This is a genomic window from Flavobacterium sp. ABG, from assembly GCF_001027725.1.
GTDB lineage: Bacteria > Bacteroidota > Bacteroidia > Flavobacteriales > Flavobacteriaceae > Flavobacterium > Flavobacterium cupriresistens.
Window position 1 is genome coordinate 1 of sequence record NZ_LEKS01000027.1, and the last position, 57,671, is coordinate 57,671.

The following is a 57,671-nucleotide window of genomic DNA, read 5'->3' on the forward strand; positions in this document are numbered from 1 at the left end:
TTTTCAGGTAAAATATCGACATGGTCAAACAGTAATTCTTTCATAAAACGAACATAACTGTTGATAGAATTAGGTTCCATTGGATAATATTCATCCAAATTAAAACTAATTACGTTTTTAAAACTCAAGCCTTCCTCTTTATGAAGACGTACTAACTCTGCATACAATCCTTTTGGAGAAGAACCGGTTGCCAGACCTAAAATACAAGGTTTGTTTTCTTTTTGTTTGGATTGAATTAAAGCTGCAATTTCCTGAGCAACCGCTTTAGAAGCCTCATTAGAATTTTCAAAAACTACTGTATTGATGTTTTCAAATCGTTTTTCGAAGCCTGTTGCTTTGTCTATTTTACTTTTTAACATGATATATATCTTTTTTTATTCCTGATTCTAAATCTTCCAACTTCTGTATTTATGACCTTTTATTGCATAAAAAAGAATCATTAAATACGAAGGCAATAATATTAAATAAGCAATTTGATTCCCGCTTTTTGAAGTTAATGCTACTCCATTTTCAATATTTGATGTATTTACGTATTCCACAATCATCCCATAAAACAGTGGAAAAACAGCACCACCAATAATTCCCATAATCAAAATTGCACTTGCAATTTTAGTATAACCTCCTAAATCCTGAAGAGCCATTGGCCAAATTGCCGGCCAGCAAAGTGCATTTGCCAATCCAAGTAAGGCTACCAAAAGAATTACAATCGGTAAATTTGGAATTCCGGGCAACTGAATCATTAACTTTGGAGAGATTAATACAATCGCCAAAACCAAAATTAAACCTAAAAATCCCGAAGCTTTTAAAGCTGTAACCTGCGAAAGATATTTTGGAATTAATGTGATTCCCAATACATAACCCACTACCATAAATGACATAGTGAATGAGGTTAATTTCAAATAAAAGTTCCCTTCATCGCCATAAACTCCTAATTGTTTTCCGAAACCACCTATTGAATCACCGGCCAAAACTTCCGCTGATATGTACAGCATCAAAGTTACAACACCTAAAACCAATTGCGGGTACTTAAATGCGTTTTTTATTTGCTGAAAAATACTCAAATTTGTTACATTTCCGTCTTCATCCAAATCAATCTCAGGAAGCGGAGAAAACTTAACCAACAACGCTAAAACCATAATGATCAACCCCATATAAAGATAAGGTCTTTGCAATTGTAGTGCAAGTGAATTTAAGGCAGCAGTTTTTGATGCTTCATCTAACAACGCAATCTTATCGGCAGTAAAATCCTGCATGTTTGATAAAACCAAGGCTGTTAATACAATCGGAGCCACAAATCCGGCCAGTTTGTTTGCAATTCCCAGAACACTGATTCTTGCCGCAGCACTTTCGCGCGGACCTATCACGACAACATACGGATTAGAGGCAGTTTGCAAAACAGCTAAGCCTGTTCCCATCACAAATAATGCAATTAAAAACAGCAAAAAAGTACGGCTTGACGCAGCGGGGTAAAACATAAATGCGCCGGCTGCAATGATCAATAATCCTAAAGAAATACCATTCTTATACCCTACTTTTTCGATAATCCAAGAGGATGGAATTGCCATCACAAAATAGGCAATATAAAAAGCAAAAGTCACAAAATAAGCTTGTGAAGAGGATAACTCACAGGCCAATTCGAAAAATGGAATCAAAGGCCCGTTAAGCCAGGTAACAAAACCCAGAATAAAAAACAATAAGGTTAAAATAACCATCGGAATAACCGGATTCCCTCTCTCTAAACGGACTGCATTTTCAATGTTTGACATACTATTTTTGGTTGATTGTTAAAAAGATTTTGATTTCAAATCTAAAAGTAGAATCAACACTAAATTACTTATTGCGGTTTTTACGCAAATGTTTTGCATTTTTTTTGCAAAACAAAAGTAATACAATAAGTTGGTCTTATTCCTAATTCAGATATGAAAATTTTGTTAATTTTTTGTTTCCCAATTTAGGTCAGGGTAATATTTTTGAAGGTATTCCTTTACGTCTGCGATATCTTCTTTTGCGGTTAAATCAGGCACATGCTCAGAAAATGCGATACCAATTGTTGTATCGGGGTTTTCTTTAACGGAGTTCAAAAGTACCGTTGGCAATTCTTTCTCGTCTCTTTCGGGATGAACCGGACAGTTTTTAAGATGCGTATATAAGGTTGCACCATTAAATTTAAAAGCATTCATGCTTACTCTGATTTTCCCATCGATATCTTTATACTCTTCTAAAACATCAGCCGTAGGTTTTTCTAAAATATCCAACAATTGATTGTTTTTATCCAGTTTGGCAATCGCAAAACGTGAAATTCGTTCTATCGGAAACGCCAAAGCATCACGATCGTAACTAATAAAAGCATTTGGGCTTTCGGTTTCACGAAGTGCCAATAAAGCGGCGGCTGAATACAGATTATCACTGTTACAAACGGAATACTGTTGTGTATTTAATTCCGGATATTGCTCAACAGCCTGAAACAAAGCATCAGCAGTACCAAACGGTTTTTCTCTTCCTTCCGGAATATACTGTACAGCGAATGAGATATTGAGTCCATGAAAATCATTATTCTTCATTTCACTTCCGTAAAACTCTTTAAACAAACCTCCCTGTTCCCCGATAATAATGTAAATATTTTGGTACCCTGCTTTTTTTGCATTCAACAAAAGATAATCCAATAGCGGTCTTCCACTGGCTCCTACTCCGATTAAACCTTTACTTCTTTCGTTTGCCTGTGCTATTTCTTCCGGCGATAAATTAGTGGTAATCGCTTCTTTTTTCATGCGGGAAGAAGCTCCTCCGGCAAGAATAACTAAATTGTTGTGCATCTTATTTTTTTAAATTTCAATATTTTCTAAAATTCTTACGCCAGCATCTACATTTACAGCGTAAGCCTCCTCCGCTCCGGCTTTTAAAATGGCCTCTATAACCAAATTTTCCACCTTAGGATCGGCAATAACTACAATACTTCCACCACCGCCTGAACCAACGATTTTGGCTCCGTATGCACCTGCTTTCAAAGCTGCATTTACCATGTCATCAATTCTTGGAACAGTAATTTTCAATAAATCACGCAAAACGGCATGATGATCATTCATTAAAGAGCCTATTTTTTTAAGATCCAAAACGGGTTTTTCGAACTCTTTTAAGGCTTCTTTGGTATAGTGATAATTTTTAATCGCCGCTTCAAAAAACGGAATTAACCGATCGGGAAGACAATTTCTGTATCGGTCTATATCTTCAATTTCAGCAGTATATAAATCAAAATCGGGAAAATTTTGCTTCACCACATCAATAGCCATTAAAGCATTCCCCTTTAAGTCCCCTAACAAACCGATGGTTTCTTTTGGAACTCCGGAAACTCCGGTAATTAAACCTTTTAATTCAGCCCCGATAACTTTATAAGAAAAAGGATCTTTTGTATTGATATACACTATATTGCCAACACCAATGCTAAAATGATCCATCATTCCACCCGGCTCTCTATGCTCTAATACTTCTGATTCGTATCCGATTTTTGAAATAAACTCAGGAGTAACCTCATCATCAACTCCGAAAGCTGCAATTAAAAAACGAATCCAGGCCATCAACAAAGCCGATGAGCTTGACGTTCCCGAATTGATCGGAATATCTCCTGTTATCGTGATATCATAACCAACTGTTGGTATGCAGCCGTATCTGCGCAAGACCCGCAGCGAGGAAGCAAAATAATCACGTGGTTCCAACGTCGTAAAAGCGGCATCTATAGCAATCACTCTAACTTCGTCAATATCAACCATATTAAGAACAAATATTTCTCTATCGTTTTGTTCTGCCGTTAGGCTAATTTTTCTATTGATGGCGCAGGCTATAACAGGTAATCCTAAATAGTCCTGATGGTCTCCAAAAAGACATGTTCTTCCTGGTGCTGATGATATGATTCTTTTCACTTACATATATGATATTAAAATACTGAATTTCAAAAAAATACAATATTACTTGATTATAAATTCGGCTCTGATTTCGGGTTTTGATTCTACGAAACTATAGATTATTTTTTGATAAAACAAGAAAAAACAAAAAAATGTGCTCGAACACACTTAAAAATGTTCTCGAGCACATTTTAATATTTCCTTAAACTATATACTCAAATAATTAAATCAAATTTATATATTTGCTAATATGGATAAGAAATACACTATTAAGGATATTGCAAACATGGCCGGAGTTTCTAAAGGAACTGTTGATCGTGTATTACACAAAAGAGGAAAGGTCTCTCCTGCAGCACTTGAAAAGATAAACGAAGTCTTAAAGGTAATAGACTATGAACCCAACCTTATTGCGAGAAATTTAAAAAACAATAAAATTTATCGCATCTGTGTTTTACTACCTGATCCTAAAATAGATTCCTATTGGCTTCCGTGCGTAAACGGAATCCAGGATGCGGTAAAGGAGTATAAAGCTTACAATGTCAATATCACTATCCATTATTTTAATCCGGAAAGCAAAAAATCATTTATCAATACCAATGATGTAGTGGTCAAAATTGCGCCTGAAGCGGTTTTGATAGCACCCTTATTTCACAAAGAGACTTTAGAAGCTGTAAAACAATATGATGAGTTAAACATCATGGTCAATACGTTTAACAACCAGGTGGAGTCTGATACCATTAAAAGTTTTGTCGGACAGGATTTATACAAAAGCGGTCGTGTTGCGGCCAGTTTAATGAATTTGATTTTAGAAGACGGTCATATCGCGATTGTGCATATTGATGAGAGTCTAAAAAATGCCGTTCACATGCAGGAAAAGGAAAAAGGTTTCCGGAATTATTTTGATGAAAAAAAACTAACCAACTTTTCCTTAACCACTTTAAAATTAAAACATGCTAATGTAGAAAGTAAGTTTTTAAATTTCACAGAAGAACATCCTAATCTGAAAGGAATTTTTATCACCACTTCCAAAGCTTACGAAATTGCTTCGATACTCGCCGAACAAAAGAATAAAAAAATTGCCTTAATCGGATACGATTTAGTTGAAAAAAATGTCAGTTTCTTAAATCAGGGATTGGTTCATTTTTTAATTCATCAAAATCAAAAGAGACAAGCCTATTTGGGTGTAAGCACCTTAGTAGAACATTTTTTATACAGCAAAGAAATTCCAGAAACGGTGTTACTACCAATTGACATTATCAATGTCGAAAATGCCGGTTTTTATATTTCATAAAAAATACCTGATGTTAAGTTTTAAACCATATAAGTAATGTAAGTTCATTTTAGCAGTATCTACATTTTCTTAAATATTGTTACGCGCGAAATTTAAAACCATATTAACATCGTACTTCTGTTTTTTTGTCATTTCGAAGAATGAGAAATCACACTAGCTGCTCCACTTCTATTTTCCACAATTTTGTCATACTGAGGAACGAAGTATCTTCACAAGTAATTCTTCCATAAACTGAAGCTCAACGCTATCGATTCAGCAAACGTAGATCCTTCGTTTCTCAGGATGACAAACTGGACGGAGTTTCTCGCTTGATTACGCCTCCTCAGGATGACAAACTGTGCGGAGTTTCTTGTGTGATTTCTCATTCTTCGAAATGACAGAAGTTGTGGGGTAATGTAAGTTCATTTTAGCAGTATCTACATTTTCTTAAATATTGTTACGCGCAAAATTTAAAACCATATTAACATCGTACTTCTGTTTTTTTTGTCATTTCGAAGAATGAGAAATCACACTAAGGACTTCGCTTCTATTTTCCACAATTTTGTCATACTGAGGAACGAAGTATCTTCATAAGTAATTCCGTAGAGAGAAGTTCAACGCTATCGATTCAGCAAACGTAGATCCTTCGTTCCTCAGGATGACAAACTGTGCGGAGTTTCTGGTGCGATTTCTCGACTTCGCTCGAAATGACAGATGAAGTAGAAATAAAAAAGGTCCAACTCGCGTTGAACCTTTTTTATTATTATTTACTGTTTTTGTAATACTTGCGATATTTTGGATATGTTATAGCTCCAATTACCGAAATGGTTCCTAAAGAATACCAAATCCAGCTTAGAGAATGTGCTTCTCCGCTCGCGTACGAGTGCAAACCAACTAAGTGGAAGTTTACTCCGTAGTAGGTGAATAAGATCGATACAAAGGCAAACATACTCATTAGGTTAAAGAACCATTTTCCTCTTAATGCAGGTACAAATCTGGCGTGAATTACAAATCCGTAGATCATAATCGAGATTAAAGCCCAAGTTTCTTTTGGATCCCATCCCCAGTAACGTCCCCAACTTTCGTTGGCCCATTGTCCTCCAAGGAAGTTTCCTATCGTTAACATAATCAAACCAATAGTCAATGACATTTCGTTGATATAGCTGATTTCTTTGATGTTCAAGCTCATTTTGGCCTTGTTCTTATCATTGGTAAAGAAAATTAAAACTAAAGCTACAAAGCCTAAAATCATTCCTAATGCCAATGGACCGTAACTTCCTACAATTACTGCTACGTGGATCATTAACCAATACGAGTTAAGAACGGGCTGTAAATTGGCAATTTCCGGATCTATCCAGTTTGCATCTGCGGCAAAAAAGATCATAGAGGTTACAAAAGCCGCTGAAGCTACCGTTAGTTTTGATTTTCTATCAAAAGCCAATCCAAAGAACATGGTAGCCCAAGCTACGTATACAATCGCTTCGTAAGCATTACTCCAAGGTGCGTGACCCGAAATATACCAACGTGCAATTAAAGCAAGGGTATGCAAGGCAAATATTCCTCCTATTAAGATATGAAAACCATTAACGGTTATGCGCAAAAACTTTTTATTAAAGAAAATACTCAATAAAGTAAAAATCAGCATAAAAATTCCTGCCATAGAATACCAATAAAGCATTTTTGGTAAAATATCATAGGTATTGTAAGCAATTTCAAGATCGATTTTTTCTTCGCTAGGACGTACTTTAGAACCAAATTTCTTCTGAAAACCGTTGATGCTTTCTACTAAATTATCGGCTGTACTAAAATCCTTAGAAATAGAACCATTGTTTAAGGCGCTGAAATATAAGGGTAGAATTTGTTTTACATAAGTCGAGTCCATTCCTTTAAGTCCGGCACTTTCACGTTCTAAAAAAGAAACCCATTTATTGTTTGGATCATTTGGAACCGGGAAAATTCTTAAAATACTTCCGCTTAAAGCAGATTCCATTAAATTTACCTTTTTATCTGTCTCGATAAAGTCCTTCTCAAAACTATTCGGATTAGCGGCTTTATAGGCAGCATCTAAATAAGGAGAAAGTTTGTAGTTTCCGTTTTCATCAAAAAACTTCACAAAAGGAGCCAACTTTGCTTTTCTGTCAATACCAATGATTTTACGAATACTATCATCTTTGGTATTAATATAAATAAGAGGGACCTGAATCCATACCTGAGCGTACTGTGTCATAGACAAAAATACCTGATCTGAGTTCATGCCGTTATACTTATCACTATGACTTACTTTTCTAAGCAATTCAGATGAAAAAGTATTGATTGGTTTCATACGTCCACCGGCATCCTGAATAATCAAACGCCCAAATTTTGCAGCGTGTTCTTTCGGTGCTTTATAAATCGTCAATAACGAATCTAGTTGTTTCTGACTTGGTGGAGCCGTTACGTGATTGGCATGATTGTTTGGATCTTCATTTTTATTATGTTCGTGGGTATGTCCCGGAGTATGAACGTGTGGCGCTTCTTGTGCAAAACCATTCAAACTAAACAGCAAAACCAAAATGGTAATTAGTTTCTCTTTTTTCTTTTTCACAACCTCTAATTTGCGTTTTAGATCTCCAAAACGGGAGTGTTTAGTAAACATAATAACCATTAAACCGAAATACAACATAAAATAACCCAAATAAGTTATAGAAGTTCCCCAAAAGTCATGATTTACAGACAATACAGTTCCTTTTTCGTCCGGACTAAAAGAAGACTGAAAGAAACGGTAGCCTCTATAATCTAAAACGTGATTCATAAAAATATCCGCATCAAATGTATCTGTAGAATCCTGAACGGTTACCTTGCTTTTAAAAGCAGAATAACTTTTTTCTGTTCCCGGGTATTTTGTTGCAATAAAATCGTTTAGTTTTACTTTGAAAGGCAAAACATAAGCTTTACTTCCATAAAACAAGGAATATTCGATATTCCCAATCTTAACGGTTTTTGGTTCTCCAACACTTCCTTTAGAGCCCAAAAGCATCACTTCTTTTTCCTGTCCTTCCGCTTTTACTTTTACGACTAAAGCATCATGATGGTCTTTTGCTTTGTAATCATTATTCGATTCATAAGTAATACGCCCTTTCATAGCGGGATCCGGAAATACAATTCTGATATCGCCAATGCTATACAAAGAACGCATCATCAAAGGTTGTACGTTATCTTTAGTGACTTTTCCTTGAAATTTATCCGCCATTCGCATAAAGTTACCTTCAAATGGCGTCTGAATGGTATATTTTTCACCGGTAGTATTAATGTTAATAGCACCTTCGGTTGGTTTATTTAAAGCAAACAAAACATTGTGAATGTTCTGCACTTCTCCTTCTTTCAGGAAATGCTCTTCACGTCCACCCGAACCGGCTTCGACTAATTTAAGGTATAAAGTACCTTTTGGATCTGGTTTCACCACCTCTTTAGCGCCCATAATGTACTTTACGTACGTGATTTCAAAAGGAGTTTCAGAAAATTTACCTGAAATAGAAAAATCATTATTTGTAACGGGCGATAACAAAAGTTTTTCTTCAAAAACTCTTCGTTTCATTTCACCTTTATGTTCACCGTCTACAAAGGCAGTTAAAAATGTTTTATCAGAGTAAATTTGGTTTTCTGCTGCTCCTTCGCGAATTGGCATCATCCCTTCATAACTGATGTAACGGGTTATAAAAGCACCCAAAAGAATAAAAATAAAGGCAATATGAAGCAATAAAGTAGCCCACTTTTCCTTTCTTAATAGTTGATAACGTTTGATGTTTCCGATAAAATTGATCATAAAAAAGACCATTATCGCTTCAAACCACCAGGTATTGTAAATTAAAATTCGGGCTGTATCAGTATTGTACTTACTTTCGATAAAAGTTCCGATACCCATTGCCAAAGCAAATGTTAAAAAAAGAACAGCCATTAATCGTGTAGAAAACAAAAAAGAGAATATTTTTTTATCCATTTTTGAGGAATTACATTGTATAAAAGTGCGACAAAAGTACTTAAAAATGTTGAGTTCCAATATTTGTCATTTGTTAATTAAAACCAAAAAATAGATCAGATTACTCCCTCCTACTGCTTAAATCTGTTAATTCAAAAAAAACATTCCTAAATTGAACCTGATCTTTGATTTTAGATGATCCTAAAATAGAACAATCAGCAAGGAAACGGTTTACAAAGTAGTTTCGAAATTCTAATTTAACTGTGCTATGAATTGCTCTTTTCTTCTAAAATATTAAAGAAGTGCGCTTTATTTTTCTTCAAATGACAAACGAATTAAAAGCAATTAACTTTAGAAAAAATAATGCTAATTTTGCGGTATGATTCGAATAACTGTAATTGGTTCGGGAAATGTCGCCCAGCATTTGATAAAGGCTTTTACTAAAAGTGACCTTGTTGAGATTGTGCAGGTATTTTCCAGAAAAAAAGAAGCGTTGTCTTCTCTAATTGGTTTTGAAAAAATTGTAAGTGCTTTTGAAGACTTAAAAGAAGCCGATTTGTATATCATTGCGGTTTCGGATAAAGCTATTTCGGAGGTTTCTAAACAATTGCCGTTTCAAAATCGAATTGTCGTTCATACTTCGGGAACCGCTTCACTTGCTGTTTTAGATGTAAAGAACAGAAATGGTGTTTTTTATCCGCTTCAAACCTTTTCTAAAACCAAAGAGGTTGATTTTTCAACCGTTCCGATCTGTTTGGAAGCAGAAAACCCTTATGATTATCGCGTTTTAGAGACGGTAGCCAAGAGTATTTCAACTGCGGTTTACCCAATTAATTCGGAACAGCGAAAAGCGCTCCATGTTTCAGCCGTTTTTGTCAATAATTTTACCAATCATTTGTATCAAATCGGACAGGAAATTTGTGAAGAACACCAAGTCCCTTTTGCAATCTTAAAACCTTTGATTCAGGAAACTGCCGAAAAAGTAAAAACACTAAATCCAATTGATGCTCAAACGGGGCCTGCAAAACGCAATGACTCCAACACAATTGAGGCTCATTTAGCGTATTTGACCAACGAAAAACAAAAAAATATCTATACTATATTAACACAATCTATACAGAATAATGACAAGAAATTATAAAGAAATAATGAATGACATCAACACCTTTGTTTTTGATGTTGATGGTGTACTTACAGACAGTTCGGTTTTTGTAACTAATGAAGGAGAAATGCTTCGCACAATGAATATTCGTGATGGTTACGCCATGAAAGCGGCAGTAGAAAGCGGCTATAATGTTTGCATTATTTCGGGAGGAAGCAATGAAGGTGTTCGTATTCGTTTGCGCAATTTAGGAATTAATGATATCTATTTAGGAACGCCTGATAAAGTAGCGACATTCAAAGAATATACGGATATACACAACATCAAACCGGAAAATGTATTGTATATGGGAGATGATATTCCGGATTTTCATGTGATGCAATTGGTGGGATTACCTACTTCACCTCAAGATGCAAGCCCGGAGATCAAAAATATTTGTCGTTATATTTCTCATGTAAAAGGCGGAAAAGGCGCTGCACGTGATGTTATCGAGCAAGTAATGAAAGTTCAGGGGAAATGGATGGAGCATTTTAGCGGGAAACATGATTAGTTTTCAGTCTCAGTTTTTAGTCACAGATTAAGTCTCAGTTACAATTTACATTAAAAAAAATGAAGTTCCTCAAGCTCATTCGATATCAGAACCTACTTATGCTTGCTTTTATGCAGCTTTTATTTCGGTATGCATTTTTAGAACAGCAGGATATTCCGCTGGCTTTGGCCGACTGGCAATACGGATTATTGGTTTTAAGCACTGTTTTAATTGCGGCGGCGGGTTATGTAATCAATAATATTTTTGATGTTGCCACAGATACCATTAATAAACCAAATGATGTTGTGGTGGGTAAAGGGATAACGGAGACAGCTGCTTATAACATTTACATTGCCCTTACTATTAGTGGTGTTGCCATAGGTTTTTATTTATCTAATGTTATAATGAGGCCTACTTTTGCTACGATTTTTATTCTGATCGCTTCATTGCTCTATTTTTATGCTACATCTTTAAAACAAATCATGATTTTAGGCAATTTGATTGTAGCCTTGTTGTTAGCTTTTAGTGTAGTAATTATTGGTGTTTTTGACATTTTTCCGGCTACAAATACGGATAATCAGGCACAAATGGCAAGTTTGTTTTCTATCTTAATCGATTATGCTTTATTTGCTTTTATGATTAATTTTATTCGTGAAATAATCAAGGATATCGAAGATGTAAACGGCGATTACAATCAGGGAATGAATACGTTGCCAATCGCGATTGGAAGTGCCAGAACGGCAAAAATTGCTTTAGGGCTAGCTGTTATTCCATTTATTTTATTGGTACTTTATATCAATAAATATTTTATAGAAAACAATCTTTTTATCGTTACTTTTTATTCTTTTGCGTTTGTTTTGGCGCCTCTTTTGTATTTTATTGTCAAGATAGTCGGGGCGAAATCGCAAAAGGAGTTTCATCATTTAAGTACCGTTTTAAAGTTGATTTTGCTTTTTGGGATTTTATCAATTATAGTCATTGCCGTAAATATTAAATACAATGCTTAAAGAAAAACTAAAAAAATACACGCTGATTCTGGCTTCGGGATCTCCAAGAAGACAGCAGTTTTTCAAAGATCTGGATTTAGACTTTGAAATTAGATTAAAGGATGTAGAAGAAATCTATCCTCCCGAATTAAAAGCCGTTGAAATAACGGATTATTTAGCAGTACTAAAAGCAAATGCTTTTGAGGGTGAACTACAGCCGAATGAAATTTTAGTGACCAGCGATACTATTGTCTGGCATCAGAACAAAGCATTAGGAAAACCTAAAGATGCAGCAGAAGCCTTTGAAATGATAAAATCAATGTCAAACGACACACATGAAGTTTTTACTTCAGTTTGTTTTAAGACCAACACTGCTTCTACTGTAATAAATGATGTTACCAAAGTTACTTTCAAAGATTTGTCTGACGAAGCTATTTTGTATTATATCGCCAATTACAAACCTTACGACAAGGCCGGTGCTTACGGTATCCAGGAATGGTTTGGTTTTATGGCTGTTGCTAAGGTTGAAGGTTCTTATACCAATGTAATGGGACTTCCAACTGCTAAAGTTTATGAATATTTGAGTACTTTAGATTAAAAAATAAGATTATGTTTACTTTTAAAGAGTATAGCCAGGAAATTATAACGACGGGAATTCTCCTTTTTACACTGATTAGTTTAAGAATGATTATTGCCAAATTAATCCGTCGTTATGCCAGTTCCAGTCAATTATTAGAGCATCGGACAAATTTGGTGATCAAATACATTCATTTGTTAATGAATATATTAGTGATCATCAGTCTGATTGTAATTTGGGGCGTTGATACGAAAGACATTTTTATCACTGTATCTTCAATTGCCACTGTAATTGGTGTCGCTATGTTTGCGCAATGGTCTATACTGAGCAATATTACTTCAGGGATGATTTTGTTCTTTTCATTCCCTTTTAGAATTGGTGACACTATAAAAATTCACGATAAAGATTTCCCGATCGAGGCCGAAATTGAGGATATTAGTGCCTTCCATGTGAATTTAAAAACCAAAGAGGGCGAGAAAATTATTTTCCCAAACAACTTACTACTACAAAAAGGAATTTCAATCATGCCGGTTCATTACGAAGAGAAAGAGTTTTTTGATTAATTAATTCAAATTACTGGTTCTCTTATACCTAAAAATTAAAAGATTTGTTAAAACATCATTTTGAATAGCTTCCCGCTTTAGTTAAATATCATTGAGTTAAGCTGTTTTTTCACGCAGATTCCGCAGATTTTGCGGATTTTTTTATTTTGATCTGCTTAAATCTTCGTGGCACTTTTTTAACCATCTTTCCTCATCTCTGAATTATAATAATTTAAATTTCTAGCAAAAATTAAACTATTTGCAAAAGCATTATTTTGAATAGCCTCCTGCTTCAGCTGGAGGAATGCAATTAGTTCAAGATTTAAGGGCTTTAGCCGAATTATACCCCGATTCTTCCGACTAAAGCTAATACACCTCTCAACCTTTTACCTCTATCTGAAGCACAATATCATTACGTTAAGGATAAAAAAAAGTCTCACGCAGATTTAAGCAGATAAAAATAAAAAAATCCGCAGAATCCGCTTAATCTGCGTGAAAAAACATTTTAACTTAATCACATAATAATTGAATGGGAATTTTATAATCTAAAGAAGAAAAGCTAAAACAATAGTATTAGAATAAAGTATAATATTTGTTAAGCAAACTTTTTAGTTTTATTTAAATCTCAAAAAATGACGGAACCTGTACAATTGCCATTTTATGCTAAACTTCCCCTTATACTGGTAAGTCTGCTGTCTTTTGCCTTTATTTTTTGCATTGGAAAAGATGTAATTACTCCTGTATTAATGGCATTTCTGTTTTCAGTACTGTTACTTCCGGTATTTACACTTTTAAACACCAAATTCAAATTTCCAAGATATCTCGCTGCTTTACTCTGTGTGTTGCTTTTTGCTTTATTTGTTGCCGGAATTTTCATTTTCATTTCTTATGAAGTCACGGATATGGCAAATGATTTCGAGACGATCAAAAAGAACGCAAGTGCATTTATTACTGACATTCATAAATTTATAAAAGACAATTTTAATGTTAGCATTGGGGAGCAGAAAAAGTACATTACGAATGTGACGAAAGACTCTGTTGCCAATGGAAATGCAACTTTGGGCTCTGCTATAATCTCACTAAGCGATCTCCTTTTAGATTGTACCATTATACCGATTTACACCTTCTTATTTTTACTGTATAAAGATCATTTTATACTCTTTCTGGCCAAACTAATCGACAGAGACAACCATTCCGTACTAAAAGACATCTTGACTCAGATAAAAGTTTCGATCAATAATTATATCGTAAGTTTAATTTTAGAAATGATCGTTGTTTCTGTTTTAACCAGCTTAGGTCTTTGGATTATTGGTGTGAAATATTTTATACTACTGGGACTAATAACCGGCCTTTTAAATCTTATACCTTATATTGGAATCACAGCCGCAGGAATAATAACGATCTTAGCCTCACTTACCGGCTCAGCAGAAACATCCATAATACTGGGTATTTTGATTGTAAATCTAATTGTTCAGTTAATTGACAATAATGTACTCGTGCCTTTAATTATCAATTCTAAGGTAGAAATTAATGCGTTCGTCTCTATCATGGGAATTATAGTGGGAGGCGTGGCAGCCGGAATTTCAGGCATGTTCCTGGCAATACCGCTTTTGGCCATTTTAAAAATTATTTTTGACAGAATCGAATCGCTGGAACCCTGGGGATATTTAATGGGCAATCACATGCCGAAAAGATTTATCTGGAGAATTAAAAAAGCAAAGATTGAAAACTAAATTATAATCGATACAAAATATGAATAATATTTAGCTTATATTTCATTTAAAAATCATCTTAAGCTATCAAATAGATCTGAATGTTTCGAAAAATAAAAATAGTTATTGTCTTACTCCTTTGTTTTAGCCTGCAAAGCCTCTGCGCGCAGGATACGAAACAAAAAAAAGACAGTACCGAAATATATACCAAAATTCGAAACTATTCTAAAAAAAACAAATTTACCAAAACGTTACACAAACTCTTTTTCAGAACCAGCAAACCCCGAAAAAAAGAAACGGAACCGGTAGAAAAAGACACCACTGATTACAATGGTAAAATCATTCGAAAAATAACAATTGTTACTTTAGATCCCTTTGGACATTCTGTTTCAGACACCACTGCTATGCCCCGGAATTGGGGGGAAAGAACCGGTAACAGGCTCCATTTAAAAACAAAAAAAATAGCCATTTACAATTTATTGTTATTAAGAAGGAATGCGCCTTATGATTCCTATAAAATGCAGGAATCGGAACGTATCATACGATCGCAACGGTATGTAACTGCTGTGAAAATTTCAAACAAATTAGCCGGCAAAGCATCAGATTCTATCGATGTTACCATCCGCGTTTTAGATTCGTGGAGTACTATTCCGAGATTTTCAATTTCGAGCAGTCGGGTTGGTATTGGATTAAAAGAAAAGGACTTCTTCGGAACGGGGCAGCAATTAGATTACAAGTTCACAAATCGTTTTGCCGATGGTGCAGATGGGCATGATGGAACCTATACTATACCTAATATTGCACGCACTTTTGTCAGCACTGTACTGAAATACAATATAGACTTTGACAATAACTATAACAAAAGCATTGATATGGAACGTGCTTTCTATTCCCCTTTAACCAAATGGGCTGGCGGTGTTTACTTAGGTGAAAGTTATAAAAAAGACAGTTTGCAGGGGCCGGATTTAAAATTTGCATTTCAGCCCTTTAAATACCGTTTTCAGGATTTTTGGGTCGGAAATGCTTCAAAAGTTTTTGAAGATGAACATCATGGAATAACCAATCTGATTGTCTCTACACGTTTCCTTAATATCGATTACAAAGAAAGTCCAACTATTGAATACGACTCTATTAATTTTTATTCTAATGAAAAACTATTTTTAGGCGGAATTGGATTTAACACCCGAAAATTCGTTAAGGACAGTTATATCTTTAGAAATGGACGGACAGAAGACATTCCTATTGGGCGAATTTATGGTATCACCTTCGGTTATCAATACAAAAACACCATTTGGCGCCCTTATCTCGGTGCTCAATTTTCTTTTGGTAATTATTACAGATTGGGTTTTTTAAGTATGAATTTTGAGGCCGGTACTTACTTTCATCAATCTAAAACCTATCAAACCTCAATATTGCTCGAGTCCAACTACTTTACAAAATTATACAGTATTGGAAATTGGAAATTAAGGCAATTTGTTAATCCACAATTAATATTGGGAATCAATCGGGCAGACAGTATGGGAGATCGCTTAAATTTAAATGAACAAAATGGATTAGCAGGCTTCAATGCGCCACTCTACGGAACAAGTAAAATGGTTTTGGCACTGCAAACCCAAACCTATTCTCCTTATGAACTTTTGGGTTTTCGTCTGAATCCGTTTTTTAATTACGCCATAGGTGTGCTCGGAAGCCAGAATGACGCCATGTTTAAAAATAAAGCGTACTCTAAATTGACTATAGGTTTATTGATTAGCAATGACTATTTGGTTTTCAGTTCCTTTCAATTATCACTATCCTACTACCCTACTATCCCGATGCAAGGCGATAATCTATTCAAAACCAACACCTTTGAAACCACTGATTATGGTGGTTTACAGAGTTTTGAACTCGCCAAACCAAGAATTGTAAAGTATAAATAAGCTGCAAGCTCTTATTTTGTATTTTGCTTTGCGTTGAACTTTTTTTTATATTTTTTTTAAATTCGCAACACTTTAAAAATCAAACACTTTACAAATCATTAACAAAATAATATCGATTAAAAGCATCATTTATCGGTTAAAATGCATTTTGTTTTTATTTTTGGCACAGTATATGAATATTGCCTATTAGAGTTAAAATTAACAAAAAACTAAAAAAATGAAAACAGTTAAAATAGCAATCGCAGGATTATTACTTTTGGTTGCAAACGCCACGCAAGCCCAGGTATCTGTAAATGTTAACATAGGATCTCCACCAGCATGGGGCCCTGCAGGTTATGAACAAACAGAGTACTATTACTTACCCGACATAGAAGCTTATTATGATGTAAGAGCCTCGCAATTTATTTGTTATGGAGGAGGAAGATGGTCAAGAGTAAACCGTTTACCAAGACAATATCGCAACTACGATTTATACGACGGGTATAAAGTAGTATTAACAGATTATCACGGTAGAACTCCTTACACCTACTTTAACAGACACAAAGTAAGATATTATAAAGGATATCACGGAGCGCCACAAAGAAGTTGCAGACCAAGACCGGTTTACGGTTATAATGATAATCACAGAAATCACAAAAACTATGATAAACATTATAAGAAACGTGACAGAGATGATGACGATGACGACGATGATGATGACCACGATCACGATCGCAGACATGATGGTCCTTACCGCCCGGGAAGAAGGTAATTCTTTCCTAAATAAAAAGAGAGTATCAGGATCCTGATACTCTCTTTTTGTCTGTTTTAATAGCAAAAAAATCAACCGTTAACATTTCATTTGCACTATCTTCAATAATATAATTAGTATTTTTGAACTTCTTTCAAAAAACACCTAAACCAACCATGCGAAAAATACAGATACAAATTCTTCTTCTTTTTTTAGTCGGAACTTCCATTTCTTTTGCACAACAACCACAGAAACCAAATGCCGTAGAAATTTACAATCAAATCAAGAAATTAAACTTTCTGGGATCTGTATTGTATCTGGCTGCACATCCTGATGACGAAAACACCCGTCTGATCTCTTATTTCGCTAATGAAATGAATGCCAGAACCGGATATTTGTCTTTAACTCGTGGTGATGGAGGTCAGAATTTAATTGGTCCTCAATTGCGTGAATTATTAGGTGTTATACGAACTCAGGAATTAATTGAAGCAAGAAAAGTAGATGGTGGAGAACAATTTTTCTCCAGAGCGAATGACTTTGGCTACTCAAAAAATCCAGAGGAAACTTTGCATATTTGGGACAAAGACAAGGTTTTGGCCGATGTTATCTGGACGATCAGAAAATTCCAGCCGGATGTAATTATCAATCGATTTGATCACCGTACACCCGGTTCAACGCATGGGCATCATACTTCGTCTGCTATGTTAAGTGTTGAAAGTTTTAAATTGACAAATGATCCTAAAATATATCCTGAACAACTAAAATATGTTAAGCCTTGGCAGGTAAAACGCCAATACTTTAATACTTCATGGTGGTTTTATGGAAGTCAGGAAAATTTTGAAGCGGCCAATAAATCTAAATTTGCAACCTTAGAAACTGGTGTTTATTATACCGGAATTGGTAAATCAAATCAGGAAATTGCGGCCTTAAGTCGCAGCCGCCATCAATCACAAGGATTTGGAAGTACAGGAGTTCGCGGAAATGAAACCGAATATTTAGAACTGATTAACGGAGAAGCTCCCAAAGATCCGAATGTATTGTTTGAAGGAATTGACACCAGCTGGAATCGCGTTAAAAACGGAAAACCTATCGGTGAACTGATTTCTAAAATTATAACCAACTACAATTTCAGCAACCCGTCGGCAAGTATACCGGATTTGGTAAAAGCGTACACGATGATTGAATCATTAGAAGATGAACATTGGAAAAGTGTAAAATCTGCTGCCATAAAAAATATTATTGCGTCTTCTGCCGGTTTATATCTGGAAGCAGCTGCAAGCGAACAGGAAGCTACTCCGGGAAGTATTGTTAAACTAAGTCTTGAAGCGATTAACCGATCTGCTGTAGAAATGGTACTGACAAGTGTAACCACTTTACCGGAACATAAAACTACGGTTCAAAACACGGTTCTAAAAAATAACAACGATCAAAAAATAAGCCTGCAAACTCAACTTCCTGCTACAATCGAGTATACCCAACCGTATTGGCTAAAAGAAAAAGCTTCAGAAGGAATCTATACCGTATCCAATCAGGAAAATATTGGAATTCCTGATATTATAAGAGAAGTAAAAGTTCTTTTTAATGTAAAAATTAGTGGTGTTGAGATTCCGTTTGAGCGTACTGTTATTTACAAATACAATGACGGTGTAAAAGGTGAAATGTACAATTTTCTGGATATTGTACCTGAAGCAACCACTTCAATCGTAGAAAAAGTGCTGATTTTTAAGGATACCAAAAGCAAATTGGTTCCGGTAAAAGTTCGTGCCGGAAAAGACAACATAAAAGGAAACGTGCAATTAGAATTAGGAAAAGGCTGGTTGATTTCGCCAAACCAAATTTCATTTTCCTTAGAAAAAAAGGGAATGGAACAGACCTTTTATTTTGAAGTGACACCACCCGTTCAACCCGAAGAAGCCATTGCAAAAAGCGTCATTACTATAGATAAAGAACGTTTTGACAAAAGCATAACAATCATCGATTACAGTCATATTACCAAACAAATGATCCTGAAGTCAGCGGAGTCAAAATGCATCCGTATTGAATTAAAAACTTCGGGAGATGCCATTGGATACATTATGGGAGCGGGTGATGAGGTACCTGAAAGCCTTACACAAATGGGTTATAAAGTAACTCTTTTGAAACCTGAGGAAATTACACCTGAAAAATTAGATTCTTTTAATACGGTGATTACCGGAGTTCGTGCTTATAATACAGTCAATGCTCTAGCCAACAAGCAAAAAGTACTCTTTGACTTTGTGAAAAGCGGTAAAAATATGATTGTGCAATACAATACGTACGGCAGACTAGTAACCGATCAACTTGCACCGTACCCATTGAAAATATCAAATGACCGTGTAACAGAAGAAAACGCAAAAATCACATTTTTGGCGCCCAATCACCCTGTTTTAAACACCCCAAATAAAATCAGCACTAAAGATTTTGAAGGCTGGACACAAGAACAGGGTCTCTATTATCCGGATCAATATGACCCTGCCTTCACTCCTATTTTATCCTCACATGATAAAGGAGAGTCTGCTAAAAATGGAGCCTTATTAGTGGCACCATATGGAAAAGGATATTACATTTACACCGGTTTAAGCTTTTTTAGAGAATTACCTGAAGGTGTTGCGGGAGCATATCGTTTGCTTTCGAATATTATCTCATTGAAACAACCTATTGAAGCTCCTAAACAGCAATTAAAGCAATAAATTTTCAAAAATGGAAGATAAAAAAACAAAAAAATGGAAAAAAAGCTACACCTACGTTTTGGTGGCCAATGCCATTTACATTCTGATTTTTCTCTTAATCATGCAATTATACTCATAACCTATGCAACTATTTGATTGGATCGTTCTAATTGTTACACTTTTATTTATTGTTGGATACGGCTCTTGGAAAACCAAAGGAAGTAAAAATGTCGAGGATTTTATTCTTGGCAACAATGAAACACCTTGGTATACCGTCGGACTTTCTGTAATGGCAACTCAGGCAAGCGCCATCACTTTCTTGTCAACACCCGGACAAGCTTATCATGACGGAATGGGTTTTGTACAGTTTTATTTTGGATTGCCAATTGCCATGATTGTCATTTGTGTGACTTTTATTCCGCTGTATCATAAAGCAAAAGTTTATACTGCCTACGAGTTTTTGGAAAAACGATTCGACCTTAAAACCAGATCTTTAGCCGCAATTCTTTTCCTAGTTCAAAGAGGCTTAGGAACCGGATTAACCATTTACGCACCGGCAATTATCTTATCGGCTCTTTTAGGCTGGAACCTGACCTTTATGAATGTTATCATTGGTTTGCTGGTAATTATTTATACGTTTTCCGGAGGTACAAAAGCGGTAAACGTAACTCAAAAACAACAGATGTTCGTCATTATGACCGGAATGTTTATCACCTTTTTCCTGATTTTACATTACCTGCCAAATGATATGACGTTCTCCAGCGCCATGCATATTGCCGGAGCAAATGACAAAATGAATATTGTAGATTTCTCTTTTAATCCCGAAGAAAAATATACGTTCTGGAGCGGGATTACAGGAGGTTTTTTCCTTGCACTTGCTTATTTTGGAACAGATCAGTCTCAGGTGGGGCGTTATCTATCCGGAAAATCAGTTCGCGAAAGTCAGATGGGATTAATAATGAACGGGCTTTTAAAAGTACCTATGCAATTCTTTATCCTGCTTACGGGAATTATGGTTTTTGTATTTTTTCAATTTAATCCCGTTCCGTTAAATTTTAATCCAAACAATAAAATTGTAATCGAGAAATCGGCATTCAAAGAAGAGTATCATACCTTAGAGAAAAAATTAAACACGCTTTCTGAGGATAAAAAAGTAATCAATCTATTATACATCGATCAGTTGAATCAGGATTATGATAACCCGATTCTGCGAAAAGAGTTGGTTGCTTTATCCAATAAGGAAAAAGACTTACGTGACCGTGCCAAAGAAATCATTTCTAAGGCAGACAGCAACAGTGAAACGAATGATAAAGATTATGTGTTTTTTCATTTTATTCTTCACTATCTGCCAAAAGGCCTTATCGGATTATTGTTAGCCGTAATACTTTCGGCTGCCATGTCTTCAACCGCTTCGGGATTAAATGCATTGGCTTCAACAACCGCCATTGACATTTACAAACGAAACTTAAAAACCGAAAAATCAGAGAAACATTATCTGAATGCAACCAAATTTTTCACCCTTTTCTGGGGAATTATCGCCATACTTTTTGCCTGTGTGGGAACATTATTTGAAAACCTCATTCAGTTGGTCAATATTATCGGTTCTATTTTTTACGGAACGGTTTTAGGAATCTTTCTGGTTGGTTTTTATTTGCGTCATGTTCAGGCAAAAGCCATGTTTTACAGTGCTATTATCAGTCAGATTACCATTTTTATCATCTATTATTTCATGATTCATATTTATCCGAGTGGTCAGGAAAAATTAGGGTATTTGTGGTTGAACTTTATCGGGGCAATTTTGACAATCGTTTTGGCTTTATTGATGCAGTTATTTGTTTTTAAGAGAAATGAGCTTGAATTGAATGAGTTATAAGCTGATACTTATGTTGTCAAAAATTAAACTATTATATCAGAACAGATTATCTATTATTGGTACGTTTACGATACTACTTAGTTTGTATTTTTTTGCACCTACCGTTTTATTACCAAAGAATTTCCTGATGCCGCTTGAAGGAACAGTCAAGTCATCAAACGTTACATCAGGAATTATTTCAAATGAAAAGAAATCCGGGCGTGAAATTAAAAGCAGGCAAACAACTTTGACTTTTTCATTAAATGAATTTGACAATCAGTTTATTTTATCAGAAGGCTCTTCTAATCCATTGTTTAATGGTTATAATGAATCTGATAAAATAGGATCCTATTTAGAAAGTTCAAAAAAGGTCGTTGTGTGGATTAAGAAGTGGGATCTAAATAATTTAAATCCCGAAATTTTTCAAATTGACATAGACGGAAAGACAGAATTAAAATTCGAAACGGTCAGATCTAAAAACCAGACTTTATTTCTTTGCCAGTTACTTTTAGGCGTATTTTTTATTTATGCAGGAAATATGATTGAAAAAGCTAGAAAAAAATAAAAAATCATAGGTAGTCTCGTTGTACAATTTGTAGAGAATAGTGAAAGGAAAGTTTAGTTAAACTGAATATAATGTACGGCTCAGACTAGAAATCAAACTACTCCTTAATTTCAAGGTTATTTTTCAACCTCAAAATCTCTATCTTTGAAAAACTAACCATTCCAAAAACGACATTATGAAAGACTTAAAAAAATACAGCAACAAAACCAAAGCGGCTTTCATTCTGCTTATTGTCATGCTTCTTATTATTTTGAGTAATTTCAACACCTTACTAAACTCCAAAAATGTTAACGAAAACATTAATGCGATTTACAAAGATCGTTTAGTAGTAGCGCATTATATTTTTCAATACTCCAAAGAGCTTCATTTTATAAAAACAGAAGCCGAAAAATTAAACCTCAGCGATACTATCAAAAAGAATGAAATCGCAAGTACCTTAAAGATTATCCACACCATAGATGATCTATATGCCAAAACAGTTCTAACACCCAAAGAGAAAACTTATTTTCAAGCCTTTCTAAATTCATGCGAGACCATCCATAAACAATCTCAAGCTAAAAACTGGATTCAGATTTCAAAAGCAAGCGATGAAGCTTTAAAAACGTTAGAATTACTCTCTCAAATTCAAATTACAGAAGGAAAGGAAAAATTAAAAGCCGCGAATGCCATGCATAGCGGTAATAATAGTCTTGGACAACTTCAGATTGCCTTGCTTGTCATTTTGGGCGGGATTACTTTTTATCTGCTGATTATTAAGAAAAAGAAAACTGTAAAAATTCCTGAATCGCCTAGCTTGAACTAAACTTAAAAGGGAGGGGGATTTTTTGTTTTTTTGTTTCTTTTGTTTCAGGTTTCAGGTTTCAGGTTTCAGGTTTCAGGTTTCAGGTTTCAGGTTTCAGGTTTCAGGTTTCAGGTTTCAGGTTTCAGGTTTCATTCAGGTTCCGATATACTAAGCCTCATCTTCGATTTAAGGCTTTCCAGGATCGTAAAGTTTATTCCTGATTTTTCTTTAAAGTTTTACCTTTTTACGAGCTTACCACTCACTTTTTGTCATTTCGAAGAATGAGAAATCACACAAGAAACTCCGTACAGTTTGTCATCCTGAGGAACGAAGGATCTACGTTTGCAGAATCGATACAGTTGAGCTTTACTTTACGGAGTTACTTGTGAAGATACTTCGTTCCTCAGTATGACAAAATTGCGGAAAATAGAAACTCCGTACAGTTTATCATCCTGAGAAACGAAAAATCTACGTTTGCTAAATCGATACCGTTGAGCTTCACTTTACGGAATTATTTCGTTCCTCAGGATGACAAAATTGTAAAAAATAGAAACGGAGCAGCTAGTGCGATTTCTCATTCTTCGAAATGACAAGGTTGCAAGAAAAAATGCGTGACTAAAAATAAAACACTATTAGCTAATCCTTTCAACCAAAGAGAAAGAGCACACCAAAAAATCATATTGCAAAGCAATTTAAACCACAAAAAAAAATCCCAAATCCCACTAAATTTGGAATTTGGAATTTTAAATATTTTGAAATTTTAAAAAGATTCAAAGAATCTTTTTTTATCTGCTCCACTCCGTGATGCTGTCTTTGTTCATTTTTACGTAATCCTGATTCTTGGCTGTTTCAGCAGCTGCTAAAGAAGCTTTTGCAGTTTCAATTGCTCCTTTTTTATCGCCTTGTTTGGCCTGAATTAGTGATTTTAATCTTAAAATGTAATATGGTTTTTCAGCACTCATGTCCAATGATTTGTCCACATAAGTTCTGGCATCGGCAATATTTCCGTTTGACTGAAATGTATATTGTGCTGCATCAAAGTAATCACCTGATGATGGTCCTGCTAATACTTTCTCGATACTTGCTGTAGCTGTTTTTGCAGTTGGAACTTCAAATTTTAAAGCAACATGTGAGTTTTCCCATGCAATTTCCAGAAAACCGAAATTAGGATCTAAACCATTAATACCAATTGTAAAAGTTTCAACCGGTTTTGGCAAAGCATCTTCTTTCACTGTCGTTCTTAAAGCAACATAAGCATCGTTCCAATTTTCAGGCAATCCCCAGTTGTCAGTAGAAAGATAGAAAATCACTTCCCAGCTTTCTATTTTTGGAATCGTATAAATTGCATATTTCCCTTTTTTTAATGTTTTACCATCAATTACAACATCATCGCCGAAGTTAATGATCGTATTTTCATTAGCACCAGTTCTCCACAATTTTCCAAACGGAACTAAATTTCCAAATACAGCTCTACCTCTCGCTCCGGGTCTTGAATAGGTAACCTCAACATCGGTTAAACCAACCGTTTGTTTGATATAAGCTTTTGGACTTGCCTGTGGTGTTCTAACCTGTGCTTCTGAAGCAAAAGGAGCCATAAAAAGGGCTAATGCAATAAGTAGTTTTTTCATTGTTTTAGGTTTATTTGTTTTATTCAAATTTACAATTCAATCAGCTAACAAATGTTAAATTTTACATAATTCAAGCGCCTAATTGCGATATTTTTTCAGCATTTAATTCCTTGAAGTCGTTGATAATTAAATCCGAAGCTGACAAATCCTGCATTTTAGAATGAGGGCTGTTGTAACCTACACAAAAGATGCCTGCTCCTTTGGCAGCCAGCACACCATTAGTGCTGTCTTCAATCACGATACAGTTCTCTTTCGGCGCTTTTGAAAGAGAGGCCGCATGCAAAAAAATAGCCGGATTGGGCTTTGATTGCGGGAAGTCTTCCCCACTCACAAGATCCGTAAAATACTGATGCAAGTTAAATCGGCTAAAAACACGCTCAATGGTTACTTTCGATGCAGAAGATGCTAAAATTAACTGGATTCCGCTCGCATATAAATCTTTGATCAAATCTTCCACACCCTCCAACAAATACAAATCTTCTTTAGTATCGAAAGCATCGTTGAAAATTGTTCTTTTTCTTTGAATCAAATCCTCTACTTCCAGTTCTATAGCGGGAAAATGTCCTTTTAAAGTTTGAAACGTATTTCGTGTCGAAAATCCGGTAAACGAAGTGTACATTTCTTCTGAAACCTCAATATCGAGCTCAGAAAATTGTTTGTAATAAGCATAACGGTGAACGGGTTCTGTATCGACAATAACGCCGTCCATATCAAAAATTACTGTTTTTATCATTTTTTTTTAAGTCTCTGAGGTTCTGAGCTGCTAAGCTTCTGAGTTTTTTTAACTGTGTCTGTAAACTGTGTCTGTAAACTGTGTCTGTAAACTGTGTCTGTAAACTGTGTCTGTAAACTGTGTCTGTAAACTGTGTCTGTAAACTGTGTCTGTAAACTGTGTCTGTAAACTGTGACTGTAAACTGTGACTGTAAACTGTGACTGTAAACTGTGTCTGTAAACTGTGACTGTAAACTGTGTCTGTAAACTGTGTCTGTAAACTGTGTCTGCAAACTGCGACTGTAAACTGCGACTAAACTTTAGTAAGCAAATATCTAATCACCGTCTCGGCAGCATGAAGACCAAATAAACCGGGCATATAACTGTTGGTTCCGTAGAATGATTTCTTGAAGTTTTTTCCGTCTGTTAATTTCAAACTTTTCTCGTCTTGAATTTCTGAAGAAAAAACGACTTTCAATTTATTGATTTTTGCTTCTTTCAAACGCTTGCGAATTGTTTTAGAAAAATAGCAATTTATCGTTTTAGAAATATCAGTAACTTTTACTTTCGAAGCTAACATTTTTCCGCCAGCACCCATACTACTAATGATTTTTACTCTTTTTCGTTTTGCAGCAAATATTAAATTTAACTTCGGAGTAATACTGTCAATACAGTCCAGAACGTAGTCAAATTCAGGAGTAACAATTTCAAAAGCACGCTCAGGGGATAAAAATTCCTGAACTCGCGTCAGTTTTAATTCCGGATTAATATCCATCAAACGGTCTCCGACGATCTTGATTTTTGGTTCACCAACTGTAGAATGCAAAGCCGGTAATTGTCTGTTTATATTGGTGATATCTACTACATCGCCATCCACAATGGTCATACTCCCTACTCCTGCTCTGGCCAAAAACTCAGCTGCAAATGATCCCACACCACCTAAGCCAACTACCAAAACATTGGAGTTTTGCAAGTTTTCTAATCCTTCTTTGGTAAATAAAAGCTCGGCTCTTTCTGTCCACTCTGCCATATTATCTGTATTGTTTAAAAAATTAATATCTTTTGTTTCTTTTGTTTCTTTTGTTTCTTTTGTTTCAGGTTTCTTTTGTTTCAGGTTTCAAGTTTCAGGTTTTAGGTTTCAGGTTTTAGGTTTCAGGTTTTTTGGAAGACCGCTTTATAGTTGTTTGAAATGATTGCTTCCAGTTCCTTACTGTTTAAATTCTTGTATGCTGATGCAAGCGTATATACTTCCTGAATTGTTTCCTGAGTAGTGTCTGTTTCCAGGAAAAAACGATCGTTTGGGACTTGTTGGAAAACCGTTTTTAATTCAGGATTTCTGAGTAGGTACTTTCCAAACGAAATATAAAATCCTTCTTTAACAAGTTGGTTCGCGATCTGACTGTTTTTCGAAAAACCATGTACAATCATCGGAACAGTGATTTTCATTCTTTTTTTTATTGCGATCACTTCCTGAAAAGCAGCTACACAATGAATTACGACCGGTTTTCTGTATTTTTCTGCAAGAATCAATTGTTTTTCAAAAACTGTTATCTGCAAGTCCAACGGAACTTCTGTACGTTTGTCTAAACCACACTCCCCGACAGCCAGACAATTTTTCTTCAACAATTTTTCTTCAACAATTTTCAGATCGCTTTCTAATTTGTCTTCCGCAATGTACCAAGGATGAATTCCAATGGAATAAAACGGAATGCTATCATCAAATTCTTGTGGATACTGATTGACCAATTCTAGTATATCAGATTGATTGGTAAACTGATGCGTATGAAAATTGAAGAATTTCATTAGTGAAAGGTTTTCACACCTGCTTTAATTTCAACCTTCAAATCATTCTCCAACGGAACAATCGGGCAAGAATATTTGTGATTATAGGCACAATACGGATTGTAGGCCTGATTGAAATCGATAGCAATTGTATTGCCTTTGGGAATTTCTAAGTCAATATATCTTCCTCCTATATAACTTTCTTTGCCGCATGTTAAATCTGAAAATGGCAAGAATAAATGATTTTTATACTCGGGATTTTTAGAGAGTTCTATATTTCGATACACATTCAATTGACAGTCAACTCCATTTATCTTAAAAGTAACTGTTCCGTACTTAATATATTTTGGTGTTCTTGTTCCGGTGGTTTTCATTTCAAAAACCTTTTCATTTACTGCTTTTTCAAAAACAGCATTGACAAAAAAGGCTTGATTTATTGGATAAAAATCTAAAGCTTTAAAAGTTTTAAGATCCTCCGCCATTAACGGACTTGTCTTAGCATCAGCGTATTCTGAATTAATTTTCTTCTGAAATTTTTCAGCATCGCTCTGCTTAAATTTCTTTTGGCTAAAACCTAAAGCACAGGTCAACAACAAAACAAATGCAATATATTTTTTCATCTTTAAAATTTTATGCAAAAATAGTTTAAAAGTAACAAAGCAGCAACCGCTCTACGTTACAAAGTTTTCTAACTTTGTTGTAAATAACCAATTTACAATGCTCAAAACTGCTTTTACCCACTACATCAATAATTTTAAAGGATTTTCAAGAGAAATTTGGATACTTACACTAGTCACTTTTATTAATCGTGCCGGTACTATGGTGCTTCCCTTTTTATCAAAGTACTTAAAAGAGGACCTGCATTTTTCATACAATCAGGTAGGTTGGATTATGGTTTCATTTGGTTTAGGGTCTATGTTAGGATCTTGGCTGGGAGGAAAATTATCCGACAAAATTGGGTTTTATAAAATCATGATTTTTAGTTTATTCACTAGTGGAGTATCACTCTTCTTTATTCAATATGTAACCACTTTCTGGGCACTCTGCGCTTCCATGTTTCTTCTAATGGTTATTGCAGATATGTTCAGACCTGCCATGTTTGTTTCTTTAAGCGCTTACGCAAAACCGGAAAACAGAACCCGAGCCTTAACACTGGTTCGTTTAGCCGTAAATCTTGGCTTTGCAGCCGGACCTGCTTTAGGTGGTTTGATCATTATGGGAATCGGTTATTCAGGTTTGTTCTGGGTTGATGGAGCGTCTTGTATTGTTGCCATATTGATTTTTGCTTTATTGGTAAAAGAAAAGAAAAAAGTTCCACATAACGACAAAACTGAAAGTCCTGTGGCCATAAAATCTGTTTTTCATGATAAGATCTTTTGGGTTTTCTTATTTGTAAGCTTTGTAACAGGCATGATTTTCTTTCAGCTTTTTACCACTTTACCTTTATATCATAACGAAAAATTTAGTTTAACCGAATTCCAAACCGGTTTATTAATGACGTTAAACGGACTTATGATTTTTGCTTTTGAAATGCCAATAGTCGGTTTTATGGAGCGAAAAAGTTTCCCCAAAATAAAAATCATCTTACTGGGTTCACTTGTAATGTCTTTAAGTTTCTTCATGTTACTTATTAATGTTTGGGCCGGAATACTGGTAATTAGTATGATTTGCATCTCTATTGGGGAAATCTTAACCTTTCCTTTCTCTAATGCTTTTGCTTTGAGTCGTGCACCGCATGGTCAAGAAGGCCGCTATATGGCGCTTTATACCATGAGTTTCAGCTTGGCACATATTATGAGTTCCAAAATTGGTTTTGAAATTATTGCCAGACTGGGCTATCAAATAAACTGGTTTTTCATGGCTTCCATCGGAATCATCGCTACTCTTTGTTGTCTGTGGATCAAGAAAGCTTTGATTGACGAAAAGGTTTCTTAACTACTCATTCCAATTACAATAAACGCATTTTCAATTTAATAATACTAAATTGAGGCTTTTGCGTGCTTTAATTTTAACACATAGAGACATAGAAAAAGACTTTTTACAAGACTAAACTAAAACCGTTTGCTACGATTAATTTTAGCACATAGAGACATAGTTAGCAAAGCTTAAAAAAAAGTTTCACTTATAATAAATCACACAACTATGTGAAAAAATCATGATTTTCTAAAAGCTTCTCAAATTGTAAATTCAAAATCTATGTTTCTATGTGTTAAAAAACATTTGGCTCAATTACGCTCTACAGGCTAATTTGAGAGGCTTTACAGCGCTTCAAACACAATTCAAACGTAAAAAATAGTTAAATAACTATTTTTATAGTTGCGTAACTATAAAAATAGTTGTAGTTTTGAATTAAAATTAGAAAACATGCAAAAGCTAACGAACAAAGAAGAGGAAATCATGCACATTTTATGGAAGCTAAAAAAAGCTTTTGTAAAAGAAGTTCAAGCCGAGATTACAGAAGACCAACCGCACTACAATACGCTTTCGACTATAGTGCGTAATCTGGAAGAAAAAGGATATGTAAATCATAATGCCTTTGGAAACACCCACCAATATTATCCGATTGTAAGCATCGAAGATTATCGTAAAGGTTTTATGAGTACCGCTATTGATAATTATTTTAATAGCTCGTATAAAAGTATGGTGTCCTTTTTTGCTAAAGAAGAGAAAATTTCTGCAGCTGAATTACGTGAAATCTTAGCCATGATCGAAAGTCCGAAAGAAGAAAAATAATCATTTTATGGAAGCACTATTCATTTATATCGCAAAATCAGGTGGATTGTTACTCTTGTTTTATACTGCCTATTATTTTTTACTGCGCAAAGAAACCTTCTTTACCAGGAACAGATGGTTTTTATTGACCGGTTTAATCACTTCTGTGGTATTGCCCTTTATAGTGTACACCAAAAATATATGGGTTGCCCCTGCTTCAACACAAAATCCGGATTTTCAACCTGTTTTTACGCAAACAATTGAAAATCCTCTTTTTGAAATCAATTGGAATTATGTGCTTTTAGCCTGTTATGGCATTGGCTTCCTGGCTTTGCTGATAAAATTCGCAATAGATTTTTATAGTTTAAATGCTATTCTAAAAGGTAAAAAAGTAAAACAACAGGCCGATTTTAAATTTATTGATGTCAAGGAGAATATAGCTCCGTTCTCTTATTTTGAATACATTGTGTATAACTCATCACTATATACGGCTACAGAATTAGAGAATATTATTGAACATGAAAAAGTGCACAGCGATCAGAACCATACCGTAGATGTTTTGATTTCCAGAATCTTCAGTATTTTGTTTTGGTTCAATCCTCTTGTCTGGCTTTATAAAAAAGCGATTACTCAAAATCTCGAGTTTATTGCAGATAATGAGGCAGCAAAAAAACTTTCCGACAAAAAAGCGTATCAGTACACGCTTTTAAAAATAACAACACACGAAAATTGTGTTGCCATCACCAATCATTTTTATCAATCATTAATCAAAAAACGAATCGTTATGTTAAATCAAAATCAATCAAAAAAACGGAATTACTGGAAGTATTATACCGTAATTCCGGCACTTGTAGCGTTTGTACTTCTATTTCAGATTGAAGTCGTAGCCCACGAAAAAGAGCAAACTCAAAAAAACAGTGCTGCTGAAAAAGTAAAAGGAATGGATGTTTACGAAATCAAAAAAACAACCACAGATCAAGAGCTTGCAACAATCACCGAAAAGTTAAAAGCGGAGCACAATGTTGATGCCGTTATTTCTGAAACAAAAAGGAATTCAAATAATGAATTGACCTCTATTAAAGTTGATCTTAAAAACGGTAAAGAAGAAACGCAGGCTCTTCATATTTCGGGTTCTGATGCTATCAAAGACTGTGGTATTATCATTAAAACTGAGGAAAACGGGGTTAAGAAAATAATTGTAGTTACAAAAAACGAATTTCAAAAGGACGCGACCGAAGGATCAAAGATAAAAATCAAGAAAACTCAAAAAACTAATACCAATACCGATGTTAAAACTAATACTACTACTGGCAAAAGTGATCCTACAAATGGTACAACAAATACTCATGTAATCACAACCTTCAAAACCAATGTAAATACAAACGTGAATGTAAGTACTGATGGGGACAAAAACGAAACTACTTCTATAACCTACTACAGTCAATCTAAGCCAAAAGTTATCGTAAAATCAGGCGGAAGTTCTGCTAAACAACTTATCATCGTAGATGGTGTTGTACTGACAGATGGTACTTCTATGGATGATATTGACGCACTTGATATAGAAAAAATGAGTGTTTTTAAAGGCACTCAGGCTATAGAAAAATATGGCGACAAAGGGAAAAATGGTGTGATTGAAATCACAACCAAAAAGTAAGCACTACAGCTAATTTACAACCTTAAAACTATGCAAAAGCTAACCAACAAAGAAGAGGAAATCATGCACATTTTATGGAAGCTCAAAAAAGCATTTGTAAAAGAAGTTCAGGCCGAGATTACAGAAGAGCAACCACATTACAATACACTTTCGACTATAGTACGTAATCTGGAAGAAAAAGAATATGTGAGTCATACTACTTTTGGAAATACCCATCAGTATTATCCAATTGTAAGCATCGAAGAGTATCGCACAGGATTTATGAGTACCGCTATTGATCATTATTTTAATAGCTCTTATAAAAGTATGGTATCCTTTTTTGCTAAAGAGGAAAAAATTTCTGCAGCTGAATTACGTGAAGTTTTAGCTATGATTGAAAATTCAAAAGAAGAAAAATAGTCGTTTATGGAAGCACTTTTCATTTTTATCGCAAAATCAAGCGCATTAGTTGCTTTGTTTTACCTTGCTTATTATTTACTATTACGCAAAGAAACTTTCTTTACCAGCAACAGATGGTTTTTACTAGCCGGATTGATTACATCGGTAGTACTGCCCTTTATAGTGTATACCAAAATTGTATGGATTGATCCTGTACCGGTTTCAAATATGAGTTACTCTCCTGCTTCTATTGTCCATGCTATAGAAGAAGAGTCTTTCGAAATCAACTGGAATCTGGTTTACATTGCTATTTATACCATTGGTTTTATTGCTTTCTTAGTAAAATTCGGATTAGATTTTTACAGTCTGAATGCTGTTCTTAAAGGCAAAAAAGTGCAACAACAAGCTGATTTTAAATTTATCGATACCAACGAAAACATTGCTCCCTTTTCTTATTTTGATTATATCGTTTACAACTCATCACTGTATACGGCATCAGAGTTAGAGAGTATTATTGAACATGAAAAAGTACACAGTGATCAGCATCATACAGTTGACGTTCTGATTTCAAGACTATTCTGTGTACTGTTTTGGTTCAATCCGATCATCTGGTTTTATAAAAAAGCCATTATTCAAAACCTTGAGTTTATTGCGGATAATGAAGCGGCAAAAAAACTTTCGGACAAAAAAGCGTACCAATACACGCTTTTAAAAATAACTACACATGAAACTTGTGTAGCAATCACCAATCATTTTTATCAATCATTAATCAAAAAACGAATTGTCATGTTAAACAAAAATCAATCAAAAAAGAGAAACTATTGGAAGTATTACGCCATACTTCCGGCACTTGTAGCTTTTGTAGTTTTATTTCAAATCAAAACAGTAGCGCAGGAAAAGAAACAAATTGAGGCAGTCGCAAAAGAAAAAGAACAATCAGTAGAGATTTACAAAATCAAAAAAAACACCACAGATCAGGAATTAAAGGAGCTTTCTGAAAAATTAAAAGCAAATCATGATGTAGATGTAGTAGTGTCAGAAGTAAAGAGAAATTCAAAAAACGAATTAACCTGTATCAAAGTAGCTCTTAAAAAAGGAGCCGGAGAAGCACAAACTATTCAAATTAATGGTGATGAAGCCATTAAGGATTGCGGAATTGCCATTACAACAAACGATAATGGAACGAAAAAAATCAAACTAATCGCCGATGGACAACTCGATGGTTTAACCGATGAAGAAGGTCCTGCACAGGTTAGAGAAACCAGAACCGTGTATCAAAACGGCGCTTATACGACACCTCCGACTCCACCAACACCTCCGGTTTTCCCGGCCGGCGCAATGCCATCACCTCCAACTGCTATGGCTAATATGCCAAAACCTCCCGTTCCGCCTGCAAATCTAAATGATAAAACGGCTATGAAAAATTACGAGAGAGAAATGGACGAATTCGAAAAGAAAATGGATGCCTTTGAGCCGCAAATGGCTGCTTACGAAAAGGAGTTAAATGAAGTCATGTCAAAACGTGAAGCTATTTTTGAAAAAGAAATGGAAAAATACGAAGTAGCCATGGAGCAATTCAATGCGGATATGGGGAAATACGATCAGCAATCGAATGTTGATATGAAACAACATGAGATCGACATGAAACAGCATGAAAAAGATATGCGTCAACATGAGAAGGACATGAAACAATATGAAAGAGATATGAGACAACAAGAGCGAGACATGAGACTGCAACAAAGAGCGATGATTCAGCAACAAAAGAATATGGCTAAAAAACAGCACTAATTAATACTCAGAAAGACTTTGTTAAATGACAAAGTCTTTTTTTATATCTTTGAAAAAAAATTAACCTACTATGTATAAAATTTTAGCCAAACTAAATAAAATTCTTTTACCAAGTTTGACCAAACAAGGTTTAGACATTACCAAAGCAAAAAAATGGCAAATGGCGCTTATAGGGTACCGCTACTTTGTGACCAAACGTGCTTTAGATTAATCTTCTATACTATTTCTCGTAGTAACGCGTAGTTTTTCTTATACCGTCTACCGAATGTGTTGCGTGTGATTCAGCAAAATCAATTTAACACATAGAGACATAGATTTTGACACTTATAACTTGAGGTGTGTTAAGAAAATTTCCATTTTTTCACATAGTCTTATACTCCTTAAGATGTCTTTTTTAGGCTTTGGAAACTAGGCCTTCTCCCAACGGGTTAATTTTATACTATCCGAAAACCTTTTGTGCTTACTTATTTGTAGTTTTGCGTTTCAGCATAGACTTTCAATGAAAAACAAAGAATTCAACCTCCCACCGGTTCCGGCTGTGTTATTAGCCATTATAAGCGTGCAATGTGGCGCTGCTATTGCTAAAACAATTTTCCCGGCTCTTGGTGCTGCAGGAACAGCTTCGATAAGAATCGGTATCTCTGCCCTGATCTTATTTGCTGCTTATCGTCCGAATCTGTTTAAAATTACGAGACAACAATGGAAAATTGTAATTCCATATGGCTTGAATTTAGGTGCGATGAATTTAATATTTTACTTGGCAATAGAAAGAATCCCAATTGGATTATCTGTTACTTTAGAATTCATAGGTCCTTTATTACTCGCCATAGTCGGATCAAAGCGTTTACTTGATTATTGCTGGGTTGTACTGGCAGCAATCGGAATCCTTTTAATCGCCCCATGGACGAATAGCAGAATAGATACCTTAGGGGTAATTTTTGCCCTTTTAGCAGGAGGACTTTGGGCCAGTTATATTGTTCTGGGTGGCAAAGTCTCCAAAATTATGAATAGTGGTGAGGCTGTTTCGGTCGGAATGCTTTTTGCTTCACTTTTAATTCTTCCTTTTGGTTTTTACGAAAATGGACTCATTAATCTTACTCCAAAACTTTTTGGATTAAGCATTGCGTTGGCTCTTTTATCAAGTGCTATCCCTTTTACACTTGAAATGAAAGCCTTAGGGCAGCTACCTCCGCGAACGTTTAGTATACTAATGAGTTTAGAACCCGCTGCGGCCGCTATTTGTGGCTTTATATTTCTTCAGGAGCGTCTAAATTTTTATGAAATAATAGCGGTTGCCTGTGTTGTTATTGCTTCAGCAGGATCAACTTTAATGGCTAAACGATAAGATTCTTAGCGATATAAAATAAAAAGAACCGTAAATAGTCATTTACAGTTCTTTTTATCTTGGCATTTTAGTGCTCTTAATTAGCTTTTTGGCAATAATACAGTGTCCACTACATGAATTACTCCATTAGATTGATTTACATCTGCAATTGTTACTTTAGCTTTGTTACCACTCTCATCGCTGATGTATAACGTTTTTCCGTCCATCCAGGCAGTTAATGTGCCACCACTTACGGTTTTTAGGGTTGCTTTACCTTTACCCATTTTTATCGCTTTTGCAATATCCGAAGCGTTCATTTTTCCAGCCACAACATGATAGGTTAAAATTGTTTGAAGCATTTTTTTGTTTTCCGGTTTCAACAATGTTTCTACTGTTCCTGCCGGTAATTTATCAAACGCTGCATTTGTTGGGGCAAAAACGGTGAATGGTCCTTTACTCTGTAAAGTTGCTACTAAATCTGCTGCTTTTACCGCAGCCACCAAAGTAGTATGATCTTTTGAGTTTACTGCATTTTCAATAATATTTTTGTTCGGATACATCGCCGCTCCACCAACCATTACTGTTTTTTGTGCGTTTGAAGTAAATGCAAATCCTAAGACTAAAACTGCTGCTGTTAAAAATTTTCTAGTTTTCATAATTAATGTTTTAAGTTATAAAGGCATTTACGCTGTAATAATCGTTTTGGTTTTAGGAAAAATTCAAAAATGTAAATCTTACATTGAATATTCCTCAAAACACACTAAACAACAACGCTTTAGAAAAATAATTAAATTTTAAAAATCGAATTCTTTTTTTCTTTTAACTTAAATCGCGGACTCTGTTTTATGAAGTAATTTTAATTATTGGTTTGTTTATGTTTGAAATCAGATAGCATACACTCCATATTCTGAATTAGAAGAGTATATTTTTTAATGGTTAAAGCGTTTAAAAAGCAATTTAATTGGATGGGATCCATTTAAATTGGCATAAAAATATTGCCCTTTTATAAAGAATAAAAGTATTATTTTGGATTGCCTCCTGCTTTAGCTCAATGTCATTAAGTTAAGAGATTTTTTCACGCAGATTCTGCGGATTTTTTTTATTACATTCTGCTAAAATCTGCAGAATCTGCGTGAGACTTTTTTTTGCAATGCTTAACTTAATGACTATGGCAAATGCAATTCTGCTATATTATGTATTGAATGATAGCCCAATTTACGATAGCTCTCAAACTGTGCTTCATCAAAAAACTGATCTGCTGTAGACTGCTGTGGAAAATCGGGATTCGCCAACGCATATTCTCGTATATCAATAGGTTCTTTACCTGTCAAACTGGCTTTGATATAAATTAATGTACCTATACTTTTTATACCCGGATAAATAATCGTTCCTTTTATAATATGCTTCTTCGATATACCTTGATGTTTTGTAATATCTTCAAAATTCTCAAAGGTAATTTCTACACCAAAATCAATTCGACATCTTCTAATCGCGTTTGCTAAACCTTCGCAAGCGACGTCCTGATCCTGCTCACCATCTCCTAATATAATGTAGTGACAGCGTCTTCTGATGAGTTCGTACAAGCCCATATTATCGAAGTGTCCTCCATCCGAAAGACAAACATAATCCATATTGATATCGGATTTACCGGTCAAATCATGAATTAGATACAATAAACCTCCTCTTGGATCAGAATCCTTCCATCTTTTAAGTCTCGTATTACCAATCCACCATCCCAGACGGACATTAAAGATTGTCAATAAAAAAGCCATAGGTGCTGAAGAATGATAGCCCCAATTAGGATTCACCGCTGCTCCGGATATCGCCATTGCTGTTCCTATAGTTGGCCCACCTTTTTCATTAGAAAATTTATTGGTAGGACGATAGCCGTATTCATAAACATGGTCAACATCGTAAGTAGACGGACGCGTAGGACTAAAATCATAGCCACAATATAAGGGTGTAAACACGAATGATTCTGCTTTTCGATCTTGTCGGTCGAGAGCTGAAACAACAGTCGCATTAAGGGCTGTATTAAGAATAGGATACGGACCAAAATAACCATCATCGACCTTCATAGACGATAACAATATATCGTCATTGGTATCAAAACCCGTAAATGCGTTTGCAGTTTTAATACGATCTTCCCTGCTACGCGTAGCGCCCATGAAAGCTCTTATAAGACGGTTGCGATAAAAATGGTGAAGGGAAAACTCATTAACCCCCACACGCCAGCTAAGAAAAAGTGTTATCAAAAACAATCCTCCCGTTGTCAGACGATTTATAACATCGCTATTCCCCTCTCTTATAAGGTTTATAATCCCGGAACCTATAAGCAGTACCCCAATCATGAAAATAAAAGGTACCACCTTAACAACGATGTTCACAATATTACTAGACTTATTAGGGTCTTCATCCCCTTTGGATGCAAATGCTATTTTTACTCCCCAGGCAACTATACCGGCCCAACCTCCCCAAGCGACAGGCAAAACAATTGGTGTATCAGTCCATAAATCTGGCATAATAAATACGGCAAAACAAATAATAACCCAGAAAAGTACAAACCGGTTGATATAACCTCCTGTTCTTCCCCACCATTCGCGACGGTAATCGGGAAACATCTTGCCCAATATTGCCATTCTGGTTATTATCGCAAGCGAAAAAATTTCAAGAACAATAGGAAGTCCGAATAACAACATTACTTTATCCGAACATATAGTTCCATTGAAATTTCTGATTGAAATCAATATCAATTCATAATTTTTCCAAAACAAATATAACAATAGACTTAAAATCGCCGCAGCTGAAGCTGAAGATACCGTTAGTATTATTGGAAACCAATTGATAACTCCAACTTTGTGTATTTCATTTTTTACCTCTATTTTTTCTTTGTCAGACAATTTTTCCTTCACTACATTGGCCTTACCTAACTGAATAAGATCATATCTTTTGTGATAATTCCCCAGCAATGCCACTAGAATCAATGCGATAAATGCCGGCAATGAGACATTAAGACCAAACCATACATACAGGTTTTCGCTCTTACGACAAATTTCATCTATACTTATATTAAACATAAATGTACTGACCAAAAAGGCGCAAATAATGGTCCAAACAATTAGCAGATAAGGCAGAATACTTGTAATATTGGTAAGAAAGGGGATGTCAATATTAAAAATATTCCAAATTTTGGTAACCCGGGCAACTTTTCTCTTCTGTTTTACTTTATAGAACGATCGCATGGCAAAAGCAGCTGTAAGCGCTCCAAAAATCAGCATTGCCGTATTCAACCAAAAAAACGGAATTTCATCCTTCTTCTCCAATCCTTTAAATAGGAGTCCGAGAATTTCCCATCCTTTGTAAAGATCCAAAATGAAAGAGAAAACGGTTAATAACACCAATAATAACAAGGTCTGATTGACTAGAGTATTTCTTAACCAAGTCATTCCCGACGTCCAGGCATCGGGAGACATCATACCTACGTTTGGAGAAAGATAATTACTGAACATTCTAAGCCATCGAATCGGACGGACTTCATCGGCAAACGGATCGGATGATTTCTCGGGACATAACTGATCCGTAACTTTACTGAAAGAACCGGATCGTTTTATCCACGATGTATACCAGGTACCGATATAACCACCTCCGGATACTGTCGATATATAATCAATTTTTTCTAAAACGTCCAGACTTGCCAGTCTTTGCAGTATACCAAGATTAAATGTGGCTGAACGAATACCTCCTCCGGAAAAAGCGGTACCGGTAAGCTTCATATCTGTAGCCCGTACCATTGGATCGTATATTTTATCTCCGTCAGAAGTTACTTTTAGCAGATTCTCATTTGTACTTTCATCAACAGTTACGGATGCCTGCCATTCCTCGCCTCTCTTCTTACGTGCTTTATTAATTTCATCCAGCTCGTCATTAAATAAGGTTTCAAACGGTAAGGGAAACTCAGTTCTGATTTTCCTTTCTGAACTATTATTTAGCAATTGTCTAAGAAGTACTCTATCATCAGTGAGGTACTTTATAGCATCATCCTCGTTTTCATCCCACCATGCTTTATGATTTTTAAGATCGGTATCATTTAGAATATTTGAATAATCATACTCCTTCTCTTTTGCTGCATAAAATTGATAGAGACGAATATCATATGCTGATTTGTGCTGTCCGGTAATGGCCTGAACCACCTGTACCGGCATGTATCGAAGTACCGTTGCCAATTTTTTTCGCTCCTCTAAATTTTCTTTATAAAGTGCTGCCCGTATTCGCTGCCTCCAAAAAAAAGGCACCCTAAACAATAAAAGTTCACTGGATTCGGTCTTATCCATATACTTTTTATCAATATTGGTGGCGAGCCATTCTAAAAGATCATAAACGATGTCTAAATATACTTTTGTCAGATTCTTTTCTCCATTTTTATCAGCGCTATGCCAGACCAGGTCAGTTATTTCGTCTATCTGACCGGGAGTCAATTGATTTATACCATAATGGTTTTTGTCCATATTTTCATCCTTACTTACAAGGGTACTCCAAGAATCTTTTTTAAGAAACGCTTTAGGAAAAGTGTTTTGAGGATTGCTTTTTAATATATCCTGAAAAAGGGTAAGATAGGATATCGCTTCAGCGGTGAGGTCGGTTACAATGTCCATAACAAATAAGATTAGGTAATTACTATACTATAGATTCCGGGAGAAAATTCAAACTATTTAATCCTCAATAAAAAAGGAGAATTAATTATTCGTTCCAATTATTAGTATTTCAAAAACTGGATTTTCCAATCTTGAAAACCACATCTAAATTACGTCAAAAGCCCATTTAAAAAACGAGTATAATTACCTGTTTAGAAACCGTTTACTATCATTAAATTAAATACTTTACAACTATCATGTTAAACCACGTATAATCTTATATTTTTTTTCTACTTTAACAACAAATTCATCAAATATGCAGCAACTCCCAAAAAAAGTCAGAAGTAAAAAATTAGGCCCAAAAATCGACTTAACTGCTATGGTAAGCGTCTCTTTTCTGTTGATAATATTCTTTATGGTTGCTACTGAATTGGCAAAGCCAAAAACAATGGATTTAAGTGTGCCTGATTGCGGTGATACTTGCGGTCTGTGTTGTTATGGTGAAAATCGTTCGGTAACAATATTACTGGATGATAATAATAAATTGGTAGTATATATAGGACTTCTGGCATATCCGATTATGGCTCCAAAAGAATTAAATTATGGGAAAGAGGGAATTCGCAAAGAACTTTTAATTAGAAATAAAAATATGCTTGAATATTCTTCCCGTCGCGGGAAACCCGGAAGTGGAATTACAGTAATTATAAAACCTACCAAAAAATCTAATTACGGCAATCTGGTCGATATTTTGGATGAAATGAAGATAACAGGAATTAGCTCCTATGCAATTGCAAATGATTTTACTCCTGAAGAAACTAAATTATTAGCCTCTAACTAGTTTTGTCAACTTGCGAAATCGCAAGTACATCCGATTTTAAATAAAAATGAGGAAACCGAAATCTCCTCATTTTAAAAAAGAACTTACTAAATAATCTGTTAATTCTCAGAACAGATCAAAACCTTGAACAAAGATCTTTCTTAAATAGACTAATTTTTATCCAAAAACGCTTTTAAAATAACAGTATAAGGTTTTTTCCAGCTATTATTTGAATAGTGAGTCTTCTGAAACCTAATTCTAAAAATTAGAACATAAAAAAAAGTCCCACATTGCTGTGGGACTTTCTGTATGGATGTGTAAAGACGCACTGCTGTGCGTCTCTGAGAATTATTTTTTCTCAGTTTTTTCCATTTTAGCTTTTAATGCAGCTAATACATCATTGTTATCTCCTAAAGTTGCAGCTGGTGCATTTGTAGAAGTAGATGAAGTATTTTCAGTTGCAGTTTTCACATTTTTCTCTTCTTCTTCACGGAAGATAGCAGTGTGAGAAGCAACTACTCTTTTGAATTCTTTGTTAAATTCGATTACTTTGAAATCAGCAGTATCACCTTTTTTCAATTTCTTTCCGTCTTCTTTTTCAAGGTGACGAGTAGGAATGAAAGCAACGATATCATCTCCGAATTCTACAGTAGCTCCTTTGTCAACGATTTCAGAAATCTCACCATTGTGGATAGTTCCTACAGCGAAAGAATCTTCGTATTGATCCCAAGGATTAGCAGTAGTTTGTTTGTGACCTAAAGATAATTTACGTCCTTCAACATCTAATTCTAATACTACTACATCAAGTTTTTCACCAACATTTACAAATTCAGATGGGTGTTTGATTTTCTTAGTCCAAGATAAGTCAGAGATGTAAATTAATCCATCAATTCCTTCTTCTAATTCTACGAAAATACCAAAGTTTGTAAAGTTTCTAACGATACCTGTATGTTTAGAACCTACTGGGTATTTAGAAGTGATATCAGTCCATGGATCTTGAGTCAATTGTTTGATACCTAATGACATTTTACGGTCATCTCTATCTAAAGTTAAGATAACAGCTTCAACAACATCTCCAACTTTTACGAAATCCTGAGCAGAACGTAAATGAGTAGACCATGACATTTCAGAAACGTGGATTAAACCTTCAACACCTTCAGCAACTTCGATGAAAGCACCGTAATCAGCGATTACAACTACTTTACCTTTTACTTTATCACCAATAGTTAAATTAGCATCTAAAGCATCCCATGGGTGAGCGTTTAATTGTTTCAATCCTAATTGAATTCTTGTTTTCTCATCATCGAAATCAAGGATTACAACGTTTAATTTTTGGTCTAATTCAAGAACTTCACTTGGGTGGTTGATTCTACTCCAAGAAAGGTCAGTAATGTGAATTAATCCATCAACACCACCTAAGTCAATAAACACACCATAAGAAGTAATGTTTTTAACAACACCTTCTAATACTTGTCCTTTTTGTAATTGACCGATGATTTCTTTTTTCTGTACTTCGATATCAGCTTCGATAAGCGCTTTATGAGATACAACAACGTTTTTGAATTCGTGGTTAATTTTTACCACTTTGAATTCCATCATTTTGTTTACATATACATCGTAGTCTCTAATTGGCTTAACGTCAATTTGAGATCCAGGTAAGAAAGCTTCAATACCGAAAACGTCAACGATCATACCACCTTTAGTTCTGCATTTTACAAAACCATTAACGATTTCTCCTGTTTCATTTGCAGCAATAACTCTATCCCAAGATTTGATAGTACGTGCTTTTCTGTGAGATAATACTAATTGACCTGTTTTGTCCTCACGGATGTCGATTAATACTTCTACTTTGTCACCTACTTTTAAGTTTGGGTTGTAACGGAATTCGTTTAAAGAAATAACACCTTCCGATTTTGCGTTGATATCAACGATAACGTCTCTATCTGTAATTCTAACAACTACACCTTCTACTACTTCTTCTTGATCTGTAGCGATGAAAGTTTTTGAAACTAGTTCTTCGAATTCTAATAAGTTTTTCTCATCTACTGCATCAATTCCTTCTTGGAAGTTATGCCAGTTAAAATTTGCTAAAAACTCTTCTTGTGATTTTAATTGTTCAGACATGCTGATAAAAAATTTGTATTCTGTTTTTCTTGAGTTTCATAAAGCGATAGAAAAAACAGAAGTTGTTTTACATAAATTGTTGATACCTAGTGGAAACTCTACTCTGCCAAAAGGACTGCAAAATTACTACATTTATTTGTACTGACAAAATAAAATACAAATGATTATCAGGCTAGGCTTTCTGCAGTAGTACAGTTGATGTATTTTAAGTTCTAAAACCTTAAAAAATAATTAAACCCGACAGGTTTTAAAAACCTGTCGGGTTTGAATAAATTAAAATCAAAAATGACTTAACATTCTATTTCATTTAATCGCTAAAATTAATCTTATTTAATGCCTTAAATTCTCAACCTCCTTTGGATCGTGTTTATACTTAAAAAGAAAAGCAAACAAAATTAGAATTACAAATGCATAACCAGCAAATGAAAACCAAACATTAGACCATTGCACTGTATTTCCATCAGTAAAATAACCTACCGTTCTTCCAGCAAATTCACCTCCTAAAATTGCTCCAATACCATTAGTCATTAGCATAAATAATCCTTGAGCACTTGATCTAATTTTGCTATCCGTTTCTCTTTCAACAAATAATGAACCTGAGATATTAAAAAAGTCAAAAGCCATTCCGTAAACGATCATTGATAAAACAAGGAAAATCACACCTGATCCAGGATTTCCGATACCAAATAAAGCGAAACGTAATACCCATGCAATCATACTAAAAACCATTACCTGTTTAATACCAAATCTCTTCAAAAAGAAAGGAATAGTCAGAATAAAAAGTGTCTCTGAAATTTGAGATAATGAAATAATAAATACGGAGTGCTCCACTCCAAAGGTTCCTTGATACTCAGGATTAGAACCAAAACTTCTTATAAAAGTATCACCAAACATATTAGTAACTTGTAATGCAGCACCTAAAAGCATCGCAAAAACAAAAAATATAGCCATTTTCTTTTGCTTAAAAAGCACAAAACTATCTAATCCGAATCTACTAGAAAATGATTGGTTTGTGTTTTTATTTTCAGCAGGAACATCAGGCATAGAGAATGAATATATACCAGTAACAATCATGGCAACGGCCGCAAAAACAAACTGATTCGTACTTGATTTCCAATCAGTCAAATCCGTTACCCACATTGCTATAATAAATCCAACTGTTCCCCATACACGAATTGGAGTAAATGCTTTTTGAACATCAAAACTAAATTTATTTAAGACCGCGTAACTAACGGAGTTGTTTAAGGCTATTGTTGGCATATAAAAACAACTTGTTACAAAAATAATCCAATACATTTCTGTTGAATTAGTCGCTTTAGTTGCAAAGAAAATTGCAATTCCAGCAATAACATGAGCAATTCCCAAAACTTTTTGCGCACTAAAATATTTATCAGCAATGATCCCAAGTAAAGCAGGCATGAATAAACTTGCCCATCCCATAGAAGCATAAGTTCTTCCTATAGACAAGCCAATACTACCTCCTTCTAAAGGACCAAAAACCTGGCCCATATATCCACCTAATGAAATCAACCATATTCCCCAAACAAAAAATTGGAGGAAATTCATAATTGTCAGCCTTAATTTTATACTCATATAATAAAATTGTCTTTGTAAAATAATAAATGAAGCGGTAAAACTACCATTAAAAATGAGATCTACAAAAAATTAAACCGTTTTAACAACATCATTTACTAATTCAAGAACAGCTGAAAATTGTTCTTCTCTATCTAAATAAGAATTATCGATTTCAATTGCATCATCTGCAATTACTAATGGAGAATCTGCGCGATGTGTGTCAATATAATCTCTTTCGACCACATTTTTCAAAACCTCTTCATACGAAACAGCATCACCTTTTTCCTGTAATTCATCAAAACGCCTCTGCGCACGCGTTTCCGCACTTGCAGTCATAAAAATTTTAAGTTCAGCATTAGGAAAAACCACAGTACCTATATCTCTGCCATCCATAACGATAGCTTTGTTTTTACCCATTTCTTTTTGTTGCTCTACTAATTTAGCACGTACTTCTGAAATTTCAGCCACTTTGCTTACGTAGCTGGACACCTCAATGGTTCTTATCTGTTTTTCAACATTCTCATCATTCAGATACATTTCTGCAAATCCTAAATCTGCATTGAATTTAAACTCTAATTGAATTTTTGGAAGGAAATCCACAAGGCCTGTTTTATCGAAGAATTCAGGTCCTATTAATTGATTTTGCATTGCAAATAAAGCGACCGCTCTGTACATTGCTCCCGTATCGACGTATACGTATTCTAATTCTTTTGCCAATTGTTTTGCTAAAGTACTCTTTCCTGTTGACGAAAATCCGTCAATTGCAATGGTTATTTTTTTCAAAATAATCTTTTTGATTTTATAAATTAATAATAAGTGTGGACGATTTTTTAATAGTAAATATCTAAAATAATTCTTGATCTGGAAGTATCAATTATTTTTTCTATTCTTTTGAAGAAGGCTTCACTAACCATTGGGCAACCCTGGCTGCGTGAAATATAATAATCCTGTTCATTTTCAGGAACAGCTGAATATCGATGTAAAACTATAGCTCTTTTCAAAGCGTTATTATTGGTTTCATCCAGACCAGCAAGTCTGTAGGCCTTACCAAAAATTCCTTTATAACATTTTTCGATGGAGTATCTTCCTAATGCAGTTGCTTTAGATTCCGGTGTATTGCTAAATTTTAACTCCCCACCAACTCCAGTTTCTGATCCGGATCCGTGGGCAACAAGTCCTTGATCTATAATTTTATCATTTTCAATGTCGTACACAAAAAAACGATTTCTACCGGATTTGATTTTCATATCAACCAGAAAAGCAATTTTTTGATTGTAATTAGAGCTAATCGCAATCTTTTCCTTTACCTCATTGATATGGGTATTTATCCTTTCAATATCTATAGCAGTCAATACATCCTCATCTTCCAAAGCAATATTTGAGGTATTAAAAAAACCTGCAGTTACCAAGAGAATTAAATAAAATAGCTTCATAAAATCACCTATTGAAAGTTAAACATTAGTCCAAAAAGACTAGTATTAGCCGCTAAAGTATATTTTGAATATGAGTAATTAAACTTTAATCGATTCATTTTTAAACCAAACCCTAAAGAAACTCCCGAAAAATTACGTTGTTCCTCAATTCTTAACTCCTCACCTCTTCTAAAATTATACCCCAATCTGATATTAAATGCTTTTTTAGGAAAAAGCTCGACACCAACAATAACATGTCGTAAGGCGTTGTTTACAAAAGAAACTTTCTCTTTACTCGCCGTACCGTCTAAGTTTGTTTCGCCACGAACCGGATTCGAGAACGAAACATTCCATTGTTGCAAATTCTCTAAAGTAAGATGCCAGCGAAGCGGCACGTGCTCTAGTTCTTGCGACACTCCTGCAATAATTTCAAGGGGCAATTTTTCCTGTATTCCGGAATAAGTTGTGAACTGAGTTCCAATATTTCGAATTACAAGAGCCAAATTTAAATCATTTTTTTCAATTATATACAAAAAACCTAAATCAATTGCACCACCGATAGAATTATAAGTTTCTAGCGTTGAAGTTATTAGCTTCACATTCGCTCCAACATGAACATCTGTAAAAGGAATATTATACGCATACCCTAACGAAAGCGCTCCTTCATTACCTGTAAAATCTGAAGTCGCCTGACCGTTTTCGTCATAACCTTCAAATGTACCGTAATTTACATAACTTACTCCGGCATAAAAAGTCTGCAAATGCCTGTCATACGTATAAGCGTAGGAAGCCGTCCCGTAAGAGGCCTGACCGTAATAACTTCCGTAATTCATAGCCAGATGATTGTCCATATCTTCGTTTAAAGTCGCCGGATTAAACATAACCTGATTCACATCGTCGTCGTAAATTGTAATCGTTTTTCCACCTAACGCTGCCTGCCTTGGTGAAGTCGTTAAATTAAGAAACTGATACGTGTAACGACCCCCTATTTGCCCGAAAGAAATCGAACAAATCAATAACATAAAAAATACAACAAGTCGTTTTAACATGCTTTTTGAGGCGTTCCTATAGGGAGATAACGCAACTGCGAAGATAAAATTATAAACTTATAAAAATAAATAAATCCCAAAAATATAAATTCCAAATTCCAAACTAAAAAAGCATCAGTTTATTGGAATTTGGAATTTATATTTTTGGGATTTTATATAGAAATTTATTTTAGCGTTTTAGCGTTTTTAACATTTTGATCTGTCAATGCCAAAGCCAATACTTCACTCATTTCTTTTACATAATGAAAGGTCAGTCCTTCTAAATATTCCGCTTTTATTTCGTCAATATCACTTTTGTTTTCGTGACATAGGATAATCTCTTTGATGTTGGCTCTTTTGGCCGCTAGAATCTTCTCTTTAATTCCACCTACCGGCAAAACTTTTCCACGAAGCGTAATCTCTCCTGTCATAGCAAGACTTTTCTTTACTTTCTTTTGCGTTAACAAAGAAACCAAAGAAGTCAACATGGCGATACCGGCACTTGGACCGTCTTTTGGCGTAGCTCCTTCCGGAACGTGTAAGTGAATGTTGTATTTCTGGAACAACTCAACACTAAGACCTAATTTCTTAGCATTTGCTTTGATGTATTCTAAAGCAATTGTAGCCGATTCCTTCATTACATTTCCTAGATTTCCTGTAATGGTAAGAGCTCCTTTCCCTTCAGAGATCAAAGATTCAATAAATAAAATATCTCCTCCAACACTTGTCCAAGCCAAACCTGTTACAACTCCTGCAACATCGTTATTTTCGTATTTATCACGCTCTAATCTTGGCACACCTAAAACAGTTACAATATCTTCATCTGTAACTTTTTTATTGTATTCCTCCTCCATTGCAACTGCTTTTGCTGCATTACGAATGACCTGAGCAATTTTATTCTCAAGATTACGAACACCGGATTCACGTGTATATCCTTCTACAATTTTCTCCAATTGTTTTTTACCAATTGTCAAATCTTTAGTCGTTAAACCGTGTGCTTCTAATTGCTTTGGAAAAAGGTGTCTTTTTGCAATTTCCACTTTTTCTTCAATCGTATACCCTGACATTTTAATCACTTCCATTCTGTCACGTAATGCCGGCTGAATGGCTGACATATTATTTGAAGTCGCAATAAACATTACTTTAGACAAATCATATCCCATTTCAAGGAAATTATCATAAAAAGAATTGTTTTGCTCCGGATCTAAAACTTCTAATAAAGCAGAAGAAGGGTCACCACTGTTTCCGCTTGAAAGTTTATCAATTTCATCTAAAATAAAAACCGGATTTGATGTTCCTGCTTTTTTCAAACTCTGGATAATTCTTCCCGGCATGGCACCGATATAGGTTTTTCTATGTCCGCGAATTTCTGCTTCGTCACGTAAACCACCTAACGAAATACGCACATACTCACGTCCTAAAGCCTCGGCAACAGAACGACCAATAGAGGTTTTACCAACACCCGGAGGTCCTGTTAAACAAATAATTGGCGATTTCATATCGTTACGAAGTTTCAGTACAGCCAAATGTTCTACCATTCTTTTCTTAACTTCTTCAAGTCCGAAATGATCTTTGTCTAATATTTTCTGAGCGTGTTTTAAATCAAATTTATCTTTAGAATATTCACCCCAAGGCAATTCTAAAAACAACTCTAAATAGTTACGTTGAATCCCGAAATCAGGAGATTGTGGATTCATTCTACGCATTTTTGACAGTTCTTTTTCGAAATGTTTTTGCGTTTTCTCGTCCCATTTTTTAGTTTTTGCTTTCAGCCCCATTTCGTCCATTTCCTCTTCCTGCGAAACGCCTCCCAATTCTTCCTGAATGGTTTTCATTTGCTGATGAAGGAAATACTCGCGTTGTTGCTGATCTAAATCAAAACGAACTTTTGACTGAATGTCATTTTTCAATTCTAATTTTTGCAACTCTACATTCATATAACGTAAAGTTTCAAGAGCTCTGTCTTTTAATCCGTTTATCGATAATAAACCTTGTTTTTCTTTTACCGATAAATTCATATTAGAAGAAACAAAATTGATTAAAAACGACTGGCTTTCAATGTTTTTAATCGCAAAAGTAGCTTCGGAAGGAATGTTTGGACTTTCTTTTATAATTTGAATAGCCAACTCTTTAACAGAGTCCAAAATCGCTACAAATTCGGTATCATTTTCATCGGGACGCTCTTCTGAAACTTCTTTTATAGTAGCCGTAATATAAGGATCCTCTGAAACGACTTCGTCAATTTCAAAACGTTTTTTTCCTTGTAGAATTACAGTAACATTCCCGTCAGGCATTTTCAGAACACGCAGAATTCTTGCTACTGTTCCGATTTTATGAATATCATCTTTAGACGGATCTTCATCTTCTTCATTAATTTGAGAAACAACACCAATGATTTTTCCACCGGCATTCGCATCATTAATTAATTTTATAGACTTATCTCTTCCTGCCGAAATAGGAATCACAACACCAGGAAATAAAACAGTATTACGCAAAGGCAAGATAGGTAACGAAAGCGGAAGCTCTTCGTTATTCATTTCTTCTTCGTCTTCTGGAGTTAATAATGGAATTAATTCTGCCTCTGAGTCAAATTCTTGAAGTGACAGATTGTCAATAGTAAGTATTTTATGGTTTGACATAATAATATATAAGTCGTTTTGTCATTAAAAGTTCAATCCTAACTGTAGATATGGTCTTAGATATGCTAGTTTTTGGTAAAACAATCCTAAGTATATCCTCCACAAGATAGACCGTAAAAATAGACAATCATTGTGCCAAAACAAATTTATACCTTAATTTTATTGTGTGGATAATCCTAAACCTTCTGACGGCTTTAATAAAAACACAAATCAGGAATAGACAATCAATTACAACCACTCCTACTCCCCAATGAACAACGACTATCAAACAAAAAAAGAATATTTCAGAAAAAAAATAAATTAATTTTCATTGAAACTGTAACAAACCCAAAAAAGCAAAGTCCTTATTAAAAACTAGCAACCATTACTTGAATATAACAAACCAAAATATCGAAGAATTAATCACGCTTTGTAAAGAGAACAATCAAAAAGCACAATTCGAAGTTTACAACCGTTATTGTAAAGCCATGTATAATGTGGCGTACAGAATTGTAAAAGACGAACATTTTGCACAAGACGTCATGCAGGAAGGTTTTTTGAAAGCTTTTACAAAAATTAACGACTATAAGCAGGAAGTTGCTTTTGGGGCGTGGTTAAAAAAAATAATTGTCAATTACAGTATTGATTTTTATAGAAAGAATAATGCTCTTCAAATCGAGGATTTAAGCAAGACACTTTACAAAATTGAGGAAGATGATAGTTTCTTTTCTGAAAGTATTGATTTGAACTCCTTAAAAGTAAAACAGGTCTTAGATGCTATTTTAGGATTAAAAGACAATTACAGAATGGTTTTGACCCTCTTTTTTATTGAAGGTTATGATCAGGAAGAAATTTGCGAAATTTTAAATATCAGCTATGCCAATTGTCGGACCACATTAAGCAGAGCTAAAGAAAATTTACGAAAAAAATTAGAGGAAATATGAAAAAGGAAAATGACAACTTAGAACAATTGTTTAAAAAATTAGAAAATCAGTGGGATGTACAGGAAATAAATCCGGATCACCAACTTGATTTCCTGAATAAACTAAACCATCAAAAGAAACCTAAGAGAAATAATTATGCCATGTGGGGAATTGCAGCGTCTATTGCCTTACTGATTGGAATATCTGTTTTTTATAACAACGACGCGAAGCCAAAGCAGTTTCAATTTGCGTCCAACGAAACCAAACGAACCGATTCTATATTCAATATTTTAATTGATAACGAACTGGTTAAACTAAAAGAAAAAAGTTCACCTGAAAATGAGCAAATTATAAATGACGCTTTAAAACAGATGAAAGTTTTTGATGCCGATTACCAGAAAATCATAAACGAATTACAGAAAAATGGCGAAAACAAACAGATTATTTACGCCATGATTAGCAATCTTCAAACCCGAATCTCTTTTTTACAAACGGTTTTACAACGAATAGAAGAAAACGAAAACTTAAAAAATACGACACATGAAAAAACACTATAACCTCCTAATGCTCTTTCTTTTGATTCCTTTCTTGGGATTTTCAAACGATGAAGGCTACATTTCAAAACAAAAAACAATCAAAAAAACCTATATCGTCAATTCCAATGCCGGAATAGATATTGACAATAAATACGGTAACATCACTGTAACAACCTGGGATGAAGATAAAATTGATCTGGACATTACCATCAAAGTAACAGGAGGAAATGAAAATTGGGTAAACGAAAGATTAAATAGCATAACGGTAGATATTACGGCTTTAAAAGCAATGGTTAGCGCTGTAACGTCGCTTGGAAGTTCTTCTTTTAAAAGCAGAGGAAGCAGCAATAGTTTTGAAATTAACTATGTCATTAAAATTCCAAAAAACGGGACAGTAAAACTTAGTAACAAATATGGAAACATTATTACGGGTGATCTGGCTTCTACTACTGATATTTTCTGCAAATACGGCAAAGTAGAACTTAGTAAATTAAACGGAAATGCTAATAACATTCAAATTGAGTACTGTCAAAATTCAACCATTGATTATATTAAAAGCGGAACTATTGAAGCCCGATATTCCGGACTAAAAATCAATGATGCCGGTAAAATTACCCTCGACACCAATTATACAGACCTAGTGATTGGTGATGGACAAAGTGTTAAGTACGATTGTAATTACGGGAAATTTAAGTTTGAAAAAATAGGCTCTGTTACCGGTTCCGGAAATTACCTTACAGTCAATGTTGGAGAGCTCTTAAGCAACTTAAGCGCCGATCTGACCTACAGTAAACTAAGTGTTGGAATCATAAACGAAAAAGCCAATAACGTGACTGTAACCTCCGAATACTCCGATATTTCATTGGGTTATGATACTAACTTCGCTTTTGATTTTGATATCAACAATCGATATGGTGGTATTAAAAATGATGGTTCATTAGATATCTCATCTTCAGAAACTAAAAACAGTAGTAAAAGAATAAGTGGCTTTTATAAGAAAAAAGGACAAAATAAAATCGCTGTCAATTCAAGTTATGGCAGTGTAACGTTAACTAAAAAACAATAACCAAAAAAAGTAAAAATATGAAAAAATCAATTCAATTATTAGTTTGTGGTGCATTTCTTTTAAGCTTAACAGCTAATGCACAGTCGTCAAATAAGGTAACAGGAAACGGTAAAATAAGTACCGAAACCCGAAACACAAGTGATTATGACGGAATAAAAGTCTCAGGTTCTTTTGATGTAGACCTGGTTTCGGGAAAAGAAGGAAATATTACCCTCAAAGGAGAAGAAAATTTACTTCCATTGGTACAGGTTGAAGTTTCAGAAAATACTTTGAAAATTTCCATGAAGAAAAACACCAATATTCGTTCCCGTCAAAAAATACAAATTACGATTCCGTTCGAAAAAATATCTCAAGTGACTTTATCCGGTTCAGGAGATATTCAAACTAAAAACAATATCAAAAACGATAAATTTTCGGCTAAACTTTCCGGTTCAGGAAACTTTAATTTAGGTATCGATTCCAATGATCTGGATCTTAATTTAAGCGGATCAGGAAATGTACGATTGAAAGGAACAGCCAATAATTTCACCACTAAACTATCAGGTTCAGGAGATATAGATGCAGCGGACTTGAAATCAAAAAATGCTGATATCAACATTTCAGGTTCCGGCAACGGTCGTGTTAACTGCAATGAAACTCTAACAGCAAGAGTATCCGGATCCGGTAATATCAAATATGAAGGGAATCCAGAGAAACGTGATGTAAAAGTTTCGGGTTCAGGAAACATTTCCAAGGCATAAAATCAGCTAACTAAAATCATAAAAAGCAATAATTAATAACGTAAAAACCATGAGAAATTTAATTATTGCTTTTTTATTAAGCATCGGTTTTCCATGTCTAAGCCAGCAAAAAGCAAACTCAATTAGCGAAAAAGAGATCTTTGCCTCTCTCGATAAAAATGCCGCTACATTACTAACCAATTCAAAGGCTTATTCTGTCTCCATTGGTGTTGTAATAGACGATAAAGTCTACACCAGACATTATGGCGAAATCGACAAAGGAAAAGGAAACAAAGCTACTGACGAGACTCTTTTTGAAATCGCTTCTACTACAAAAGTATTTACTGGGACACTTGTTGCAAATGCAGTCCTGGACGGGAAAATAAGATTAGACGATGACATTCGGAAATACCTGAACGAAGAATTTTCAAATTTGGAGTTTCAGAAAAATCCAATAAGAATTAAAAATCTAATTACCCACAGAAGCGGGATATTAACTCCCTTTCCGGATACCAAAGAAATTAGACAAAAATACAGCCCTGACAGCTTTCTTGTTCACAAAAACAGACTTGACAAATCGTATACCAAAACCGATTTTTTTACTGCTCTGCGACAGGTAAAAGTGGACACTCTTCCGGGTACAGCCTTTAAATACGGAGCACTAGGCCCTGAATTGTGTGCCCATATTCTGGAGAATGTTTACAAAAAGAACTACCAGTATTTATTACAGCAACATATTTTTGACAAAGCCGGAATGAAATCCACAAAGGTCAAATTGACTGCTACCGATGTACTTGCCAACGGCTATAATGCAAGCGGATTACTAATGACTCCTTTATCCAGCAATCTTTGGGGTGCTTCTAAGATGCTCAAATCTACTATGAGTGACTTAATTAAATTTATAAAATTTGAACTGGACAGAACGAACAAGGTTGTTATTGAATCCCATCGAAGAATTTATACAAATGGCGATATGGGTTATTTTTGGGAAATTCAACAGTCTCCCGATAAAACTATTGCTTACGCCAAAGATGGAGGCTCTAATGGCACACAAAATATACTTAAAATACACTCAGAGTATAATTTAGGTTTTTCAATTATCATGAATCAAAGTGATAAAGATTCAGGAACACATCTGGAGGCTGTTGCCGAAGGTCTCTTGGCAGATTTAAAACCTGTTGCTAAAAATGCTACGCCCTAAAAAATGCAAAGAATTAGCGTAATCTAAAAACCATTCCTTAAAAAAACCGATAATAATGAGACGGACAATTTACATTTTCCTTCTGGTGCTTTCTTATGCCTTCACTTTTGGTCAGAACAAAGAAAATACAGTTGAAATAAGTGCTTTAAATAGTTTAAAAGCAAGTACAACATCACTTATGGCTCAACATAATCTAAAAGGCTTAAGTGTTGCAGTATTTGAAAATTACAAAATAATCTGGACAAACGAATGGGGAATTAAAGCAGCTGACTCGCCAGAAAAAATCAATGCAAATACGGCTTTTTCTACCGCTTCCATATCAAAGCCCATTACGGCAATAGTTTGCGCTATTCTGGAAGAAAAAGGTTTAATTAATCTGGACGATCCTATTTCCAAATACCTTAAAAGATGGAAATTACCCGAAAATGACTTCACAAAAAGCAGCAATGTAACCTGGAAACAGCTTTTAGCTCATACTGCCGGAACAAGTCAAGGTGGTTTTGAAGATTATTATCAAGGTGATTCAATTCCGACAATTGTGGAGAGTCTTCAAGGAAAATTATTGCCCAGATCCAAAAAAGAAATTGAGTTTCTTTTTAAACCGGGAACCAATTGGGAATACAGCGGCGGTGGATATGTGATCCTTCAATGTGCTATCGAAGACCATCTTGGAAAGCCGTTGGCCCAAATTGTAAAAGAACAGCTGCTTGATCCTTTAAAATTGCAAAACTCAACCATGATTCAACCCAATGAAAACGGATTTTTAACCAATATTGCAAAAGTGCATAATTCAAAAGGAGAAATTATCAAAACCGGAATCCCGATTACGCCACAAGTAGCTCCTTCGGGTTTATGGTCTACTCCCACTGATCTGGCCACTATTGCCATCGAAATGCAAAAGGCTTTATTAGGCAAAGGAAACACTGTAATTTCTACAACCGTTGCTCAAAAAGTGACCCAAATCGTAACATTAAACGGACCAAGAGGCTGGAGTTACGGCTGGCAACGAAGTTTAGGTTGGGGCAATCTGGATTGGTTTACACACGATGGCTCTAACACAGGCGTTGGCGGAGAACTTTTAGCCACTATGAAAAAAGGGAACGGAATTGCGATTTTAGCCAATGGTGACAAACCTAATCGTTATCCTCTCATGAGTTATATCACTAAAGAGATTATAAACAAACTTAATTGGACTATTCCGGTCGATGAACAAACAACTAAAGAAATTCCCTTGCCACTACGTAATGCCATAAAAGGATATTACACCGAAATTCTTTACGGCTATAACCGTCTCGGAACGACAAAAATCTTCGAAGAAAACAAAAAACTATACCTCCATTCCCCTTTCTTCAAAGAAAATTTTGATACCGAAAAAAGCAGCATGTACTATCTAGGCAACAATACTTTTAAGGTTGACAATTACCCAAATAACATTCAATTTAACTTGAATAACAAAAATGAGTTAAAAGGAATCACCATTTCCCGCCAAGGTGATGCGGTTAAAAAACTGGAACTTACATTAGATGAAATCAGGACTCCACAAACCAAGATGATTGAAATTTTTGATAACTCTAAATTTGAAACTGCCGTTGTTGCATTCAAAAAGTTGAGACAAAAATATCCTGATTTTAATTTTGAAGAGGCCATCAACAATTTAGGATACAGTGTTTATAACAAAAAGCAAACCGCTCTTTCGATACAGTTATTTTCACTTAACTGCAGCGAATACCCACAATCCGCAAATGTGTATGATAGTTTGGGCGAAATCTATGAGTTAACCGGAAAATTAGAATTAGCAAAACAAAACTATAAAAAATCATTGGAGTTAAATCCTCAGAACAACAATGCCAGACAGATGATTGCAAAAATTAATACCCTAATGAATCCGTAAAGGATTTATCAGGGTATTACTCTTTATTAAAATAGATTTACAACTGGTCTTTTGACCTACCAATTACTTTGAAGTAGCATTTTTTGGAACTCTTCTCAAAAGAAAAATAGATGTTAAGAAGAAAAGAGCTAAAATAACGATTGCCGCACGCGGGCTTCCGGTAATTTGATCAATAATTCCGTAAACACACATTCCGATTACGATTCCAATTTTTTCCGCAACATCGTAGAAACTAAAAAACGAAGCTGTATCTTCTGTTTCCGGCAATAATTTCGAATAAGTAGAACGAGACAAAGACTGAATTCCACCCATTACAAATCCTGCCATGGTTGCCATTACATAAAACTCAATTGGTAAAGTGATAAAATAGATCAAAGCACAAAATGTAGCCCAAATACCATTGATTACGATCAGGGTTGGGATATTACCCCATTTATTTGAAGCTTTTGAAGTACAAATCGCACCCACAACGGCTACCAACTGTATGATCAAGATACATTTTATTAAACCAATAGTACCATCTTCCTCTGTCTCCCATTGAATCTCCTGAGCCCCAAAATAAGTAGCAACTAACATAACGGTTTGCACCGCCATACTTGAAACAAAAAAACCTCCCAAGTAACGTTTCAATGGAATATTCTCTTTCATAAGACCCCAAACTTTTTTTAGCTCTTTGAAACCATTAAATATAACATCACGTGATAATTTCTGAGTAGTTTCTTTACTTCCTTTAGGCAAGAAAAAATAAGTATACTGACTGAACAGAACCCACCAAACACCAACCATGATAAAAGAATAACGCATTGCTTGCATCTTAGCTGCTCCATTTTCTGCCCCCATAATCATCACCAAATTAATAATTAACAAGAGAACACTTCCCACGTATCCTAATGAATAGCCTTTGGCGCTAATTTTATCTTGTTGTTCCGGAAAAGCAATATCCGGAAGATAGGAATTATAGAAAACCAAGCTTCCCCAATAACCAATTAATCCTAAGAAATAGAATGCCAACCCAACATAAATATTACCCAAATCAAACCAATATAATCCCATGCAGGATAATGCTCCAACGTAACAAAAGAACTTCATAAAAGATTTTTTGTTTCCAACGTAATCCGCAATACCAGATAAGAAAGGGGAAATAAAAGAAACCACCAAGAATGCTGCCGCCGTAATAAAACTAATCAAAGCAGAATTTTTTAAGTGCATCCCAAAAACATCTATATAATGGTTGTCATCTGAGAATAAGCTGTCGTAGAAAATTGGAAATACTGCTGATGCAATGGTAAGTGTATAAACAGAGTTTGCCCAATCGTAAAATGCCCAGGCATTTAGCAATTTTTTATCTCCTTTTTGTAAGTTCTTCATAAAAATGGGTTGGTTAATTAAGCTGCGAATTTATCTCTTTTTTATTAAGAATTCATTATTACAGTATTAAGAACATCATTTTTTATAAAAAAAGAAACTCATCGCACTTTTCAAAGATCAACAAAAATAATAGGGAAAAGCCTTTTTTGTTTAAAGTGTATGGCTTTAAATTATAGCTGTAGGGGCTTCGGCTTCGCTCAGCCTGACAATCGGTGCAAATAAAATGGAGACTTAAAATTGAGATGTCCTGTTGAGCGAAGCTGAAGTGCTTCGCTCAACAGGACAATCGGTATAAAAAAAGCAAAGACTAAAAACACAACCCCAAACCTAAAGTGTCAGGCTGAGCGAAGTCGAAGCCCTATTTAATAACTCCTACCTTAAGTGCCGTAGCTTTTGCTTCAGGTATCAATGCTTTTATGTTTGCAATCCTTGTAGCGTCAGACGGGTGTGTACTCATGAACTCGGGAGTTGATGCTCCGCCGGATTTAGCAGACATTCTACTCCAAAATGCTACAGCGTCATCCGGATTATAACCGGCAATTGCCATAAGTGTCAGTCCAATTTTGTCTGCTTCGGTTTCGTTTCCTCTGCTAAATGGCAGCATAACACCAACCTGTGTACCAAGTCCGTAAGCTTGCGAGAATATTTGTTGTGTTTGTTGTGTTTTTCCACTGGTAGCTG

Annotated in this window: 47 protein-coding genes (1 of these 47 running past the window's edge); 27 read left to right on the forward strand and 20 right to left on the reverse strand. The window is 35.0% G+C overall.

The features are described from left to right. The 4 genes from AB674_RS20290 to AB674_RS20305 all read right to left on the reverse strand — a co-directional run. The coding region (locus AB674_RS20290; RefSeq protein WP_047779119.1) for a 6-phosphogluconolactonase at window positions 1–359 on the reverse strand (359 nt) is incomplete at its 3' end. Between the two features lie 27 nt (window positions 360–386). Next, window positions 387–1,766: a sugar MFS transporter gene (locus AB674_RS20295; RefSeq protein ID WP_047779120.1), complete on the reverse strand. Its 1,380-nt coding sequence runs from the start codon at window positions 1,764–1,766 to the stop codon at window positions 387–389. A gap of 165 nt (window positions 1,767–1,931) precedes the next feature. Beyond that, on the reverse strand, window positions 1,932–2,813 hold the full coding sequence (locus AB674_RS20300) for a sugar phosphate nucleotidyltransferase (protein ID WP_047779121.1): 882 nt from the start codon (window positions 2,811–2,813) through the stop codon (window positions 1,932–1,934). A 9-nt stretch (window positions 2,814–2,822) separates the two neighbouring features. Next, window positions 2,823–3,914 carry a mevalonate kinase gene (locus tag AB674_RS20305; RefSeq protein ID WP_047779122.1) on the reverse strand — a complete coding sequence of 364 codons (1,092 nt, stop codon included), beginning with the start codon at window positions 3,912–3,914 and terminating at the stop codon, window positions 2,823–2,825. Window positions 3,915–4,146: 232 nt separating this feature from the next. Here AB674_RS20305 and AB674_RS20310 point away from each other — a divergent pair, with 232 nt between their 5' ends. After that, the gene (locus tag AB674_RS20310; protein ID WP_047779123.1) at window positions 4,147–5,187 is read left to right on the forward strand and encodes a LacI family DNA-binding transcriptional regulator; all 1,041 of its coding nucleotides are present in this window, start codon (window positions 4,147–4,149) and stop codon (window positions 5,185–5,187) included. Window positions 5,188–5,929: 742 nt separating this feature from the next. Here AB674_RS20310 and ccsA read toward each other — a convergent pair. Beyond that, entirely contained in the window at window positions 5,930–9,142 is a 3,213-nt protein-coding gene (ccsA, locus tag AB674_RS20315; RefSeq protein WP_047779124.1) for a cytochrome c biogenesis protein CcsA, read from the reverse strand. Window positions 9,143–9,500: 358 nt separating this feature from the next. Between ccsA and AB674_RS20320 the strand changes: the two genes are divergently transcribed. The 12 genes from AB674_RS20320 to AB674_RS20375 all read left to right on the forward strand — a co-directional run bounded on the left by AB674_RS20320 (window position 9,501) and on the right by AB674_RS20375 (window position 23,124). Next, window positions 9,501–10,262, forward strand: a complete 762-nt coding sequence (locus tag AB674_RS20320; protein WP_047779125.1) for a Rossmann-like and DUF2520 domain-containing protein — start codon at window positions 9,501–9,503, stop codon at window positions 10,260–10,262. Next, a complete protein-coding gene (locus AB674_RS20325; RefSeq protein WP_047779126.1) occupies window positions 10,246–10,773 on the forward strand; it encodes a KdsC family phosphatase in 528 nt (175 codons plus the stop codon). Before AB674_RS20320 ends, AB674_RS20325 begins: the two co-directional genes overlap by 17 nt. 59 nt (window positions 10,774–10,832) lie before the next feature. Continuing rightward, window positions 10,833–11,759 (forward strand): geranylgeranylglycerol-phosphate geranylgeranyltransferase, encoded by a 927-nt coding sequence (locus AB674_RS20330; protein WP_082210686.1) that lies wholly within the window; start codon window positions 10,833–10,835, stop codon window positions 11,757–11,759. Continuing rightward, window positions 11,752–12,336, forward strand: a complete 585-nt coding sequence (locus AB674_RS20335; protein ID WP_047779128.1) for a Maf-like protein — start codon at window positions 11,752–11,754, stop codon at window positions 12,334–12,336. Before AB674_RS20330 ends, AB674_RS20335 begins: the two co-directional genes overlap by 8 nt. Window positions 12,337–12,347: 11 nt before the next feature. Further along, entirely contained in the window at window positions 12,348–12,878 is a 531-nt protein-coding gene (locus tag AB674_RS20340) for a mechanosensitive ion channel domain-containing protein (RefSeq protein WP_047779129.1), read from the forward strand. A gap of 611 nt (window positions 12,879–13,489) precedes the next feature. Further along, window positions 13,490–14,590, forward strand: coding sequence for an AI-2E family transporter (locus AB674_RS20345; protein ID WP_047779130.1), 1,101 nt, complete (start codon window positions 13,490–13,492; stop codon window positions 14,588–14,590). Window positions 14,591–14,670: 80 nt separating this feature from the next. Further along, the gene (locus AB674_RS20350) at window positions 14,671–16,488 is read left to right on the forward strand and encodes a hypothetical protein (RefSeq protein ID WP_047779131.1); all 1,818 of its coding nucleotides are present in this window, start codon (window positions 14,671–14,673) and stop codon (window positions 16,486–16,488) included. Between the two features lie 217 nt (window positions 16,489–16,705). Continuing rightward, a complete protein-coding gene (locus tag AB674_RS20355; RefSeq protein WP_047779132.1) occupies window positions 16,706–17,239 on the forward strand; it encodes a hypothetical protein in 534 nt (177 codons plus the stop codon). A 155-nt stretch (window positions 17,240–17,394) separates the two neighbouring features. Continuing rightward, entirely contained in the window at window positions 17,395–19,926 is a 2,532-nt protein-coding gene (locus AB674_RS20360; protein WP_047779133.1) for a PIG-L family deacetylase, read from the forward strand. 121 nt (window positions 19,927–20,047) lie between these two features. Then, window positions 20,048–21,778, forward strand: a complete 1,731-nt coding sequence (locus tag AB674_RS20365) for a sodium:solute symporter (protein WP_047779134.1) — start codon at window positions 20,048–20,050, stop codon at window positions 21,776–21,778. A gap of 10 nt (window positions 21,779–21,788) precedes the next feature. Beyond that, entirely contained in the window at window positions 21,789–22,322 is a 534-nt protein-coding gene (locus AB674_RS20370) for a hypothetical protein (RefSeq protein WP_131701566.1), read from the forward strand. Window positions 22,323–22,497: 175 nt separating this feature from the next. Then, the gene (locus tag AB674_RS20375) at window positions 22,498–23,124 is read left to right on the forward strand and encodes an MCP four helix bundle domain-containing protein (RefSeq protein ID WP_047779136.1); all 627 of its coding nucleotides are present in this window, start codon (window positions 22,498–22,500) and stop codon (window positions 23,122–23,124) included. A 764-nt stretch (window positions 23,125–23,888) separates the two neighbouring features. Here the strand turns inward: AB674_RS20375 and AB674_RS20380 are convergent. The 5 genes from AB674_RS20380 to AB674_RS20405 form a co-directional block, all read right to left on the reverse strand. Beyond that, window positions 23,889–24,731, reverse strand: a complete 843-nt coding sequence (locus tag AB674_RS20380; RefSeq protein ID WP_047779137.1) for a DUF2911 domain-containing protein — start codon at window positions 24,729–24,731, stop codon at window positions 23,889–23,891. Window positions 24,732–24,801: 70 nt separating this feature from the next. Beyond that, window positions 24,802–25,464 carry an HAD family hydrolase gene (locus AB674_RS20385; RefSeq protein WP_047779138.1) on the reverse strand — a complete coding sequence of 221 codons (663 nt, stop codon included), beginning with the start codon at window positions 25,462–25,464 and terminating at the stop codon, window positions 24,802–24,804. Between the two features lie 292 nt (window positions 25,465–25,756). Beyond that, window positions 25,757–26,473 (reverse strand): ThiF family adenylyltransferase, encoded by a 717-nt coding sequence (locus AB674_RS20395; protein ID WP_047779140.1) that lies wholly within the window; start codon window positions 26,471–26,473, stop codon window positions 25,757–25,759. A gap of 122 nt (window positions 26,474–26,595) precedes the next feature. After that, the gene (locus AB674_RS20400; RefSeq protein ID WP_047779141.1) at window positions 26,596–27,246 is read right to left on the reverse strand and encodes a TatD family hydrolase; all 651 of its coding nucleotides are present in this window, start codon (window positions 27,244–27,246) and stop codon (window positions 26,596–26,598) included. Next, window positions 27,246–27,845, reverse strand: coding sequence for a DUF1684 domain-containing protein (locus AB674_RS20405; RefSeq protein WP_047779142.1), 600 nt, complete (start codon window positions 27,843–27,845; stop codon window positions 27,246–27,248). Before AB674_RS20405 ends, AB674_RS20400 begins: the two co-directional genes overlap by 1 nt. Window positions 27,846–27,942: 97 nt before the next feature. Between AB674_RS20405 and AB674_RS20410 the strand changes: the two genes are divergently transcribed. The 7 genes from AB674_RS20410 (at window position 27,943) to AB674_RS20440 (ending at window position 35,102) form a co-directional block, all read left to right on the forward strand. Further along, complete coding sequence (locus AB674_RS20410) at window positions 27,943–29,160, forward strand: MDR family MFS transporter (protein WP_047779143.1); 1,218 nt, start codon at window positions 27,943–27,945, stop codon at window positions 29,158–29,160. Between the two features lie 429 nt (window positions 29,161–29,589). Then, a complete protein-coding gene (locus AB674_RS20415) occupies window positions 29,590–29,958 on the forward strand; it encodes a BlaI/MecI/CopY family transcriptional regulator (RefSeq protein ID WP_047779144.1) in 369 nt (122 codons plus the stop codon). A 7-nt stretch (window positions 29,959–29,965) separates the two neighbouring features. Further along, window positions 29,966–31,591, forward strand: a complete 1,626-nt coding sequence (locus AB674_RS20420; protein WP_047779145.1) for a M56 family metallopeptidase — start codon at window positions 29,966–29,968, stop codon at window positions 31,589–31,591. 30 nt (window positions 31,592–31,621) lie between these two features. Beyond that, window positions 31,622–31,990: a BlaI/MecI/CopY family transcriptional regulator gene (locus AB674_RS20425; protein WP_047779146.1), complete on the forward strand. Its 369-nt coding sequence runs from the start codon at window positions 31,622–31,624 to the stop codon at window positions 31,988–31,990. 6 nt (window positions 31,991–31,996) lie between these two features. Further along, on the forward strand, window positions 31,997–33,757 hold the full coding sequence (locus AB674_RS20430) for a M56 family metallopeptidase (RefSeq protein WP_047779147.1): 1,761 nt from the start codon (window positions 31,997–31,999) through the stop codon (window positions 33,755–33,757). A gap of 70 nt (window positions 33,758–33,827) precedes the next feature. Next, window positions 33,828–33,968: a hypothetical protein gene (locus AB674_RS20435; protein WP_047779148.1), complete on the forward strand. Its 141-nt coding sequence runs from the start codon at window positions 33,828–33,830 to the stop codon at window positions 33,966–33,968. Between the two features lie 288 nt (window positions 33,969–34,256). Continuing rightward, a complete protein-coding gene (locus AB674_RS20440) occupies window positions 34,257–35,102 on the forward strand; it encodes an EamA family transporter (protein WP_047779149.1) in 846 nt (281 codons plus the stop codon). A gap of 80 nt (window positions 35,103–35,182) precedes the next feature. Here AB674_RS20440 and AB674_RS20445 read toward each other — a convergent pair whose 3' ends face one another. Together AB674_RS20445 and AB674_RS20450 are read right to left on the reverse strand one after the other, a co-directional pair. Beyond that, window positions 35,183–35,737 carry a fasciclin domain-containing protein gene (locus AB674_RS20445; protein WP_047779150.1) on the reverse strand — a complete coding sequence of 185 codons (555 nt, stop codon included), beginning with the start codon at window positions 35,735–35,737 and terminating at the stop codon, window positions 35,183–35,185. 510 nt (window positions 35,738–36,247) lie between these two features. After that, window positions 36,248–39,733 (reverse strand): patatin-like phospholipase family protein, encoded by a 3,486-nt coding sequence (locus AB674_RS20450; protein ID WP_047779151.1) that lies wholly within the window; start codon window positions 39,731–39,733, stop codon window positions 36,248–36,250. Window positions 39,734–40,028: 295 nt separating this feature from the next. Between AB674_RS20450 and AB674_RS20455 the strand changes: the two genes are divergently transcribed. Further along, entirely contained in the window at window positions 40,029–40,550 is a 522-nt protein-coding gene (locus AB674_RS20455) for an ExbD/TolR family protein (protein WP_047779152.1), read from the forward strand. A 327-nt stretch (window positions 40,551–40,877) separates the two neighbouring features. Here the strand turns inward: AB674_RS20455 and rpsA are convergent, their stop codons facing one another. The 6 genes from rpsA to lon all read right to left on the reverse strand — a co-directional run bounded on the left by rpsA (window position 40,878) and on the right by lon (window position 49,307). Then, window positions 40,878–42,653: a 30S ribosomal protein S1 gene (gene rpsA, locus AB674_RS20460; protein ID WP_047779153.1), complete on the reverse strand. Its 1,776-nt coding sequence runs from the start codon at window positions 42,651–42,653 to the stop codon at window positions 40,878–40,880. 330 nt (window positions 42,654–42,983) lie between these two features. Beyond that, the gene (locus AB674_RS20465) at window positions 42,984–44,246 is read right to left on the reverse strand and encodes a nucleoside permease (RefSeq protein ID WP_047779154.1); all 1,263 of its coding nucleotides are present in this window, start codon (window positions 44,244–44,246) and stop codon (window positions 42,984–42,986) included. 72 nt (window positions 44,247–44,318) lie between these two features. Further along, window positions 44,319–45,011, reverse strand: a complete 693-nt coding sequence (gene cmk / locus AB674_RS20470; protein ID WP_047779155.1) for a (d)CMP kinase — start codon at window positions 45,009–45,011, stop codon at window positions 44,319–44,321. A gap of 47 nt (window positions 45,012–45,058) precedes the next feature. Continuing rightward, window positions 45,059–45,661 carry a murein L,D-transpeptidase catalytic domain-containing protein gene (locus AB674_RS20475; protein WP_047779156.1) on the reverse strand — a complete coding sequence of 201 codons (603 nt, stop codon included), beginning with the start codon at window positions 45,659–45,661 and terminating at the stop codon, window positions 45,059–45,061. 8 nt (window positions 45,662–45,669) lie between these two features. Further along, window positions 45,670–46,689 (reverse strand): type IX secretion system protein PorQ, encoded by a 1,020-nt coding sequence (gene porQ, locus AB674_RS20480; protein ID WP_047779157.1) that lies wholly within the window; start codon window positions 46,687–46,689, stop codon window positions 45,670–45,672. 164 nt (window positions 46,690–46,853) lie between these two features. After that, window positions 46,854–49,307 (reverse strand): endopeptidase La, encoded by a 2,454-nt coding sequence (lon, locus tag AB674_RS20485; protein WP_047779158.1) that lies wholly within the window; start codon window positions 49,305–49,307, stop codon window positions 46,854–46,856. A 368-nt stretch (window positions 49,308–49,675) separates the two neighbouring features. Here lon and AB674_RS20490 point away from each other — a divergent pair, with 368 nt between their 5' ends. From AB674_RS20490 to AB674_RS20515, 6 genes are read left to right on the forward strand one after another with little or no spacing between them, the layout of a single operon-like run. After that, on the forward strand, window positions 49,676–50,230 hold the full coding sequence (locus tag AB674_RS20490; protein ID WP_047779159.1) for an RNA polymerase sigma factor: 555 nt from the start codon (window positions 49,676–49,678) through the stop codon (window positions 50,228–50,230). Then, window positions 50,227–50,766, forward strand: coding sequence for a hypothetical protein (locus AB674_RS20495; protein ID WP_047779160.1), 540 nt, complete (start codon window positions 50,227–50,229; stop codon window positions 50,764–50,766). The genes AB674_RS20490 and AB674_RS20495 overlap by 4 nt, the downstream gene beginning before the upstream one ends. Beyond that, a complete protein-coding gene (locus AB674_RS20500; RefSeq protein WP_047779161.1) occupies window positions 50,750–51,811 on the forward strand; it encodes a hypothetical protein in 1,062 nt (353 codons plus the stop codon). The genes AB674_RS20495 and AB674_RS20500 overlap by 17 nt, the downstream gene beginning before the upstream one ends. Window positions 51,812–51,828: 17 nt before the next feature. Further along, entirely contained in the window at window positions 51,829–52,551 is a 723-nt protein-coding gene (locus AB674_RS20505) for a head GIN domain-containing protein (RefSeq protein ID WP_047779162.1), read from the forward strand. A 49-nt stretch (window positions 52,552–52,600) separates the two neighbouring features. Further along, window positions 52,601–53,731, forward strand: coding sequence for a serine hydrolase domain-containing protein (locus AB674_RS20510; protein WP_047779163.1), 1,131 nt, complete (start codon window positions 52,601–52,603; stop codon window positions 53,729–53,731). 55 nt (window positions 53,732–53,786) lie between these two features. Next, on the forward strand, window positions 53,787–55,622 hold the full coding sequence (locus AB674_RS20515; RefSeq protein ID WP_053004345.1) for a serine hydrolase: 1,836 nt from the start codon (window positions 53,787–53,789) through the stop codon (window positions 55,620–55,622). Window positions 55,623–55,685: 63 nt separating this feature from the next. On the opposite strand, the gene AB674_RS20520 is transcribed toward AB674_RS20515, so the two are convergent. Both AB674_RS20520 and AB674_RS20525 read right to left on the reverse strand, forming a co-directional pair. Next, window positions 55,686–56,990 (reverse strand): MFS transporter, encoded by a 1,305-nt coding sequence (locus AB674_RS20520; RefSeq protein ID WP_047779164.1) that lies wholly within the window; start codon window positions 56,988–56,990, stop codon window positions 55,686–55,688. A 358-nt stretch (window positions 56,991–57,348) separates the two neighbouring features. Then, window positions 57,349–57,671 carry the final stretch of a M48 family metallopeptidase gene (locus AB674_RS20525; protein WP_047779165.1) on the reverse strand. It continues 487 nt past the right edge of the window, so only the last 323 of its 810 coding nucleotides appear in the window; the start codon falls outside the window, past its right edge — the gene reads right to left on this strand; its stop codon occupies window positions 57,349–57,351.

Excerpts from the sequence above, each read along its gene's own strand:
- AB674_RS20310 (WP_047779123.1), top strand. The coding sequence starts at position 4,147 with ATGGATAAGAAATACACTATTAAGGATATTGCAAACATGGCCGGAGTT.
- AB674_RS20375 (WP_047779136.1), top strand. The coding sequence starts at position 22,498 with ATGAAAGACTTAAAAAAATACAGCAACAAAACCAAAGCGGCTTTCATT.
- AB674_RS20505 (WP_047779162.1), top strand. The coding sequence starts at position 51,829 with ATGAAAAAATCAATTCAATTATTAGTTTGTGGTGCATTTCTTTTAAGC.
- AB674_RS20510 (WP_047779163.1), top strand. The coding sequence starts at position 52,601 with ATGAGAAATTTAATTATTGCTTTTTTATTAAGCATCGGTTTTCCATGT.
- AB674_RS20360 (WP_047779133.1), top strand. The coding sequence starts at position 17,395 with ATGCGAAAAATACAGATACAAATTCTTCTTCTTTTTTTAGTCGGAACT.
- AB674_RS20465 (WP_047779154.1), bottom strand. The coding sequence starts at position 44,246 with ATGAGTATAAAATTAAGGCTGACAATTATGAATTTCCTCCAATTTTTT.
- AB674_RS20455 (WP_047779152.1), top strand. The coding sequence starts at position 40,029 with ATGCAGCAACTCCCAAAAAAAGTCAGAAGTAAAAAATTAGGCCCAAAA.
- AB674_RS20450 (WP_047779151.1), bottom strand. The coding sequence starts at position 39,733 with ATGGACATTGTAACCGACCTCACCGCTGAAGCGATATCCTATCTTACC.
- AB674_RS20385 (WP_047779138.1), bottom strand. The coding sequence starts at position 25,464 with ATGATAAAAACAGTAATTTTTGATATGGACGGCGTTATTGTCGATACA.
- AB674_RS20350 (WP_047779131.1), top strand. The coding sequence starts at position 14,671 with ATGTTTCGAAAAATAAAAATAGTTATTGTCTTACTCCTTTGTTTTAGC.
- AB674_RS20515 (WP_053004345.1), top strand. The coding sequence starts at position 53,787 with ATGAGACGGACAATTTACATTTTCCTTCTGGTGCTTTCTTATGCCTTC.
- AB674_RS20365 (WP_047779134.1), top strand. The coding sequence starts at position 20,048 with ATGCAACTATTTGATTGGATCGTTCTAATTGTTACACTTTTATTTATT.
- AB674_RS20405 (WP_047779142.1), bottom strand. The coding sequence starts at position 27,845 with ATGAAAAAATATATTGCATTTGTTTTGTTGTTGACCTGTGCTTTAGGT.
- AB674_RS20435 (WP_047779148.1), top strand. The coding sequence starts at position 33,828 with ATGTATAAAATTTTAGCCAAACTAAATAAAATTCTTTTACCAAGTTTG.
- AB674_RS20395 (WP_047779140.1), bottom strand. The coding sequence starts at position 26,473 with ATGGCAGAGTGGACAGAAAGAGCCGAGCTTTTATTTACCAAAGAAGGA.
- AB674_RS20520 (WP_047779164.1), bottom strand. The coding sequence starts at position 56,990 with ATGAAGAACTTACAAAAAGGAGATAAAAAATTGCTAAATGCCTGGGCA.
- AB674_RS20425 (WP_047779146.1), top strand. The coding sequence starts at position 31,622 with ATGCAAAAGCTAACCAACAAAGAAGAGGAAATCATGCACATTTTATGG.
- AB674_RS20500 (WP_047779161.1), top strand. The coding sequence starts at position 50,750 with ATGAAAAAACACTATAACCTCCTAATGCTCTTTCTTTTGATTCCTTTC.
- AB674_RS20335 (WP_047779128.1), top strand. The coding sequence starts at position 11,752 with ATGCTTAAAGAAAAACTAAAAAAATACACGCTGATTCTGGCTTCGGGA.
- AB674_RS20495 (WP_047779160.1), top strand. The coding sequence starts at position 50,227 with ATGAAAAAGGAAAATGACAACTTAGAACAATTGTTTAAAAAATTAGAA.
- AB674_RS20410 (WP_047779143.1), top strand. The coding sequence starts at position 27,943 with ATGCTCAAAACTGCTTTTACCCACTACATCAATAATTTTAAAGGATTT.
- AB674_RS20420 (WP_047779145.1), top strand. The coding sequence starts at position 29,966 with ATGGAAGCACTATTCATTTATATCGCAAAATCAGGTGGATTGTTACTC.
- AB674_RS20300 (WP_047779121.1), bottom strand. The coding sequence starts at position 2,813 with ATGCACAACAATTTAGTTATTCTTGCCGGAGGAGCTTCTTCCCGCATG.
- AB674_RS20320 (WP_047779125.1), top strand. The coding sequence starts at position 9,501 with ATGATTCGAATAACTGTAATTGGTTCGGGAAATGTCGCCCAGCATTTG.
- lon (WP_047779158.1), bottom strand. The coding sequence starts at position 49,307 with ATGTCAAACCATAAAATACTTACTATTGACAATCTGTCACTTCAAGAA.
- AB674_RS20345 (WP_047779130.1), top strand. The coding sequence starts at position 13,490 with ATGACGGAACCTGTACAATTGCCATTTTATGCTAAACTTCCCCTTATA.
- AB674_RS20400 (WP_047779141.1), bottom strand. The coding sequence starts at position 27,246 with ATGAAATTCTTCAATTTTCATACGCATCAGTTTACCAATCAATCTGAT.
- AB674_RS20370 (WP_131701566.1), top strand. The coding sequence starts at position 21,789 with ATGTTGTCAAAAATTAAACTATTATATCAGAACAGATTATCTATTATT.
- AB674_RS20415 (WP_047779144.1), top strand. The coding sequence starts at position 29,590 with ATGCAAAAGCTAACGAACAAAGAAGAGGAAATCATGCACATTTTATGG.
- AB674_RS20330 (WP_082210686.1), top strand. The coding sequence starts at position 10,833 with ATGAAGTTCCTCAAGCTCATTCGATATCAGAACCTACTTATGCTTGCT.
- AB674_RS20380 (WP_047779137.1), bottom strand. The coding sequence starts at position 24,731 with ATGAAAAAACTACTTATTGCATTAGCCCTTTTTATGGCTCCTTTTGCT.
- AB674_RS20355 (WP_047779132.1), top strand. The coding sequence starts at position 16,706 with ATGAAAACAGTTAAAATAGCAATCGCAGGATTATTACTTTTGGTTGCA.
- AB674_RS20445 (WP_047779150.1), bottom strand. The coding sequence starts at position 35,737 with ATGAAAACTAGAAAATTTTTAACAGCAGCAGTTTTAGTCTTAGGATTT.
- rpsA (WP_047779153.1), bottom strand. The coding sequence starts at position 42,653 with ATGTCTGAACAATTAAAATCACAAGAAGAGTTTTTAGCAAATTTTAAC.
- AB674_RS20340 (WP_047779129.1), top strand. The coding sequence starts at position 12,348 with ATGTTTACTTTTAAAGAGTATAGCCAGGAAATTATAACGACGGGAATT.
- porQ (WP_047779157.1), bottom strand. The coding sequence starts at position 46,689 with ATGTTAAAACGACTTGTTGTATTTTTTATGTTATTGATTTGTTCGATT.
- AB674_RS20325 (WP_047779126.1), top strand. The coding sequence starts at position 10,246 with ATGACAAGAAATTATAAAGAAATAATGAATGACATCAACACCTTTGTT.
- AB674_RS20295 (WP_047779120.1), bottom strand. The coding sequence starts at position 1,766 with ATGTCAAACATTGAAAATGCAGTCCGTTTAGAGAGAGGGAATCCGGTT.
- AB674_RS20440 (WP_047779149.1), top strand. The coding sequence starts at position 34,257 with ATGAAAAACAAAGAATTCAACCTCCCACCGGTTCCGGCTGTGTTATTA.
- ccsA (WP_047779124.1), bottom strand. The coding sequence starts at position 9,142 with ATGGATAAAAAAATATTCTCTTTTTTGTTTTCTACACGATTAATGGCT.
- AB674_RS20475 (WP_047779156.1), bottom strand. The coding sequence starts at position 45,661 with ATGAAGCTATTTTATTTAATTCTCTTGGTAACTGCAGGTTTTTTTAAT.
- AB674_RS20430 (WP_047779147.1), top strand. The coding sequence starts at position 31,997 with ATGGAAGCACTTTTCATTTTTATCGCAAAATCAAGCGCATTAGTTGCT.